The organism is Mesorhizobium sp. M0437, from assembly GCF_040321335.1.
GTDB lineage: Bacteria > Pseudomonadota > Alphaproteobacteria > Rhizobiales > Rhizobiaceae > Mesorhizobium.
The window spans coordinates 1-47,947 of the sequence record NZ_JAMYRK010000045.1 but is presented as its reverse complement, the minus strand read 5'-3'; the positions used below and the strand labels follow the sequence as shown (position 1 = coordinate 47,947).

The following is a 47,947-nucleotide window of genomic DNA, read 5'->3' as shown; positions in this document are numbered from 1 at the left end:
CCCCGGCCCCCCGCCGCGGCGGGGGGGGGGCACACCGGCGGGGCGGCCGGCGGCGGCCTGCACGACTTCATGTATGGCCAGCTCGATCCGCGCAGCGACGGCGTCGTCAGGCCCGGCCTGTTCGACCAGATCTTCGACGACACCGTAGCGAAAGTGCCGGAGGGCGAACGCGCCAATTTCCTCGCCCAAAAGCAGGCATTGCGGCTGGCCGGCTCGGCGCGCATGGCCGCGCAGCAGCACGCGCGGCGCCAGAACTATGAGCAGGCCGAGTGGAGCAAGGTCGAGGACGGCTACACAAGCGCCATCGCGCAGGGCGACCCGGACGATAGCGGCACGTTCGAGGCGATCAGGCAGAGCGGGCGCGACCTGATCGGCAAGATGGGCAACCCGGTGGCCCGCCAGGCCGCCGAGGCTGCCTGGCGCAGCAACACGGCAAAGGCGCTCGCCGACGCGATGATCGCCAAGGACCCGAAGCGTGCTGCGGAGGTGCTGGGGACTGGGCCGGTCTCAACGGACGGCAGGACTAAGGACGATACCATCGAAGCTGTGGGCGGACCTCGGGCGAGTGGGTCCAGCGTGCTGGCGACGCGCGAAGCGCCCGTAGGTGGCCTTCCGTCCGACGAAACACCTATCCGCACGGGTTCCGTGGGGCCCGTCGGAAATACGGCTTGGGCTGCCGCAGGACCCTGGATTGCCGACTTGTCGCCGGACACGGTTCAGGATCTCGGCCAGAAGGCGCAGGTAGCGACTGTGGCAAGCCTGGTCGATGCGCGCACGAACATCGACATCGCCTTGCAGAACGCGCCGGCTGCCATTGCCAATACCGGCAGCTATTCTGGCAAGACACCGGGTGCCGAAGACTTCACTGCCGTGTACGGCGCCGAAGATGGCGGCAAGCGTCTCCAAGCCTTCGACATAACGGCTGATATCGGCCGCGCGGTTTTCGACATGCGACCCGTCCCGAACCAGGCGATACACGCCCAGATTCGGGATTTTGAACCCGGCCCCTACGGCTCGCCGGAAGAGCGGGAGCAATATGAGATAAGGGCCGGCGCCGCGCAATTGGTGCTGGGTGCCAGGCGCGCCGATCCCGCCGGTTACGTCGGCCAACTGTTCCCGAACCATGCTCCGGACTGGGATAAGATCACAGCTCTTGAGGATTATAAGGCTGCCGTCACCTGGGCCGTCGCTGCTCAGCAGGAGTTGGGCTTCGACCGAATACTGCCAATGCCCTGGGCTGTAGCTGGCCAGCAGGCGGCGAAATACATCGACCAAGGCGTGCCGTTCGAAAAGCGCCTTGCCAAGTTGAGTTCGATCGTCCTGGCGGTTCGCGATCCTGATGCCCGCAAGGCGACAACCCAACAGATTTCTGTGGCGGCGGAAGCCCTCGGCACCGGCTTAAGCGGATATGGCCTGGCGGAGAGTTTGTTCGGTTTGCTGGGCTGGGCAAGCGTTGGCGCGGCGGCAGAGAACGGCTTGATCGGTCTTGCTGCCCGAACTGGCGTCGGGGGTGTGGCGGGTGGCACTTATGGCGGGGCATACGCCTTCAAGACAGGACAGAGCGTCCCCCGGGGAATTGCCAACGGCGCGCTTTGGGGGGCGGGCGGCAATGTCCTTGCCGAAGGGCTCAGTGCAGTTGGCAGCCAGGTGTTGGCAAGGCTTGCCGGGCGTTCTGCGAATGCTAAACCTGATATCGTACTGGATAGTGGGGCTCCCCCGGTTTCTGTCAATGCAGAAGAGATTCCGATCTCGACCGGCAAGGCCCGAGAAATAAGGAGGCCCTATACGCATTTGGAAGATCCTCCCAACGTTGCGTCCGGCAAGGATCCAACAAAGAAGCAGAGGATAGCTATTTTCGAGGAAAATAAAAGGGTGAATGATGGAATTTTGAGATCGGATGAGAGTGGTATAGAAATAATTCCAGCAAAGAAAAGCAAAAGATGCGTAACTCCTCCAAAAAATGAAGCTCATATCGATCACATAGATCCGGTTAATCCCGCTGGCAAGACAAAATCGTCAGGATCAAATAGCTACAAAAATCTTCGTCTTACGGCTGGGTTTGAGAATATAGAAAAATCGAACAAATAGGTGACATATGACCGAATGGAAGTTCGAAAATCCAAAAAACACAGCCGTTATTTCGACTCGGAAGATATTTAGGGGGGGCGGCTGGATTGCGTATGTGTCACATGATGATGACGGCGACGATAATGAGTCGTGGCAATTCTACGGAAATGAAGCTGAAGTTGATCAAGATGACCTAATTTTAGTGGCCTTGGTCGAGGTGGTCGAGCTTGATGGAACTGTTGCACAGTTGGCGGATTTGCCGTTAGGCTGGCGTGCGTGGCGCGATACAAAGTCTTCGCCATGGAAGCGCGACAAAATCACCTAAACACATTCTGAATGGTAGCGGAGTTTACTCTGCTTTGACCCGGTGAAAGTAAAAAAAGGCGTTACTCCTCCGCCAACGAATCACAGTTTGATCACATCGATCCGCTTATTCCAGTTGATCCGACAAAGACTCCCGGATCGAATAGTTACACCCAATGCAAGGATGGTTGCAAGAATTCGAAACAGAGAAAGTGGAACAAATAGGCGCTGTGATGACTAAATGGAAGTTTGAAGACCCCAGAACGTAGCTGTTTTTGTAAACAGGAAAGCTATACGCAATGGTAGGTGGGTTGCTCGCGTCGTGCATGATGATGATGACGGATCATGGCAGTTTCACGCGGATGAATCCGAAGATTTCGATGAAAGCGATATTATGATCATAAGCCTGAAAAATATGGTTGAAAAAGACAAGACTATTATGCAGTTGGCTGATTTACCTTACGGCTGGTATGCTTGGCGCGAGACAAAAACCTCGCCATGGAGGCGAGGCAAAACCCTCGACGAACACCCAGAATCGGAGCGGAGTTAGTTTCGACTTCCAATTGTAACGGTTGACATGGGTGATTGCGACGCTGAGCGGCGGAGCCGACAGCGGTGCAAGAAACCGGGGCGTCACTTCGCACGGAGCGTTCTGGCAAGGACCAATCAGCCCACGGGCCGGAATATGGATGTGTCTCACGAGAAAGCGCTGGCCGACGGGGGGCAGATCACCTCTCAAACATCACGCATCGTGCGAGAGCAGATCATATTAAACACCATGGCGATGCAGGAGACTATGCTCGCTGGGCAAGAAGAAGATGGCTCAAGCAAGAAATGAAAGGGAACACAAGTGGTCGAGAGAAATTATAGCGACGTCAAACCCGACTTGACCAGCGTCACCCGCTTGCCGTCGACTGACAAAAGCACAGGCGATGAAGAGCTTGATGCTGCACGTCTGGAAGCCCTGAAAATATCTTGATTTCTATGATTGGGTTTCAGACATCAAGGGGGAATACCTTGGATACGGGGCCGACGGCATAACCTATATTTTTCTCTTCGAGATTGTTCCGGGCAGGCCGGAAGTTGACCCATGGATATGGGTAATCGTCGGCGATGTGCCCCCGACATATCTGCCGGCGGTAGACGCCAAGACTCCATACGAGGCGCTGGATGGATATATCGGCGCCATGGAAGAGTGGGTCGAAGCTGCGCGACGGGGGACTCGGTGGCAGATCTAATCCCGGTCAACGTGCCGCCTAGCCCAGCCAACGCCGAAATGTTGGATAGCCGTCTCAAATTTCTCGACGAAAGGGTGTTGCCGGAACTTCGAGAGTGATCGGCTGCCGCTTGTCGGCAAGCGCCGTCAGTTCCTTGACGAGAACGTGCTTTCGTTGCTCCCGAAGTGATGTACTGGCGTGCTCCGTGGCTCGTCGCGGATGCAAGCCCGGCACTCGGTTCGACCGGATCAGCACTGGCGCAATCACACTGGTGAGTGCGCACGCCGGAAATGGCGACCAGGCACGCAACGTGCCGTCGGTCTGATTGTGGTCACGATCCTGGCTTATGGCCTGCTAACCGCCGAGCGGTCAGTTTGGCGGTGCCTCCTGGATCGCCTCCTGTTTAAGATGAAGGATTGACCTGTTGCGCACAGACACTTTTCCGACCATGGCAAGGATCGCTTTTCTGCTTACCTTGGCCGGCGTCCTCCTGCTCGCGCTTTCGCCGGTGCGCTTCCTGCAGGAGTTGGACATGGGCTTCACCTTCCACCATGACAAGCTCAACCACGCCGCGGCGTTCGCCGTGCTGGCGGCGCTTGGAAGCCTCGGCTGGCCGGAGCACAAGACGAGGCTGGTCGTACTCCTCGCTCTTACCGGCGCGGCGATCGAGCTGCTTCAGGGCGCCCAGCTGATCGCGCGCGATATGGATATCCTCGACTGGGTCGCCGACTGCGCCGGCATGGCCTGTGGGCTGGCGGCCATGGGCGGCACAAGAAGGCTGATTGGCGGATTGCTGTAGCCCTTGACCGCGTTGCCGCTCTCCGTCCGGAAAATGTAAATCGCCGGCTGCGCCGGATAGCGCGGTGTCCGGCCGCGTAGCTTAAGTCTCCCACCGACAGCACCGAACCCCCTTCCAGCCTCGCTTATGCGGGGCTTTTTTTTATGGAGCAAGCCCTCATGTCCCGACCTGCAACTGCCGCCGTTCGTCTCCTGACCGGCGAACGCGAACCCGTGCGCCTCGCAACCACGGCCGACATCCTCCTGCACGGCCTGCAGGCCATCGACGGCGTGCCGACCGAAATCGGCGACCGCGTGCTGGTCAAGGACCAGGCCGACCCGACGCAGAACGGCATCTACACGGCGAGCGAAGGCGACTGGTTCCGCGCCGCCGACGCCCGTTCTACGCGCACCCTGCAGAAGGGCACGACCGTTCACACCCAGGTCGGGTCGGTCAACGCCGACCGCGTGTTCGAGTTCACGGCCGACGAGCCGGCCATCGGCGCCGATGCCATCACCATCGCCGCATCCGTTCCGCCCGACATCGCCGATGTGGTCGAAGAGGTCGAAGCGCTGCGCGATGAAACCCAGGCCTTGAAGGATGCTGCCGCTGCCAGCGCCGGCCAGGCAACCGCCAGTGCTGCCGCTTCCGCCGCGAATGCCGGACAAACCACAGCCGACCGGGCTGCCACCAATTCCGATGCCGTCGCGGCCGCGGCCGCCGTCATCAGCGCTCAGGCTGCACGCGACGCTTCGCTCTACGGCAAGGGCATTTTCCCGACGACTGCGGCGGCAATCGGCTTCGGCGTCGCCGGCAACGGTGCGATCACGCCAGGCTCCGGCGGCGCCAACGGCACGTTCGACCTGGCGTTTACCGGCGGGACCGGTTCGGGCGCTGCCGGCCGCTTCGTCGTGGCGGGCGGCGCGCTGACGCAGATACTGATCACGGCGCCGGGCTCCTACACAGTGGCGCCGACGTTGAGCTTTGCGGCGTCGGCAGGGCTGGCCGGCGCCGCCGCCGCGGCGGTGCTGGGCAGGAATGTCGATGTCGGCGAGTATTTCTGGACGGAGGTCAGCGCCGGCATTGTGGGGCTTCACAGCGTCGGGACAGGCCCGATTGCCGTCGATACGGGTATTCGTGCGTCACCGGCGGAAATTGCCCTGATCAGCTCGCGGGCGATTGGGCCGGTTCCGATCACTGGTTCTGTCGGCGGCACGCTGATTACCAACGACAGCGTCTATTTCTGGCCTGGATCGGTGTCTGCGGCCGATGAATATCTCTCGACCTTGGAGCTTGGATTCGGCGCCGTGCCAGGGACAGCCCATATTGTCTTCGCCCACCTCGAGGGCGACGGGACGCTTAGCCTTGTTTCCGAGCAAACGATATCCGTTCCAGCCGGCCCGTCGTCAGTTGTTTCGGGACTCGCGATTCTGAAGCCGGCCGGGAGCGTCATGGGCGTCCAGCGCACTGGAGTTGGCAGCTGGTACTATACTGCCGGGGCAATTCCGAACGGTGGAGTCGAGTGGTTCACAGCGGTGGTACCGACCTCGCATACTGCCAAGACCATAGGCGCGGCAAATGGCCCGCAGTGGAAGGCGACCTTCACCGGCGAAGTCGCCGTCAAGGCGCGCGCTGCCTATTCCACGGCAAACGGTCTCGTTTCCGCTGTCGGCATTAGCCAGGAAATCGGCTGGCCGGCGCTGGTCAACACCGGGTCGGACGTTCCGGGCAGCTACAGCGTCATCATGCAGACGCCAGCGCCGGCCGACGGCTATATTACAGCGGTCGAAGTTGGCGCTGGCGCTGGCGCCGGCGCTGCGCTCATTCATGTAGTGGACTATCTCGGCGGGTTGGTGGTCAACGTCCTAAGCACATATGCGGTGACGCTGATCAACGGGGTCGCCCATATTCCGCTGGGTATCCCAATCCCAGCCGGCAAATATCCGGCGATCAGCGGCGGCGCCTATAAGTTTCAAAACAGCGTCAACCCGCAAGGCATCCCGGCATGGATCAAGGCAGGCGCACTGTCGCTTGGCGCGACCGTAGCATCGTCCGCCCAGCATCGATATGAGCTTCGCTTTACGATCAAAACCGGTCTGCTCGCCGATGCCGACCGCGCCTTGACCCGGGGCGGCGGTAATGACGGCATGAATCTGCTGGCTGGCGCAGATCCGAATGGCGTCGTTGATGCGACCGCGCTGTTTGCGTCGGCGACCGCCGCTCATCCTAATCCCTATGTGCCGCCTGGGAATTTCGCTTTGACGGCCATTCCTGCATCTGGCGACGGTTTTTGGGGACCTGGCAAGCCGGCCGTCAACGGTAAGCGCTTCTTCATTCCGCGCCAGCCGTCGCTGCAAAATCTTTATGACGGCTTTCGCGCGAAGATGGCCGAACATATTGCCAACAACGATGTGTTCTGCCTGATCGCCGATAGCATCGGCCTTTGGGCACTTGCCAGCGACGGGCCGAAACACTGGTTCAACCTGGTTACCCGCTTTACCAATATCGGCATTGCCGACGATGAACCGGGCATGACTGCTTTGCGGCCAAGCTCTACCTACGTTCCGACCTTCTATGGCGTCACTGTCGCCGGCAGCGTGTCGACAGGGTCGCGCGGGCCGATCGGCGAGAGCATCATCCTAGCGGCCGGCGCGACCCTGTCGTTCACCGGCGCCTATGAACAGGTCGACGTCCACTACACCCAGGACGCAGCCCAGGGCTCACTTGCCTTTGCCTTCGACGGCGGCGCGGCCTATAAAACCGTCAATTGCGCCGGCGCCCTGGCGCTTGACCGATATTCGGGGCCGTCGCTCACCGCGCAGGCGGCAAGCGGCAATTACACTCTTACGGCTGTCGGCGGTCCTGTCGAGATTATCGGGCTCATCAGGCTTGGCGTCAAGGCGGCCGGCTCGCGTCCGCGCCTGCGCACCTTGCGCGCGGCACACGGCAGCTATGCCTTCTCGTCATTCAACACTGCGCGTCTTACATCGGCCGCCGCTCAATGCGGCTACGCCGGCGGCAAGATCGTGCCCATCCTGGCGCTCGGCATCAATGACAGCTTTGGCACGCCGCCAGCCACGATATCGGCAAACATCGCAACAATCATCAACGCGCTGGAAGCGGCCGCTGCACCGCGTATCCTTGTCATGCCGCCGACGCGGCCTTCGGCGGCATGGGATGCAAGCTACACCGGCGGCCGAACTTATGACGCCGCTCTCGGCGCAATCCGACAGACCTACAGGTCCCGGAACGTGCTGACCATCCCGATCGACGGCTTCGATTACATCAACTCTGGGAACTACCAAGAGGGGTTGCATTTCAACGATGCCGGCCATGACGGCAATGCGCTGCGCTTCATCGAACAAGTTGCGGAGCGGGGATAGCCCAATGCCATCTGCTATTCAGCACAAGGGCGAAATCGGCACGCAGCCGCGAAATCCCGGTTCCTGACGGCGACATTGAGGGTCTCATTGAGGTCTGGGCAGGCGGCGCCGTAGTCGACGCTGGACGCCGTTCGCAGGCAATGGCAGGATGAGGTCGGCGGGGGCTATCCTTGGAGGATTGTCCCATGGCGCATGCCGGCAGCATCATCGACATCTATGATGACTATTACGCCGATGGAAAAGTAGCCGCAAAACGGGACATAGCTTCGAACCAGTCGGTCGGGCACATCGAAGCGATCATTCAAGGCCAGTTCTTCGACAGGATTCTTGACATCGGGGCGGGCGAAGGTGCGGTGCTGGATAAGCTGAACAGGAAGGGGCTCGGTAAGAAGCTTGGCGCCGTCGAGATTTCGAAGAGCGGCGTCGAAGCTATCAAGGCAAGAAAAATCGCCAAACTGGCCAGCATCGACGTATTCGACGGCTATCACATCCCTCATCCCGACAAGTCGTTCGATCTCGGGCTTGCCATTCACGTCGTCGAACACGTCGAACACGAACGGATGTTTCTCAGGGAGGCGGCTCGGGTCTGCAAGAAGCTGTATATCGAAGTGCCTTTGGAGCATACGCGAGATCTCAGCAAGGCCATTCGGATGTCAGGGCCGTATGGGCATATCAACTTCTACACAACCCAAACGTTTGAAAACCTTCTCAAAACGTCCGGGCTGAAGGTCGAACGGCTAAAGGTTTTTGCGCACGACCTCGCCTATGAACAGCACCTGGCTGGCGAAAAAAAAGGATGGGTAAAACACAGACTGCGGACCGAATTTCTCAGGTTTGCACCCAAGATGGCGATGCGCAGCATGGCCTACATGGCCGGAGCTCTGTGCTTAAGTCGCTGATCTAGCGGCAGCGCCGCCGATTTGCTTTGCAGGATTACCGCCAACCATACTAAAGGGCGGCACGTCTTTTGTGACGACAGACCCCGCACCAACGACCGATCCCTTGCCGATCGTTACGCCCTTGAGAATGATGACGTTGAAACCGATAAAGACGCTGTCTTCAATCTTCACTGGCGCAATGGTGATCTTTGACCAGTCCTTTTTTCTCTGATGCCAGTCGGCGATATCTTCCTTGCGGTCTTGCCAACCCGTCGCGTGTGAGTTGTGATCGACGACTGTGGTACCCCAACTAATGATCACGTCATCCCCGATTTCGATCCTCGCAGCTGCGACGAGGTGGCTCTTGCCGATATAGGATCTTTTTCCCACGGTGATCTTTGCATCAGCGCGATCGAAGGAAAAGACGCCGTTGATGATGCATTCTTCGCCGATCGCATGCTTGCCTCGCCGCAAACTGCGGACGCTCCGCAAACTTAGCTTCGTCGCGCGACCGGAGTTGATGCCGGCTAGGCGGTAGAGGAATGATGGAACGAATGGCATATCAGTTACGGTCGAAGTGCGGCTTGGACAACCTCTCAGCGAAAGGCTGCGATTGCTCAAAGAATCTGAAATGCTTCCAATGTTGGTGTACCCCTTCGAAGAATGCCGGCGCCGCGTCTTCGAGGTCAGTATCAAGGATTATGGGTGGGATTAGTTGCCCTTCGGCTAACTGAACCGACAGCCGAAGTTGGCTGTTCGCAATAAGCAGGTCAGTCTCCATCATCCATGCGACTCCTCACGGCCTAGCTATTGCGACAAGCGGCGGCGGTTTGCAAGCTTGCAAACGCGCGTGTCCGCCAGTCTGGAGGCCATTTGAAAATCGCCGAAAAGTTCGTCAGAAGAATTGCTCTGCGAGGCCGCTCGGGATGCTGTGCGCACCAACAATGGCACAGCAGGCCGACCAGAAATCCTATAGCTGGGAAGTATTTCGGAATTGTCAGGGTCATCGCCGACGCGGACCTGCCGCGGGCGGAGCCGCTACCGTCTGCTGTCCTGCGGTTTCTGATGCAGGTCCTGGCTTTTCGACCACCAGACAAAATACAGCGAGCCCATCTTCATCACAGGCACGCGGCGGTCGCGTTCCCTGGCCCGCAACTCACGATAGGTCTTCATCTTCAGAGTGCCGCCAGGCAACCTGATACGCACTGCCATCGGTCCAACTCCCGTTGTGCAACGCAGCAATTTTCGTGCAATGCGGTAAGTAGAGACCTTCCGTTACGGGAGAGTCAACAGCAGGATCATCAACTTATTTTGCAAGCTGGCCGGCGGAGGTCGGGGCGGGCTTCCCAGGCGCATGGCAGCCGAAAAAATTCATGCGTCACCCTGGCGACTGATCGTCAACCAGGCGCTGGCGGTTCGACCACCAGGTGAAATAGATCCGGCCGATCTTGACGACGGGTATGCGGCGGGCGCGTTCGCGTTCGCGCAATTCGCGGTACACCTTCACCTTCAGCGTGCCGCCCGGCATTCTGATACGCACTGCCATCGCTTCCGCCGCCCCAAATTGTGCAATGCAGCATCAGAGACCTTCCGCTGCGGAAGAGTCAATGCCTGCCCGCTGACTATTTCTGGGACTAGTCGAGCGGCTTTGAGGTTTTGGCGCGCACGGCGGTTCCTGATCACCGAGGCGGCATGCCCAGTCGGGATCGTCGGGTGCGCGGGCTATTTCCTGGGCGAGGATTTTCTGGGCGAGGATGGGCGATCGGACACGCCGCTCGGCCACCAGATGACGAAGTAATTGCCGACCTGCCAAACCGGCACCTCGCGGTTCTGCTCGCGGCGCCGCAGCTCGCTCCTTTTCTTGATCTTCAAGGTGCCGCCCGGAAGCCTGATTCTTATCGTCACGTGTCCTCCCGCTAAAGCTACGAACGATAGACGGGAACAGTTTCATCCCGGCTAGGCAATTTCATCCAGGCCAAGCAATTTCGGGGCCGAAAACGCAGCGCGCCTGACCGCAGCGATATCGCCGGAACCGGCTTCATTTGAAGAAATCCGCAATGCCGTTGATGGCCAGCACCGCATAGACGATCGGTCCGGCGATAAACGCACAATAGAGACAGAGGATCGCCGCCAGCACCGCGAGCAACGGCTTGTCGCGAGCGACGGCGCGGAGCTCGGACTTCACCGACCAGCGTGCCGCAGCGGTTTGTTCATCATCAGACATGTGCACCATCCCGCGGCCATTTCACACGGCGGGTCGAAAACATCAACCTTCCTTGCCACATCGGCGCGGGCTGCCGCCAAATTCTGCTTTGCCGCCGCGCATCTGCTTTTTCAACCTCAAAACCTTGCCCGCGAGGGCGGAAAGGACTGCCCATGGACATGACGTTCAGGGGCGCCGCCAGGCGCCTCGATGATATAGACTTGCCGAAACTCGGTGCCCGGATCGGCGTCGGCGAGGACGAGATGCACGCGTTCCTCGATGTCGAGACCAGCGGGCACGGCTTCGACGCCGTTGGCCGGCCGGTCATCCTGTTCGAACCGCACGTCTTCTACCGCAACCTGTCGGGTGCCAAGCGGGCACAAGCGGTAGCCGCCGGCCTCGCTTATCCGAAGTGGGGCGCAAAGCCCTATCCCAGGGATAGCTACCCACGGCTCAGGGCAGCTTGTGCGATCGACGAAACCGCGGCGCTCAAATCCGCTTCGTGGGGCTTGGGCCAGGTCCTCGGCGAGAATTTCAAGGCGGCAGGCTTCCTTACCGTGCAGGCGATGGCCGAGGCGATGATGGCGGACGAGGCGCTGCAGCTCGGCGCGGCGATCGATTTCATCGTCGAGAAGCGGCTCGACGACAATCTGCGCAATCATGACTGGTCGGGATTCGCCAAGGGCTACAACGGCGCCGGCTATCGCAAGAACGCCTACGATACCAGGCTTGCCGAGGCCTATCGCAAATGGTCGCGCATCAAGGACACGCCCTGGCCGTCTGCCGGTCCGGTGTCATCGGCGGTCACCCCTGCAGTCCCGCCAGAGCCCGCCAAGCCAATTGCCGTTCCACAAGCGACCGCTACGCCCTCTGGGCCTCCCGTGGCTGTCGCCAGGCCCGGCTTCTGGGCAGCGCTGATCGCCGCCATCCTCAAATTATCAGCCATCCTCAAGCTATTCGGAAGGAAATGACATGTGGACCCGGATCAAGAGCTTTTTCCGCGACAGCGAGACAATATTCTGGGCGCGGCTTCAGGCGGCCATCGGCGTCATCGCGACTATCGTCACCTATGTCGACCCGCAGGTTCTTTCGCCGGTCGTTCCGGGGGAATGGTTCCCCTGGTTTCTTGTGATCAACGGCGTTTTGACCGAGTTCCTGCGCCGCCGCCGCGCGGAGGACTTGTGATGGCAGCGCTTCTCAGCATTCTCAGCGCCATCATCGGCAACAGGGTCGTCATGACGGCATTCGCTGCTGTGGCGGGCGGCATCGGCCTTTACGTTGCCGGCGGCATCAACCGGGCGAGGAAGGAGGCGGTCAAACAGGCAGAGGCAAAAGTCGCGGCCGCCGAGGATCGTCTGGAAATGAGGCGCGAGGCCGCCGCCGAAGAGCGCAAGGCCGCCGGCATGGCCGATGCGGCAGCAAGGGCGGAGGCTGAGAAATGGGCAAGGCGCTGATCCTCTGCGTGGTGCTCGCCGGCTGCACGACAACCGCGCCGGCCGGCAATCCGCGCCAGGTCTGGCGCGACCACAACCAGCCGCGCCGGCCATCCTCCCCGGTCGTTGCCGCCATGAGCCGGCCCGAGCTCGACGAGATGAACGCCTTCAACGGGCAGGGCGCCAGATGGTGCGGGTGGACGCCATGATGCACGAATTGCTCGACGTCCTGGGCATCAAGGCGCCGGTGTTGGTCGCCGGCCTGTCCGGCGGCATTTTGCGGGCCTTGTCGCGCCATCGCTACAAGGTCCGCGAAATGGTGGCCTCGCCGATCTGCGGCGCGCTGGCGGCGGCCTATCTGACGCTGCCGGTCGTGCATTATTTCCGCGCCGCCGGCCTGCCCATTCCTTCTCCGGACGACGACACCACGACGCTGGCCGCGGCGTTCCTCATCGGCGTCTCGGCGATGTGGATCTCGGACATCGTCTTCGAGGTTATCGTGCGCCGGTTCGGGCCGGTGAAGGAGGAATAAGCCGCCCAAGCCCGCCGAAATAGTGACGTTCAGTTGGAGCCCGCCGCGCCGAAAGGTGCGGCGGGCTTTTTGCATTTTTGCTCGCATTCTGTACGATCTTTCTTTCGCGACAGGGCGGCTCGATCCGGCGCTGCCCGACCAAGATGCGCGTTAGGCATGGGAGATGGTGTCATGCTTGCCAAGGTCCAGACACAAGCGGCAGTCCTGACAGCCGGGGCGCTTCTGTTTGCCGCAACGGCCGACGCGCGGCCGGACAGCCGCGCGATGAGATGCGAACAGACGCAGCTTCTGATCCAGAGGCATCGCTCTGTCGTGCTCACCACCGGCCAGAACACCTACGACCGTTACGTCCGCCAATTCGGCAATGAATGCGACTGGCCGCAGGTGCCGCGCGCCGCGTATATCAAGACGCGTGACGGTCAATGTCTGGTCTATCGCTGCCAGGAGCCGCTCTTCGACCTCCCGAATTGAAAGCAGGCGGCGGCTCATTCCTCGTCGAAAGGGCCACCTTCGCGTGCGAGATCGCGCGAAATGACACGTTCATCCGTATCGTCCGGCAAGGCCTCGTCGCTGTCCTGGTAAGCGTTATCGTCGTCCTCCTCCGGCAGTTCGCCGCTCTTCTCGACGTCATAGCGAATATCGCCGTTTTGCGGCACGCCGTCAGGGAGGATTCTCCCGCTCCGGATGGCATCCCAGTCCTGCTGCTGGATCGTCGGGCTCTCCGTCTCGTCGTCGGTTCGTTCTTTGCTGCGCGGTTCCATCGCCGGTTCTCCATAATGTCAGCGGCCCTGAATTGGCTCAGTGGTTGAACTCATAAGTCTGGCAGCCGGTTCCGGGCCGCTGCGGTCCGCGCGCATTGCCGCACGACGGAACCAATCGCGCCGGCCCGCCTTCACATTCAGAAGATACTGGCGCGAAAGGAGCTCGACATGAGACCGCTCATTTTCTTGCCGTACATGTTGGGTGCGCTGCTGCTGGCGGTGCCGGCGGCCGCGCAGCCGGGCGAACAGGCGCAATCCGACCGCTGCAAAGTCGAGCCGCCGGACCAGAACAGCCAACAGCAGAAGCCGGCCGGCAACAATTTGTCCGATACGCTCGAGCCATGCGGTGGGGTCCTGAAGCCGCCGCCAACGGGCGATCAGGGCATGGCGGCGCCACCGCCGGATGAGGGCAAGACCCCGGTGATCAAGCCCGGCGAGGTGCCGCCACAGCCGCCAAAGCAGTAGCAGCGACGAGCGGCAACTTCGCGCCGCTCGCGCCGGCAGGTTTGTTGCACTCGCTGAGGAACATTAGCTTGTCCTAAATGTTATTTCAGACGCAGTAGATATCACCCCCCTCCGGTATCGCTGCTGATCGGGAAACCGATCGGCCCGCGTCTTGCGACGCGGGCCACCGCAAGCTCATTCGCAATCCATTCGCCGCATCGCGCGGGCACTTCACCGCTGTTCGATTAGCCGCCACTTACGGAACAACAAGGTGGCGTGGGCGTTTGCCTAGAGGGTTCGCCGCTTCGACCGGAATGCCGCGTCGCAATTGTAAGGGCGAGGCCCGTAACAACAGGAGTAGACGATGAAAATCCACCTTGTTCCTGCTGCGGCGGGATTGGCGTTGCTTGCCGGCGTCGGCGTGGCCACCGCGGACCAGGTGATTGTCACGCCCAAACAGCAGACGGTCATCCGCGAATACGTCCACAAGCACCCGCTGGCGTCGATCAGTCTTCTGGGGGTGGAGCTCAATATCGGTTCCATGTTGCCCGATACGGTCGAGCTGCAACCGATCGATGTTCCAGACGTGCGGTACAGATACGTCGTCGTCGGCAATCGCACCGTGCTCGTCGACCCAGACACCCGCAAGATCGTGCAGGTCATCGAGTGATCGGCGTTGCCAAACCGCGAACCGGATTTGGAAGGTCATGGCCTAAATTATCAAATGAGAGCTCCATCCCGAGCGATCGGGATGGAGCCGCTGTCGTCTCGAAACAAGGAAAGGAGCCATTCCCATGCTGCCGCATGTCGAGCCGGTCAACGTGGCCGCAGCCGTCGACAAACTGCTTGCTGAACGAGGCGATGGCCTGCTGTCGATGAAGGCGGCGATAGCACTGTTGCGCGAACGCACCGGAACCGAGCGCTCGGACGCGGACCTTGAAGGGCTGATCATCAAGAAGGCGGCGCTCCTCGGGGTCGCCGTCCTGTGTGACAGAGAGGTTCAATGACGGTGTCGCCTGCCGCTCAAGACGCCGGTCGAAATTTCAGCTAGAACAAGGTTGCTTACGCATCAACCGAGCCGACGGAGGTATCAGTGACGGACAGGCAGGAACGGATTCGCCAGCGAGCACACGCGATCTGGGAACAGGCAGGCAGGCCCGACGGGGCGCATCAGCAGCATTGGGATCAGGCTACCGCCGAAATCGACGCAGAAACCGCCGCGCCGGAGACCGCCAGCCGACCGAAGCCGAAAGCACGCCAGCCTAAGCCGGCCGCCAGCAAGGACGGAAGCAAATCCAAGGCGCGACCACGTAACGCGTGAACGCAAGCGGATTTGATTCCAACGCTGGATCTCGCGGGTGGTCGGCCCATACATCGTTCCATGATCGGCAGCAAAACCCGTCCTGACCGGTCCTGCTGCCGCAAGCCCGCGATGGCAAGCCCGATTGGCGCGGCTAACTACTTACCGCAATTGACAGTCGGTGAAACCGTCCCGGCAGGCTTGTTGGATGCATCGGGTTGAGCTCCTTGCGGGGTTGCAGGGCAGTTTTCATCCGCATTGGAGTTCATGGTACCCGTCGTGCCCATCGTGCTGCGGGTCGTGCCAGGGTCAATACCGTTCGGCTTGGGCTGGACGACGATGCTCTTCTCGCTGCCAGGCGCATTGTTGTCCGACCCGGCGTTCTGGGCCATCGCCGCGGTCGCCAGACCGGCTGCAAGTATGGAAGCTGTCACGATTTTCGTAAGCATGTTGATCTCCATCATTGGGTTATCATCATGTGGCGACTACAGAAAAAACAACCCGGGTGATGGAAAGGTTCCGGCAAAAATGACGCAGCACAGTGAAGCCAACCCGCGCAGCGCGGATCTTCTCGGCCCCCCTTGTTCTATTACCGTAGGTAGGTTTGATGTTGTGGTTTGCTGATTAGGAATTCGCCTTCTTTGGCCGCCGACCGTCGCAACGTTCGTCTATTGCGGCGCCATCGCTTCAATTGGTAGAGACCATCCCAAGTAAAACTTTCGGAAAATTTCACTACAAATTTCACGCGGCTGTTATTTGAAAATATACCATGAGGCCAGCGAGCTGATCGGCAACGAAACCGATCATCTTCTTGCAAATTAGTAGGTATGCAACCGGCGACGTCGCGGGCTGTTCAGCGCAACTACAGCAAGGAGAGTGTTATGACCACCTTAATCAAAACAATCACCGATGCGGTGGCAGGCAGCGCAGTTATTTTCATGCTCTCGATGCCCGTGAATGCCGCGGACGGAATTGCCGTTGGTGTTGGAACATCCATCGGCGGCAACGGCGGCATCAAAGCCGGCCTCGGCGCGACGGTTGGCGGTCGCGGCGGCATCAACGCCGGTGCCGGCGCGACGGTTGGCGGCAGCGGCGGCATCAAGGCAGGCCTCGGTGCGTCGTTGGGCGGCAGTAGCGGCATCAACGCCGGTGCCGGCGCGACGGTTGGCGGTTCCAGCGGAATCGCGGCGGGCGCCGGCGCATCGGTCGGGGGCAGAAGCGGCATCAACGCCGGTGCCGGCGCGACGATCGGCGGTTCCGGTGGCATTGCTGCCGGCGCGGGGGTAGGTATCGGCAGCGGCATCAATGTCGGCGCCGGTGTCGGGATCGGCGGTGGTACCAATCCGAGCAATCCGTCCAACCCGGGCAGCCCTTCCAATCCCAGCAACCCCAGCAATCCCAGCTTGCCTCAGGTCGTTGCCGACATGTCGGGCGACAAGTTGGCCAGGATGAAGAAGCGCTGCGTTGACGTGCTCGGCAGCGAAGGCACTTACGACAGCGATCTGCGCCAATTGTGCCTGCTGATCGCCCGCCGCTAAGGCGAATACATCGGATGAATGTCGGACCGGGCCGGAGAGGCCTTCGTCCACCAAACCTCCAGCAGTCCAAAGCCCGCAATTGCGGCGGGCTTTGTTGCCGAGCACGTGGCGAGAGCATAGCGGGGCTCACACGAGCACGCGCTCAGTGTGTTTGACGGCCAGGATCCGGCGAAGCGGACGCTTCGTCTTCCAGGGAGTCCCAGCCCGCGGCCGGGCTGCTTTGCATCAGCTGAGGGCACGCAAACTCCGCCAGATCGGTTTCCGCGAAGCCATCGAACTCGATAGCCGCCCCGTAGAGCTGGGCTGCTTGCATGACGAGCCATTCGATGTCCTCGCGCGCAACATTCTCGGCGAGGTTCTGCAGTCGCGCGGCTTCGGCGACAGCAGTCAGATTGATGGCAATCCCGGACCGTAATACAGCCCGAACTCGGGAACTGACGTCTTCGTGCAGGCGAACCGAAAATCCGTAGCGCATGGAAAACCTTCCCTTCAGGAGCGGTTTGTCCCTCATGTTCCACGATGCGCCCAGGATTCGCGATTGGCAAGCGAAATTCCTTAAAAACTCGTTTTATGTCAAATAGTTAGCGTATTTTGTTGATTGCCTACCTGACGCTTGATCCGCTTCATCTGACTTCTGCATGACTCGCTGATCCGAAGGCCTTGACGCATTCTGCTCACGTACCTAACTCTACAGAAAATTAGGAACACACTAACTCAGCTGCATTTAGGCTGGTGTGACAGGAGGCCGAGATGTCCGAACTGGAACGCCCGGAACGATTGCAGATCATGCTGACCGTCGATGAACTGGCGGCGTTGGAGAACTGGCGCTTCGACAAGCACATGCCGAGCCGGTCGGCCGCGGTACGTGAGCTTTTGAGGCGAGGTCTCACAGCCGATGGTTTCCTGACGGCGGCGCATGGGACCAAGTCGCGCGATTTCGGCATTCTGCCGCATTCTGCAGATGGTGACCGCAGCGCGGCCGACGGACCGTCCCAGAAGGAATAGCGCCGAAGGAATAGCGCCGTTTCCGCCGCGGATCGCCCGCTCTGCGACCGTGCTTCGCGTCTCTCTTGCTTCGCGATGAGCTGTGAACGTCTGGTCTGCTGACGGCTGCGAAGTAGAAGAGATCCAAAGCTCTGTCTTGCCAGACGCTCCGTAATCAGGGAGTGCTTGATCGGCATAGTGCGGGCTCGGGAATATTGCCGATGACGCTGGAATTGACGGCCGGCGACCAGTCGATGCTGCATGGCGAGCAAGGCTCGGCAGCGGCTGCCGCCATGACGATCCTGGTTGCCTTTTCGAAGGCGGTCGGCGCGCGCAAGTTGCTGGACATTGCCGGTGCCCATATCGACGGCTGCCTCTATCACGGCCAGGCCAGCCTCGATTTCGTCGAAAGGCTGATCGAGGGCGGCGGCCGCGTTCGGGTGCCGACGACGCTGAATGTCGGTTCGTTCGACCTCATCCATCCCGGATTGGTGAAGATGCCGGTGTCGCAAGAAACGCCGGCGCGACGCCTGATGAAGGCGCATCTGGAACTCGGCTGCCAGCCGACCTTCACCTGCGCACCCTATCTGACCCGGTTCCGGCCAAGGTTCGGCGAGCAGATCGCCTGGGGTGAATCCAACGCCATCGTCTTTGCCAATTCGGTGATCGGGGCGCGGACCAACCGCTATGGCGATTTTATCGATTTGTGCTGCGCAATGACCGGGCGCGCGCCGGCATGGGGGCTGCATCTGAGTGAAAATCGACGAGGCCAGGTCCTGTTCGAGCTGACTGACGTTGCTTTCGAGCCAAGTGACGCTCTGTTTGTCGGCGTCGGGCTGATCATCGGGCAAAGGGCTGGCGACCGCATCCCTGTCATATCGGGCCTGCCGCAGCCGCGCGACGAGGACCAATTGAAGGCGCTGGGGGCGGCGGCGGCAACGACGGGTGCCGTGGCGCTGTTTCATGCCGTCGGCATCACGCCGGAGGCGAAGACGCCGGATGAGGCGTTGCACGGCCTGGCGCCGGAGGAAAAAATCCGGATCTCTCGCGCTGACATCCACCATGCGCTGGCCAGGCTGTCGAGCGTTCCCGACGGCGTGCAGCTCGCAGCCGTGTCGTTAGGCACGCCGCATTTCTCCCATGAAGAGTGGATGCGCCTGTTGCCGCTGCTGCGCGAAGTCGGTCCAGGCAAAGGTGTCCCGATCTATGTCAACACAGGGCGCGCGACGCTGACGCGGCTGCAGGACGAAGGCGCACTGGCCGGCATGGAAGCCTTCGGCCTCGTTCCGGTCACCGACACCTGCACCTATGTTACGTCGATCCTCGAGCGTCTCGATGGCGTGGTGATGACCAATTCGGGCAAATGGGCGCATTACGCACCTGGCAATATCGGTGTCTCGGTGGCCTTCGGTGACATGGAAGACTGCGTCCGCTCGGCTGCGGCCGGCCGCGTCGTGCGAGGCGCGCCATGAAGACGCCGGCCAGAACCGGTACATTCCACCTTTCCGGCTCGGCCCAAGGCCCAGCGCTGGTGCTTTCGCAGGCGCTCAGCTTCTGGGGCGGGATCGACGTCGAAACGGGCGACATCATCGACCATTCGCATCCGGACCTGGGCGGCAATATCGCCGGCAAGATCCTGGTGATGCCGAGCGGGCGAGGGTCGTCGTCCTCGTCTTCGGTTCTGGCCGAAGCGATCCGCAGAGGCACGGCGCCGGCCGGCATTATCCTGGAGCGGCCGGACCCGATCCTTGCCGTCGGCGCCATCGTTGCCGAATTCCTCTACAAAATCAGCATGCCGCTGGTTGTCTGCGACATGTCAGGCATTGTCTCCGGCGACCGGATCGCAATCGGTCTGGGCGAAGATGCGCAAGCGATGGTGAGCAAGCTCTAGCCGGCCATCAGTCCCGCCGCGCCCCGCCGCCAGTAGGCTGCCGCCAGTGTTTCGTTGCGGCCGAGCGCCAGCGTGCCGCGCCAGTGTTCGCGCACCGTCGTGGCGGCTGCCGCTTCGGCCGCAAACCAGCCGAATGCCGAACCGGTCGGCCATGCGACTGACCGGATGGCGCGCGCCAGCCTGTCGTCGAGCCCGGCTGGCACCCCATTTCTCGGCAGCCAGTGCACCTCTATTCCGGTTGCGTTGTCGACGACCTGCCGTTCGCCATCGTCGGCGATCTCTATGAAGGCCACGCCTTTGGTCTCGGCGGGCAGAGTCTCCAGCATGCGAGCCAGCGCCGGCAGGCCGGTTTCGTCGGCGCCCATGAGATACCAGGACGCCGGTCGCACCCGACGGCCGACCGGCCCCATCATGCCGATCTTCATGCCGGGCGCCGCCTGCATGGCCCAGCGGGCGCCGACGCTGTCGCCGGGGTGGATGAGGAAGTCGACCTCGATGATGCCCATTTCGACGTCGAGGGCCCGGATGGTGTAGACGCGCGCTGCTGGGCGCCTGTCGTCCGAGGGCCATGCCGGGAGGCCATTGCTGCCGAGCACGGGCCAGAGCGGATCGGGGACGTCCCTGGTCGGAAACAGCATGCGGATATGCATGCCGCCGAATTTCGCAAAACGAGAGAGATCCTCGCCGGCGAAGCGGATGCGGCGCATATGCCGCGTCAGGTCGCCGACTTGGGTGACGACCATCTCACGGAACTGCGCGAGGCGGGTTTCTTCGGCGAGATCGCCGGTCCAGACGATCTCGGGACTTTCTTCCTTGGCATATACCTCTACGGCGGTGGCCAGCAGGTCCTTGATGCGGGCCAGCCCATCGCGGTCGGCGGCGTTGGCCCGCATCACCAGCCGCTCCATGTCAAGGGACGCGTCGCCGAAGGCGAAGCGGAAGTCGAGCCGCTGCCCCTCCCGCGAGGCATCGGCATCGAAGCTCTGCAGCCTGTCGCTGATGCGGTCGATGTAATGCGGCAGGTTGCGCAGGTTCAAGCGCGCTTCGCAGGCCAGTCCGCTCACTGAAGCTTCCCTCATTCTCAACCTCCGAATCCTGCCTGTGAGCGCCACCTTGAAGGTGCGGCCCTTGCCCTGTTCCGTCGCCGCCGTCGTCGACCAGGCGCTTTGCGGGTCGGTGTAGGCGGTGTTGAAGACGTTATCGACGCTGAAATCGAGCTTGGCGTAGTCGTTGATGCGCCAGTTGGCAAAGACGTTGACCAGGTCGAAGCCGTCATCGACAACGACCGGCGCGTCGGGATTGGTGCGGCTTGTCCGGGTGATCTTGCCGACGCTGAGATATTGCGCACCGATGGTGAGCTGGTCTTCCAGCATGCGGAAGCCGACGGTCGCCGAGAAGCGGTCGAGCGGCGTGTTGTTCAGCGTCTGGCCGGAATAGACGCCGCTGACGACCTTGGCGTCGATCAGGGCGCCGGCGAGGTTCGCGAACCCCCAGCCATAGTCGTAGACGGCTTCGGCCTCGACGCCCTTCAGCCGCGCGTCGCCGATGTTGATCGCCATACGCGGCAAAACGGTGAGGTCGACGTCGATATAGTCTTCGACGGCGGTGTGGAAGACGTTGACCTTGGCACGAAACAGGTCGCCTGCGGCCAGCACATCGTCATATCTCAGATTGATCCCGGCTTCCCAGTTCTTCGCCGTTTCGGGCTGCAGAAGCAGGTTAGGCTGGTAGCTGTCGCCGCCGCCATGCACGCCGCCGCCGCGATAGACGTCCTGCAGGCCTGGTGCCCGGTAGCCTTCCGAATAGGTGCCGTAGAGCTGGAAGCCATCCAACGGCGTCACGCCGACGGTGAGGCGAGGCGACCAGCGATCGCCCGAAATCGAGGCTTCCGCCGGCGGCACGGTCTTCGTTTTGCCGTCGAGCTGGTAGCCGTCATAGCGCATGGCGGCGATGAGCTGCAGCCAGTCGCTGTAGTCGCCCTGCCATTGCAGGAAGCCGCCATAACCCTGCTGCTCGCCCGAACCGAAATGCGCGGCCTCCGACGTGGCCTCCAGATAGTAGTAGTCGAGACCGTAGGTGAGGGTATGTGCCAACTCCCAGGCGTCGAAACGCGAGGAGTTCTTCAGGTTGAAGCCGGTCGTGGCGACGTCGTAATAGCGGAAGTTGCCGATCGCCGTTGCCGGCCAGACCTGCGTCTGCTCGGCGCGCGTGCGGTTGTGGTATGCGTTGACACTGAGGTCGATCAGTTCGTTGTCGTCCGGCCTCCACATATAAGCAGCCGTGTAGGTCTGGTTGGTCGTGTCGGTGTCGTAGCGGCTCAGCGTTGGCGAGGTCGAGCCGCTCGATCCGGTGATCTGGTCATTGTAGCGCTGCAGGATCGCGCCGAGCTTGAGCTCGTGGCCGTCGGCCGGCCGCAGGGTCGCCTTCATATAGCCGCTGGTGATGCTCTCGCCGGTCCATGGCACGGCGTCGCCATTGCCATCGGTGTAGCTGTCGCGGTCGCGATAAATGAGGTTGCCGATGATGTCGGCGTCGTCGCTGAAACGGTAGGCGCCGGTGGTGCTGGTGGTGAAGCCGTCGCCATTATCCTCATAGCCCAGCTTCTCGCTCAGCGCCCAGCGCTCGTCCTGCTTGAGGAAATCGCCGGCATCCCTGGTTTCGAAGGAGACAACGCCGCCGATGCCGCCCGAGCCATAGGCGTTCGAGACCGGGCCGCGAATGACGGTCGCTTCCTTGATTAGTTCCGGCTCGACATAGAACGAGCCCGAGCCGTGGCCGACGCGCCAGTAATCCTGGCGGGCGCCGTCGAGCGTCACCACCACACGGCCATATTGTTCGAGGCCGCGAATGTTGATGGCGGTTGCCGGATCGTCGCCGTTCATCGAAGCGGCAACGCCGGGCGTGGTGCGGAACATGTCGGCGGCGGTGTCAGGCTGGATGCGTTCGAGCTCTTCCTGATCGACGGCGCTGATGGCGGCCATCGATTCGATAATCGCCGTCTTGATCATCGTCGCCGAGATGGTGATCAGGTCGAGCACGGTCGGCTCGTTCTGCCCAGTTCTAGCCTGCTGGGCGACCTTGACCGGCCGGTCGGCCTTGGCGGCGGCGCCGTTCTTCTCCGGCTTCTGCGCGGCGGCCAGCGGCGCGGCACACAGGCCGAGCGCGAAGGCGAGCGCGGTGCTCGCCATCAAGGTCTTGTTGCTTGTCTGTTTCATGCGTGCAGCCCCGGGAAAAGCAAAGATTGCTGGCGGCGGCCGTTGGCCCTGGCTGGCATGATGGAGAAGCCTCGACACACGGCCGGGCAGGGGTACTTATTAAAACATGATGATAGTAGTCAACTTAATTTTACGCCGAATGCGATCGGAGATTCTCAGTTGGACTGTCGAGTTTTGCCGCCAAACATTTCGCCCGAGCGTCCTGATTTCCAAAGAACACCAGGTCTCACTTGCACGACTGGTTCAGATCTCCGGAATGCTTTCCCTGAAGATCACCTGCAGCCTTGGCTGGTGCAATTCGTAAGGCAAGCCCCTGACCGCATGGCTCAAGGTGTTGAGCGCCTCGCGGGCTTCGACGCGCGGGTTCTGGTCGATGACCGCGTCCAGCGTGCCGTCGAGCAGAAGCTCCTTGGTGCCTTCCGTCACCTCATGGCCGAGAAAGACCGTCGACAGCGCGCGCCCGCGCTCCTTGAGGGCGCGGGCGATGCCGGTGTTGCCGGCGCCGACATTGTAGATGGCGGCCAGGTCCGGGTGCCGGTCCAGCAGGGCGGAGGCCTCCGAATAGGCCTTCTCCCGGTCGTCGAGCATCTCGCGCATCTCGACGATCTGCAGATTGGGCGATTCTTCCGCCAGTATGTGGCGGAAGCCCATCTCGCGCTCTTCGTGGCCGCGGTAGGAGAGCGAACCTGCGAACAGCGCGACCTTGCCCGGACGCCCGGCACCCATGAAGCGGTTGAGCAGATAGCCGGCGAGCCGGCCGGCGGCGCGGTTGTCGATGCCGATATAGGCAACCCTCGGCACATGCAGGATGTCGGAAGCGATGGTGACGACCTTGACGCCGCTGGCCGAAAGCGAGCGGATCGCCTCGCGGACCGTCGGATGGTCGAGCGCGATCACACCGACGCCCTGCGTCTGCCCGTGCAGTTCCTGCAGCAGACGCGCAAGCCGGTCCGGATTGAAGCCTTCGATAGTAGCGACACGGACGTCGAGGTCGGGCCGCGCCTGCGCCTGCGCCTCGATCTGGCGGTGCAGCATCTTGATGAAGGAATTGGTGCCGGCGGGCAGGGCGAAATCCAGCCGTATGACCTCGCCAGTAACCGCGTTGAGCGAGCTCGGATTATTCGAATTTTCAGCGATATAGCCAAGCCGCTGTGCCGTTTCGAGCACGACCTCACGGGTGCGCGCCCTGACCCCGGCGCGGTTGTTGAGCACACGGTCGACCGTGGCGGCCGAAACGCCGGCCTCCCGGGCTATGTCTGTCAGGGTGGACCGCACTGTCGATCACCTCATTCCAAAACGCGCCAGGGGCGCATCGAGATCACGCATTTCATGGGTCCACCGTCGGAGAGCGGCTTCATCGCCGTCCGCGATTCTGATGGGAAATGATGTAACCGGCCTTGGCCGATGCGCAAGCCGTTGCGCTACACCAGAGTGCCCAAGCAGACCAAAGCGGGGAGGTGGGCAGCCGGGCTCCCTCAAATTCAAGCACCGGCTTCAGTATGAGAGCCCTTACAAACGCCATTCTTCCCCTCCCGTGAGATGTTATGATGTATTTTGATTATTTATGATGTTGACAGGCTTCGTATAGTGCCGTCAATATCCATCATAAGGGCCGTGGAGGAAACAAGGCCCTGAGGGAGGAGTTCCAATGTCGAATTTGGTCCGCGTGTCGCGGCGCCGTTTGCTGGCGTCCGGTGGAAAGGCGGCAGTCCTTGTTGCCGCCGCAGGTATTGCACCGAAATTCATTCGCCCGAGCCGTGCCTATGCGGCCGATGCCCTGGCGCCCGGCATGATCGGTGGCCCGACGGGTTTCGACGGTTCGGAGCGCTATCAATATGGTGCCGATACGCCGGAGGGCCGCGCCATCGAGGCGGCCAAGGCGATGAAGGGCGCCGGCAAGGCGCCGGCCAAGATCGTACTTGGCCTGTCCGACGGCTCGATCGGCCAGTTGACCCAGCCGTTTCCGGCCGGCGCGCCGTCGATCAAGGATCTCTGGGAGAAGGAAACCGGCATTCCGTTGGAAATCGTCGGTGTGCCCAACGGCCAGGAATTCACCAAGACGATGCAGGACATCTCCACCAAGGGTGGGGCGTATGACATCTACGCGGTCGAATGGAACCGTCTTGGCGACCTCGCCGAAACCGGCGGCATCCTCAAGCTCGACGACTTCGTCGCGCAATACAAGCCGGAATGGGACGATCCCGAGCGCGGCTATGTCGACGGCGCCAAGGGCGTCTCGCTGCTCAACCAGTATCGCGGCTCGACCTACGGCGTGTCGCTGGATGGCGATTTCCAGACCTGGGTCTACCGCACCGATCTGTTCGGCGACGCAGCCGAGAAGAAGGCTTTCTCCGACAAATACGGCTATGAACTGGCGGCGCCGAAGACCTGGAAGCAGCATGACGAGATCGCGGCTTTCTTCCAGCGCCCGGACAAGGGCCTGTTCGGCTCGACCGATCTGCGCAACCAGGGCTGGGGCTACACCAACTGGTATCAGCGTTATGTCTCAATGGCTTCGCCCAATCAGTTCTTGTTCGACGATACCGGCAAGCCGCTGATCAATTCGGAGCAAGGTATCGCGGCGACCAGCGAGTACATCGCGTCGCTTTCGCACCATTCGCCGGATGCGATCTCCTGGGGCTGGCCGGAGCAGTACGGCAATTTCGCCAAGGGCGGCGCGGCCATGACCTGCGCCTTCTCCAATCTGCCGAAATTCCTCGACAATGCCGGCAACAAGGATTCAGCTGTCACCGGCAAGATCGGCTCGATGCTGCCGCCCGGCCGCGAAATCGACGGCAAGCTGGTCAGCCGGTCGGTGCTGTGGCTCAATCTGTCGGCGTCGGTGTCCTCGCAAGCCAAGAATCCGGAGGCCTGCTACCTGTTCCTGCAGTGGCTGGGCTCAAGCCGCATCTACGCCTGGATGACTGCCAATCCGGGCGGCTACTTCGATCCGTTCCGGCTATCGGATTTCTCGGATCCGCTGGTTCGCCAGACCTATCACGCCTACCACATGGACGTGGTGCGAGAGACGGTCGCCCGCACCGTGCCCACAATCAACTATCCCGGCGCTACCGCCTTCCACAACGCGCTGGACGAGAACCTCGTCGCCGCGCTGACCAAGGCCAAGACAGCCGAGCAGGCGATGGCCGACACCGAGGCCGAGTGGAAGAAGATTGCCCGCCGCACCGGCGAGGAGAAGCTTCTCGAAGCCATCAAGACCAACAAGGAGGCCTGGCCGACCGTCCTCGATCCGATCGCCTGATCCTTCCAGGATCCTACCAAGAAGGGGAGGAGCGGTCGCTCTTCCCCTCGGCAACGAAGGGCCCAGCAAAGCCGCAAGATGAAGCGTTCAGTTCCTTTCGAGATATTCCGCTATGCCGCGATCCTTGCGGCGATGGCGGTGACGCTGGTGCCGATCCTGTGGATGGTGTCGATGGCGTTCAAGCCGATCGCCGAATGGTCGGCGACCGGCGCCGACCTGACATGGTGGCCGAAGAACCCGACACTCAGCAATTTCCGCTTCGTCTTCGGTGAATCGACCAACAATCTGATCGTCGCCCTCGACCGCACAGCTTTGAAGCCGATCCTGTCGTCGCTGCTGTCGGCCACATTCGGTACGGCAATCGCCATGTCGGCGGGCACCGCGGCGGCCTACGGGCTGTCGCGCTTCGGCTCGGGCCAGAACCTGCCGCTGGCGCTGATCCAGCTTCGCCTGTTTCCGCCGATGGCGGTCATGACCCCGGTGATGATCATGTGGGCCTTCCTCAACTTCACCGACAGCTGGTGGGGGCTGTCGTTGATCTACGGCATCGTCACGCTGCCTTTCGCCTTCTGGCTGATGAAGACCTTCTTCGACGACATGCCGCGCGAGATCGAGGAGGCGGCGCTGGTCGAGGGCTGCTCGCGGTGGCGCGTCTTCACGCGCATCACGCTGCCGATGATGCGCGCGCCGCTGGCCAGTGCCGCGCTGTTCGTCTTCATTCTCAACTGGTCGGACTATCTGATTGCGCTGCTTCTGACGACGCGCGAATGGGTGACGGTCCCTGTCTACATGGCCTCGCTGTCCTCCTCGATGACCGGCCAACTCTACGGCGCCAAGGCGGCGCTCGGCCTGATAGCCGCAGTGCCGCCTGTCATCATGGGCATCGCCATCCAGCGCCATCTGGTGCGCGGACTGACCTTCGGGGCGCTCAAGCAATGAGCGCGGTGACTGCGACGATTTCGGAGGGCGACATGCAAGCCTCCAAAGCGGCGTCGGTGCTGCCGGACGAGGGCGCAAAGCTCGGATTCCGGCTGACGCTGCCGGCGCAGATCCTGGTGCTGTTCATCGCCGTCTTCCCGCTCCTGATGCAGCTCTACATCAGCCTGACCGACTGGTCGCCGCTGTCGGGCACCGGCTGGTGGAACGCCTGGTCGATGTGGAACAGTTTCGCCAACTACACCGACCTTGCCGCCGATGCGCGCTTCTGGAGTGCGCTGAAGCGCACGGCCATCGTCATGATCGTCTGCGTGCCGGCGGAGTTCCTGCTCGGCTTGGCGCTCGCGACACTGTTTGCCGACGAGTTCCCCGGCAAGCGGATCTTCTACTCGATCCTCTTGATGCCGATGATGGTGGTGCCGGCGGTGGCCGGCTACATGTTCTTCATGCTGTTTCAGTCGGGCGGCCCGGTCAACGACATCCTGTCGGCGATCTCAGGCTTTCCCGTCACCATCGCCTGGCTGTCGGACCCGACGCTGGCGCTCATCGCCGTCATGGTCGCCGATATCTGGCAGTGGACGCCGCTGATGTTCCTGATCCTGCTTGCCGGCCTGGTCGGCGTGCCTGAGGACCAGATCAAGGCGGCGACGCTGCTCGGTGCCAACCCTTGGCAGCGATTCATCACCATCGTGCTGCCGAAGATGAAGACGATCATCATCATCGCGCTGGCGATCAGGGTGATCGAGAACTTCAAGATCTTCGACACGCTCTACATCATGACCGGCGGCGGTCCTGGCGTCGCTACCGAAACCATCTCCGTTTACATCTACAAGCTCACCACCCAGGACCTGATCTGGGGCTATGTGGCGGCAATCGCGCTGGCCATATTGATCGTGCTGTCCATCGCCGCGGTGTTTGCCATGAAACGCATGGCTCGGGTACGCGAGGTGGCGGCCTGATGAGCACCATCCATCTGCAGAACCTGGTCAAGAAATTTGGCGATTTCACCGCGCTGAAGACGATGGATCTGGCCATTGCCGATGGCGAGTTCATGGCGCTGCTGGGGCCGTCCGGCTGCGGCAAGTCGACGACGATGAACATGATCGCCGGCATGGAAGAGCCGACCAGCGGCAAGATCCTGTTCGGCGAGCGCGACATGGCCGGCGTGCCGATGGGGCGGCGCGGCGTCGGCTTCGTCTTCCAGAACTATGCGATCTTCACTCATATGAGCGTGCGGCAGAACCTCGCCTACGGGCCGAAAATGCGCGGCGCACCAAAGGCCGAGATCGGCCGCCGTGTCGGCGCCATTGCCGAGATGCTGCAACTGACGCCGCTGCTCGACCGCAAGGCGGACAGGCTGTCGGTCAACATATTGCAGCGAGTGGCGATCGGCCGTTCGGCGATCATGGAGCCGGCGATCTTCCTGCTCGACGAGCCGCTTTCCAATGTCGATGCCGCATTCCGGGCGGTGATGCGGACCGAACTGAAGCAGTTGCAGCGGCAGTTCCGGCAGACCATGGTCTACGTCACCCACGACCAGCTCGAAGCGATGACCATGGCCGACCGCATCGCGGTGATGGACCATGGCGTGCTGCAGCAAGTCGGCACGCCGCTGGAAGTCTACAACGATCCGGCCAATGTCTTCGTCGCCCGCTTCATCGGCGCGCCGGGCATGAACCTGCTCAAGGGCTGGCCGGCGGAAAGCGACCGTGGCCTGGTCGTCGATCTCGGCCCACTCGGCGTGACACCGCCGCTGCCGGTCGAGATCGCCAATGCCGTACGCAGGATGCGCGGCGAGGTGTTTTATGGCTTTCGACCGGAGCAGGTGACGCTGGCTGAAGACGGCCGTGGCCTGTCCATGCCGGTGAGTTTCGTCGAGCGGATCGGCGCGCGCACCATCATCCACCTTGGCGACGGCGAGACTGCGGTGAAGGCGGTGTTCGACAATGATGTCGGGCTGGCGATCGGGCAGACAGCCGTCGTCGCACCTGCGGTGGAGGCGGTGCGCGTCTTCGACGCCGTCACCGGCCTTGCCTTGAGAGCGGGCTGAGACCATGGCCAATATCGCCTTCCGCAATGTGACCAAACGCTACGGCAACACGCTCGCCGTCGACGACGCCTCGTTCACTGTCAACGACAATGAGTTCTTCTGCTTCTTCGGGCCGCCGCTGTCGGGCAAGTCGACGATACTGCGTCTGGTGCTCGGGCTGGAAACCCCGGACGCGGGCGAGATCCTGATCGGCGGAAAGCCGGTCAACACGGTGTCGCCGGCCGAGCGCAACGTCGCCATGGTGTTCCAGAATTTGGCGCTGTTTCCGCATATGAGCGCGCGCGCCAACATCCGCTTTCCGCTGGTCGAACGCCGGGTCGCCGAAGCCGAGATCGAAAAGCGCGTCGCCGACGTCGCGGCCAAGCTGCATATCGGCCATATCCTGCACAAGCCGCCGGCACAGCTTTCAGGCGGCGAGCGGCAGCGCGTGGCGATCGCCCGTGCGCTGGTGCGCGACCCGGCCGCCTATCTGATGGACGACCCGATTTCGGCGCTCGACGCCCGGCTGCGCGAGGAAACGCGGGTCGAGCTGAAGCGCATCCAGCGCGAGCTCGGCAAGACGCTGATCTATGTCACGCACGACCAGGAAGAAGCGATGTCGGTCGCCGACCGAATGGCCATTCTGGAGAACGGCAAGATCAGGCAGATCGGCGCGCCGGCCGAGATCTATGACCGGCCAGCCAGCACCTATGTGGCGCGGCTGCTCGGGTCGCCGATGATGAACATATTGAAGTCGGTGCACGGCGCCGAAGGCGTGGAGGCGGCGGAAGGCACGATCCGCATCGCGGATACCGGCGCCCCGGCCGATGCCGTGGAAATTGGACTCAGGCCGGAAGACATCAAGGTCAAGGCCTGGTCGGAGGGGGGCGCGGGCCGCCCGGCGCGAGTGTTCGAGGTCGAGCCGCTCGGCGGCTACACCGTTGTGACGCTCGCCGCCGGGCAGGCGCGTCTGCGGGCGCTGTTGCGCGGCCAGCCAGACATCAGGCCGGACGCGATGGTGGCGATATCCTGCGAGCCCGGCAGGGTGCATTATTTCGGACAGAGCGGGGGAGCGCTGGCAAGATGACGGCGGCGGCAAGGAACGAGCTTCGGGAGGAACATATGGCAAGCCAAGAAATGGCGGGCAACGGCTTCGAGCCGGACGTTAAAGTCCGCACCAGGGAATACAGGATCGGCTGCGTCGGCGCCGGCATGATCATGGCCGAATGTCACCTTGCCGCCTATAAGGAAGCCGGTTTCCCCGTGGCGGCGATTGCCTCGCGGACCAAGGCCAGCGCCGAGAAGGTCGCCAAACGCTGGGATATCCCAACCGTCCACGACACGCCGGAACAGCTCATCGAGGACAAGAACGTCGAGATCATCGACCTTGCCTTTCCGCCCGACCAGCAGCCGGCGCTGATCCGCCATGCGCTGAAGCAAGCACATATCAAGGCGATCCTGGCGCAGAAGCCATTGGCGCTGTCCCTTGAAGAGGCCGTCAAACTCCGCGACGAGGCGGCCAAGGCCGACAAGATCCTCTCGGTCAACCAGAACATGCGTTACGACCAGTCGATGCGCGTCTTGAAGCAGATCATCGATAGCGGCGCGCTCGGCGACATCGTTTTCGCCCAGATCGACATGCATGCGATCCCGCACTGGCAGAGCTTCCTCGAGGACTATGACCGGCTGACGCTCGCCAATATGAGCGTCCATCATCTCGACGTACTGCGGTTCCTGTTCGGCGATCCCCTGGAGATCACCACCCTGACCCGCAAGGACCCGCGCACCCGCTTCGACCATTCGGACGGCATCACCGTGTCGACGATCAAGTTCCCGTCGGGCGTGCTTGCCGTATCGCTTGAGGATGTCTGGTCCGGTCCGCGCCAGGAGGACTACAAGGACGACCAGCACATCAATTGGCGCGTCGACGGCACCAAGGGCGTCGCCAAGGGCACCATCGGCTGGCCGACTGGCGCTGCCTCGACGCTGACCTATGCCTCGACCGAGACTACCGGTGGTGAATGGGTGACACCCAGCTGGGACACGATGTGGTTCCCGCATGCTTTTATCGGCGTCATGGAGCAGCTCCAGCACGCGGTCAAGACGGGCGAGCCGCCGGCGCTGTCGGTCGCCGACAACGTCAAGACTATGGCGCTGGTCGAAGCCGGCTATCGTTCGATCGACAAGGGCCGGACAGTCAAACTTTCCGAAATATCAACTGACTGAATCACTTACAGGGAGGACTTCACACCATGATGCAGGCAGGTATTTTCACGGGTTATTTCCCGTATGGCCTCAAGGAGACCGCGCAGAAGATCCGTGCGCTCGATTTCAACACCGTGCAGCTCGACCTGCATTTCAGGGATATCGACCTTTCCGCCGGACAGATCACCAAGGACAAGGCCAAGACTGTCCGCGATACGTTCCGCGACCACAATCTGCCGATCTGCTGCGTATCGGGCTACACCAACATCATCCATCCGGATATGGGCGAGCGCGAGAGGCGCGTCGGCTATTTGAAGGAGATCATCCGCAACGCACGCCATTTCGGCACCCCTTACGTGATCTCGGAAACCGGTACCTACAACACCGAGTCCGACTGGGTGCATCACCCGAAGAACAAGACCGAGGAAGGTTTTGAGGAATGCCGCAAGGTCATCGCCGACCTTGCCCAGACCGCCTATGACCACGGCGCGGTCTTCCTGCTCGAGACCTATGTCAACAATGTCGTCGGCTCGGTCGAGGAGACGGTGAGGATGTTCGCGCAGGTCGACCACCCAGGCCTCGGCCTGCTGATGGACCCGACCAACTATTTCGAAACGCACAACATCGACAGGATGGACCAGATCCTGAACCAGGTGTTCGACACGCTGACCGACAAGATCAAGATAGCCCACGCCAAGGACGTCAAACGCTCAGGCGGCGACAAGTCGGAGAAGCACGCCGACATCGGCGACGAGGACGCGCTGGAGAGCCACACTTTCCGCGGCGTCGGCGAGATCGAGCTGCCGGCGCCCGGTCTCGGTTCGCTGAACTACGACCTCTATCTCAAGCGGCTGGCCGAAAAGCACCCGAACATCCCGGTCATCATCGAGCATCTTTCGGAAGACGACGTGCCGCGCGCCAAGAAATTCCTCGACGGGAAATTCCGCGCCAACGGACTGTGATGGCGCGGTTCGGCTACGAAACAAGGGAGGAAGAGAAATGTTGAAATTCGCGTTGAAAATCGCTGCCGCGGCGACCGTTCTCGCCGGTGTGGCGCTGGGTACGCCGGCGCTGGCGCAGGACGCTCAGAAGACGTTCTACCTGCTGTCGCATGGCGGCCCGTCGGATGCCTTCTGGATCGACTGGAATGCCGGCGCCACCAAGGCCTGCGACCAGCTCAAGGTGACCTGCAAGATCTCGTTCAGCGGTGGCGACATGGCGGCGCAGAAGGAGGCCTTCAACTCGGCACTCGCCGCCAAGCCGGACGGCATCGCCACGACCTCGGCGCAGCCCGGCCTGTGGACCGAGGAGGTCAAGGCAGCCAAGGCGGCCGGTATCCCGATCGTGTTCTTCAACACCGACGATCCGGCAACCGGCCGGCAGGCCTATGTCGGCGCCGATCTCAAGGAGGCCGGTGTCATCTGGGCGAAATATCTGGTCGACCACAAGATGGTGAAGCAGGGCGACAAAGTGTTCCTGCCGGTCGAAGTGCCGGGCGCCAGCTACCAGCAGCTCGAGACCGAAGGCATAGCCAGCGTCTTCGATCCGCTCGGCATCAAATATGATGTGGTCGATTGCGGCACCGATCCGGCCGGCATCATCGCCAAGATGACCGACTACATGGTCGCCAACAACCCGCCGGCAATCATCGCGCTCGGCGATTCCGTCGCGGCCAGCGTCAAGCGGGTGTTCGACGGCGCCGGCGTGCCGGCCGGCAAGATCCCGGTCGTCGGCTGGGGCAATTCGAAGGAAACGGCCGAGTCAGTGAAGTCTGGGTTCATCAACGCGGCTGCCTGGCAGTTCCCATCGGCGCAGGGCTTCATGCCGGTGGCGCTGCTCGGGTTGGCCGCCGCTGGCGAACCGATCGGCTACGACATCCACACGTTCAGCCTCTACGACGCGTCGAGCGTCGAACCGATCCTGAAACTCTACAACAAGTGATTGGAACTGACGCTCGCCGCGCAGGCGGCGGGCGTCACCCTGAGATATGGTCGAAACAGTCATGACAATTGCCGCAGAAGAGGAAATGCCGCGTGCCAAACGCAGGTCGAGCCTGATGCGCTCGCCACAGTTCTCTTCGCTCGTCATCCTGATTGTCCTGCTGGCGGTGTTCGCGATCGCCGACGCCAATTTCCTGTCGCCGCTCAACATCTCCAACATGATGGCGTTCCTGCCCGAGCTCGGCATCATCGCCCTCGGCATGACGCTGCTTCTGACGGCGGGCGAGTTCGACCTTTCGGTCGGTGCCGTGTTCGGGCTAGCGCCGGTCGTGGTCATGCTGCTGGTGCAGAACGGCGGCTTTGATATTGGCGTCGCGCTGTTGGCCGGCCTGCTGCTCTGCATAGCGATCGGGGCGATCAACGGCCTGATCGTCACCAAGATCGGCATCTCGTCCTTCCTGGTGACACTGTCGATGTTGCTCGTCGTGCGTGGGGCAGCGCTTTACATCACCCAAGGCTTTCCGCTGAAATCCTGGAACCAGCCAGGCTTCTTCGTGACGCTGCTGGCCGGCAGCTTCAATATCGGAACGTTCCGTTTCTATACCTCGCTGTGGTGGTTCATCGGCCTGTCGCTACTGGCGATCTATGTGCTGCACTACGCCAAGCTCGGCAACTGGATCAGCGCTATCGGCTCGAACCGTAACGCCGCCGTAGCGCGCGGCGTGCCGGCCGATGCGGTCAAGATCTGGCTGTTCATCCTCACCTCGGTGCTGGCCGGTCTCGCCGGCATGATCAGCGCCTTCCGCATCTCTGCCGCCTCGCCGGTGGCCGGCACCGGCTACGAGCTCGAAGTGATCGCCATGGTGGTGGTTGGCGGCACCGCGCTGACCGGTGGACGCGGCACCATTTTAGGCACCATCGTCGGCGCGCTGATGCTGCGCAGCATCCGCAACGGCATCGTGCTGATCGGCGTGCCTGGGCTCGCCTACAACATCTTCGTCGGGGTCATCATCCTTGCCATGCTCATCCTGCACGCTTTGCTGCAGAAGAACGCCGCCAGGAGCTGATCATGGAAGTGCTTCGGCTGCAGAATTTGCAAAAATCCTTCGGCAGCGTCCGCGCCCTGAAGAACGCGTCCTTCGCGCTCAAGGAGGGCGAAGTGGTGGCCTTGCTCGGCGACAACGGCGCCGGGAAATCGACGCTGATCAAGGCGATCTCGGGCGTGTTTCCGGTCGATCGCGGCGAGATCTATGTGCGCGGCCAGAAGGTCTCCATCCGCTCGACGCGCGACGCGATGGATCTCGGCATCGAGACCATCCACCAGGACACCTCGCTGGCGCCCGACCTCAGCATCGCGCGCAATCTTTTCCTCGGCCGCGAGCCGGTCAATCTCAAATGGCTGGGCGTGTTCGCGCCGCTCGATCTTGCCAAATTGCGCGATGCCGCCTCGGCGCTTTTGAAGCGCGTCGGCATCTCGAAGAAACTCGACGCCGATGCACTGGTCAGCACGCTGTCGGGCGGCGAGCGCCAATCGATCGCCATTTCGCGTGCCATGCAATTTGCCGCCAAGGTCATCATCCTCGACGAGCCGACCAACAATCTCGGCGTCGAGGAAACGCACGGTGTGCTGCGCTTCGTCAAGGAAGTGCGCGACGCCGGTCACTCGGTGCTTTTGATCACCCACAACATCCATCACGTCTTCCAGGTCGCCGATCGCATCATCGTCATGCGCCGCGGCGAGATCGTCGCCGAGCAGACGGTCGCCGACACCGATCTGCTGACCGTGGAAAGCATCATCACCGGTGCCGACATGTCGGCCCTGCTCAAGGAGACGAGAGCGAAGTGAAGGACGGGAGCAAAGTGAAAGAACTGGCCGTCACATGGTAGAGCTTTACGGCAAGACGCTGTCGCGCCGGCAGGTCTCGGAACGCTCGGGCATGCTGTCGCAGTTCGCCGGCGTGCGGCTGATGACGCTTGGCGACGGCATCGAGCGCGGCATCCGCATGCTCGAATTCCGCACCGGCTCCGGCCTGCGCTTCACCGCGCTGGTCGACCGGGCGCTCGATATCGCCGATTGCGACTTCAGGGGCCAGGCGATCGGCTGGCACTCGCCGAGCGGTTTTCGCCATCCCGGCCTGCACGAATATGAAGGCGAGGAGGGATTGGCGTGGGCGCGGTCGTTTTCCGGCCTTCTGCTGACCTGCGGCCTCGACCATATATTGTTCATGAACGAAGTACCGGCCGATACCTACAACTACCCGCCGAAGAAGACGGTGCGCCATTCGCTGCACGGCCGTGTCAGCACCATTCCGGCGCGGCTGACCGGCTATGGCGAGACCTGGGACGGCGACCGCTGCCTGTTGTGGGCCGAAGGCATCGTCCAGCAATCGACTGTATTCGGCGAGGATCTGCACCTGCTGCGGCGGATCGAGGCCGATGTCGGCGGCAACGAGATCCGGCTTTCGGACCGTGTCGTCAATCACGGTTTCAACCGTACGCCGCATATGTATTTCTACCACATCAATGTCAGTCATCCGGTGCTCGACGAGGGATCGCGCTACCTGGCGCCGATCCGCGACGTCGTCTGGGCCGGGCATGCCGGCGAGCGCTATGAAGCGCAGAAGGTCGGCTACCGCACGGTGCCGGCGCCGCAACCGGGATTCAAGGAACAGGTCTGGCAGCATGAACTCGGCGCCGACAGCACCGGCGAAGTCCCGGTGGCGGTGGTCAACGACAGGCTCGGCCTCGGCTTCGAGGTGGTCACGCGCAAGGGCCAGTTGCCTTGCGCCTATCAATGGCAGAATTTCCAGGCCGGGCAGTACGCGCTGGGCATCGAGCCGTCGACGCATCATGTGCTGGGCAATCTGGCGGCGCGCGAACGCGGCGAGATGATCTGGCTGGAGCATGGCGAGAGCCGCTCCTACGATGCGGCGTTCCGGGTCCTCGACGGCGCCGGCGAGATCGCCGCCGCCGAAAGCCGGATCGCTGCAATCGCCAGGCAGCCGCAGCAGGATTATCCCCAGCCGTCGGGCCGTTTTCCTGTTCTTGGAGGCAGGTCGTGATAATGGCGAAGACGATACGGGACACCAGTTGGGAGGCTGGTTCCGGCCGGAGCGGGGAGGGTTCGCGGCCGATCGGGAATTGGAGGTCACAATGGCTGGCACGGTAAAGCGCGATTACAGCCTGGTCGGCGAAAGCACGCGCAGGGCGATCGAGACGGGACTGGCCTCGGCGGAGTGGTACCACACGGATGTCCCCCGCAAGGCGATCAAGGAGTTGATGCAGCGCTCAGACGGTCCGGCGATCCGCGACACGATCATCTGGATCGTCGCCATCCTCGGCTCCGCCGCCGGCGCCATCTATTTCTGGGGTACCTGGTGGTGCGTGCCGTTCTTCTTCGTCTACGGCGTGCTCTACGGCTCGTCCAGCGACTCGCGCTGGCACGAATGCGGCCATGGCACTGCCTTCCGCACGCGCTGGATGAACGATGTCGTCTACCAGGTCGCCAGCTTCATGCTGATGCGCAACCCGGTGACCTGGCGCTGGAGCCATGCCCGCCACCACACCGACACCATCATCGTCGGCCGCGACGCCGAGATCGCCGTGATGCGCCCGCCGGACCTTTTGCGTGCGGCGCTGGCTTTCACCGGCATCCTCGATTTTCGCTATTCGCTTCCGGCACTGGTACGCCAGGCGTTCGGCAAGCTGACGCCCGACGAGAAAAGCTACGTTCCCGAGATGGAACAGCACAAGGCCGTCATCGCGGCGCGCTGGCATATTGCCATCTACATCGCCACGATAGCACTCGCCCTCTACCTGCAGTCGTGGGTGCCGGTGGTGCTTATCGGCGTGCCGCGCCTTTACGGCACCTGGCACATGGTGATGACCGGCCTGCTGCAGCACATCGGTCTGGCCGACAATGTCGTCGATCACCGGCTCAACACCCGTACCGTGTACATGAACCCGATCAGCCGGTTCATCTACTGGAACATGAACTACCACGTCGAGCACCACATGTTTCCGATGGTGCCTTATCACGCGCTGCCCAGGCTGCATGAACTGATCAAGCACGATCTGCCGGAGCCGAACCCGTCGATATGGCATGCCTATCGCGAGGTCTGGCCTGTCCTGCTCAGGCAGCTCAAATACGAGGATTATTTCCTCAAGCGCGAACTGCCGCCAACCGCACGGCCCTATCGTGGCGAATTCCACGAAGTGAACATGTCGGCAGCGGCTGAGTAGGTACTGCGCACCAGCGCAACGCAGAAATTTCAGGAGAGATAGAGATGGCCGATTGGGTCGAAGCGTGCGCCGTGGACGATGTCGAAGAGGAAGATGTCATCCGCTTCGACCATGGCGGCCGCACCTTCGCGATCTACCGTTCGCCGGACGATGAATTCTTCGCCACCGATGGGTTTTGTACGCATGAGAAGGCGCATCTGGCCGATGGGCTTGTGATGGACGACATCATCGAATGCCCCAAGCACAATGGCCGCTTCAATTATAAGACCGGGCAGGCGAAGGGCGCTCCCGTTTGCGTCAATCTCGCGACCTATCCAGTCAAGGTGGAAGCTGGCAAGGTGATGATCCAGATCGCCTGACCGGCCTTCTGTCACGTAGCAAAGGGAACCAAAATCCATGAGCCGGAAAAGACCGACCGTCGCAGACCTGCGTGCCATGAAGGGCAAGCGGCAGCTGACCATGCTGCGCGTGCTGACGATGGACGAGGCCGAGGCCGCCGAACGCGCCGGCGTCGATATCGTCTCGGTGCCGCCGGAGTTGGTGCTCAATCCGCAATACCGCGATGCGGCACCCAGCCTGTTCACCATGCCGGGCGAGAATTTCTTCGAAATCGGCACCGCCGATGATTTCGTCCGCTGGGCGTTCCGGCTCTACAAGGCCAGCGCCGATGCGGTCTATTGCAGCGCCGGGTACGCCACCATCAAGCGGATGGCCGACGATGCCATTCCGGTGATCGGCCATGTCGGCCTCATCCCGTCACGCGCCACCTGGACGGGCGGCTTCAAGGCTGTCGGCAAGACCGCCGATACCGCCATGCAGGTGTTCGAGGCGGTGAAGCAACTGGAGGCCGCCGGCGCGATCGGCGCCGAGATCGAGGTGGTGCCGGTCGAGGTGGCCAAGGCGATTTCGGAACGCACGTCGCTGATCATGCTGTCGATGGGAGCGGGCACCGGCTGTGACGCGCAGTATCTGTTCGCCGACGACATCCTCGGCCAGAACCGTGGCCACATGCCGCGCCATTCCAAGGTCTATCGCAATTTCGCCGCCGAATACGATCGCCTGCAGGCCGAACGAATCGCTGCCTTCTCCGAATATGTCGCCGATGTGAACAGCCTGGCCTATCCCGAAGACAGGCACGTCGTGCACATGGACCCGGACCAGCTCAGCCTGTTCCTGGAGAAGATCGAAGCCGCATAAGACGCCCCGGCAGCGGCACAAAGCATCATCGCGGATCGTGAAAGGCCGGTTCGGCGCCAGGGCCGGGTCATCGCATGGCCGGCTGCGATGCCACACGAAAGTTTGTTGAACCAGGTCTGGACGGCACCGGCCAGATACTGTTGAAACCGGTGGGTCATCGGTTTGCCGGATAATTGTGCGGTTGCCGATGGAGCGGGTGAAAATTCCCCTTCGGGCAGTTCTGTGCATGACCGCCATTCCCGAAAACAAAGCCTTGCCCGAAACCGCGCCGGCGGCGCGGCAAGCCCGGCGGGTGGCGCTGATCGTCGCCGTCGCCTTCTTCATGCAGCTTCTGGATTCGACCATCATCTCGACATCGCTGCCGCAGATGGGAGAATCCTTCGGCGTGCCGGCGGTGGCGATGAGCATCGGCATCACCGTTTATATGCTGACCATGGCGGTATTCGTGCCGCTGTCCGGCTGGCTCGCCGACCGTTTTGGCGCGCGCAACATCTTCCTCGTGGCGATCGCCCTGTTCACATTGGCCTCGCTCGTTTGCGGCATCTCACAGAATCTGGCCGAGTTCGTCGCCGCACGCGCGGTTCAGGGCCTGGGCAGCGCGCTGATGACGCCGGTCGGCCGCATCCTGGTGCTGCGCAACGCGCCGAAATCCGAGCTTCTCAACGCCACGGCGCTGATCACCTGGCCGGCGCTGTTTGCGCCGGTGGTCGGGCCGGTGCTTGGCGGCTTCATCACCACCTATCTCTCCTGGCACTGGAATTTCTTCATCAACATCCCGCTTGGCGTTGCCGGTTTGGCACTGGTCGCCCGCTTCATTCCCGGCGACCGCGAAGCTGGGGCCAAGCCCCTCGACTGGCCGGGCTTCCTGCTGACCTCGGTGGGGCTCGCCGCGATGCTCTATGGCCTCGAGCGCATCGCGCATCCGGAAGAGGGTGTGTTGCCGACCGTGGCACTGCTCGGCACGGGCATTTTGGTCGGCTGGCTGGCGGTGCGGCATCTGCGACGCGCCAACCATCCGCTGCTCGATCTCACAGCTTTCAAGGTGCAGACCTTCGCCATCTCGACGCTGTCGGCCGGCACGATTTTCCGGATCGCCATCAACGCCACGCCGTTCCTGCTGCCGCTTTTGTTCCAGGTCGGCTTCGGCCTGAGCCCGGTCGATGCGGGCATGATGATCCTGGCCTATTTCCTCGGCAATCTCGGCATGAAGGCGGTGACGACGCCGACGCTGAGGCGCTTCGGCTTCCGTTCGGTGCTGATCGTCAACGGGGTGATCGCCTCCTTGTCGATCATGGCCTGCGCGGCGCTTTCGCCGCAGACGCCGCAAGCGTTGGTGGTGGCGCTGATGCTGATCGCCGGACTGTCGCGCTCGATGCAGTTCACCGCGCTGAACACGCTGGCCTTCGCCGATGTGGCCTCACCGCAGCGCAGCTCGGCGGCGACGTTGTCCAGCATGCTGCAGCAGGTGGCGATGCTGTTCGGCGTAGCGGTCGCCGCGGCACTGCTCAACCTGTCGCAGATCGCCAGGGGCGCTGCGGCGCTCGATCTCGTCGACTTCCGACTCGCCTTCGTGGCGATCGGCGCAATCGGGCTCGTCGCCTCGTGTCGCTTCCTGGCGTTGCCGAAGGCTGCCGGCGCCGAGGTCTCGGGCCATGTTTTGCGGATTTGACGCAGGAATCCAGCGGCAATCGCGGACATAAATTATGCCTGCTTCGCTCGTTCCGGAGCAAACCTTTGCCGGCGGTCCGATCGGCGCGATCAATTGCAAAACAGCTTGAGTTCCCGGCATTGCGCCAGCCTCGCCAATCGGTGCATCCAAGCGCGGAATTTCGTCGCAAGCCGGCCTGCAATGCACGGATTCATTTGACGAATTGGTCTTGAGCCGATTAGCTTTCGTTCCGATGGCCGCAGAGGGAGCAGGGCGTAGCCATCGCGGGTGAAAGCGGGCAATGAACGCGACCGGCTGGCTAAACTGGAGAAGCCTGAACCAAGAGGGCATTGTCTTTGCCATCGCGGTTGTGCTGTTCATTGCCGCCGCCATCGGACTGCCCGGGTTTATCAATTCGAACAATCTCGTTGCCATCGTGCGCTCGGTCTCGGTGCTGGGCATATTGGCGCTCGGCATGGCGGTCGTTATCATCGGCAGGGGCATCGATCTCTCGGCGGTGGCGATCATGGCGATGTCGGTCGCGTGGTATCTGCAACTGCTGAATTCGGGGATGCCCGACGGGCTGGCCTTCGCCTATGTGCTCGCCGGTGTTCTCGCCATCGGGCTGTTGAACGGAATCCTGGTCGCCTATGCCGAGGTCCCGGCGATCTTCGTGACGCTGGCGACCGCGTCCTTCGTCTTCGGCTATGTGCGTTCACAATTGATCACGCAGGACGCCGTGCCGGTGCCGCCCGGCCATTGGGTCGAGCTTCTGGGCGGGCTGCGTTTCCTCGACATCCCGGTCGAGGTGTTTGTCTTCGCCGGGCTGGCTTTCGCCTTCTTCCTGTTCCTGCGCTACACCAAATGGGGCCGCTACGTCTATTTCGCCGGCGACAACCCGGTCGCGGCGCGCAATATCGGCATTCCAGTGCGCCCGATGCTGGTGCTGCGCTACGTGCTGTCGGCCCTGGTCTCGCTGGTGGCTGGCCTGCTCACCGCCGCCAGCCTGCATTCAATCAACACCCGCATCGTCAATTCCACGCTGCTCTACGACATCGTGCTGGTGGCGGTGATCGGCGGCATCGGTCTGTCGGGCGGGCGGGGCGGGGTGCGCAACGTGCTGGTGGGTGCCGCGCTGATCGGCATCCTGCTCAACGCCATGACCATCATCGACATTCCGCTGCTCTATCAGAACCTGATCAAGGCCGCGATCCTGCTGGCGGCGATCATCGTCGATGGGTTCATCAATCCGCGCGACGAGCAGACCGCGCAGCAAGGCGACATTTAGACTGACGCGAACGGTTGGGGCCGGCCGCGAACGACATACCAAACCAGAGGATGTGACATGAAAATCATCAGGACATTTATGGCTGCCGCGGCAGCGCTTGCCATCTCCGCCTTCGTGGCGCCGGGCTTCGCTGCAGAAGATCCGGGTCCGGCCGCCTATTCGCAAGCGCTCAAGGGCAAGCGTGTGATGCTGGTGCCGATGGCGATGGGCTTCGACCTGGCACAGGGCTGGGCGCATTACCTGAAGACGGAGGTCGAGGCCTGGGGCGGCGTGTTCGAGACGCGTGATCCGAACTGGGTGGTCGATGCCGGCGCGCAGGCGATAACCGACGCAATCTCGTCGGACGCCAGGCCGGACGTGCTGATCATCCATTCGCCGGACCTCAATTCCTATGCCAAGCTGATGAAGAAGGCGCAGGCGGCCGGCACCTATGTGCTTTTGGTCGACAATCCGGCGAACTTCCCGGCCGATGCCTTTGTCGGCAGCGACTGGGATCGCCTCGGCCAGTTGGAAGCCGAAGCGGCGATCAAGGGTTGTGGGCCGAACTCCTCCAAGAAGATCGGGCTGGTGCAGGGCGACCAGGCCAACTCATCGAGCCTCTACCAGTATGCCGGCATCATGAAGGTGCTGGACAAGAACGCGGACTTCAAGGTCGTGGCCAAGCCGGACTCCAACTGGGATGCGACGACCTCGCGCAACGTGACGACGACAATGCTGCAGCAGAACCCCGACATCTGCGCCATCATCGATTTCTGGGATGGTGACGCGACCGGCGCATCGGCTGCGATCCGCGATGCCAAGCTCGAGGGCAAGGTGTTCCTGGTCACCACCGGTGGCGGCGAGAAAACCGCCGACTGCGACAAGCTGCAGGACGGCACCTATGGCGCGGTGGTGATGACCGACCTTGCCCGCCAGTCGGGTGACATGAACGCCGTCATAAAATTCCTGTTGCAGAGCGGCCAGCCGGCCGGCACCTCGCACACCTACATCTACACGCTGGAGAAGGCGACGACCAAGGCCGACCTCAAGCCGGACAGCTGCTGGGATTTGAAAGCACTGCAAGCCGAAGCTGCGGCCAAGTAGGCCGGCTTTCCTGAGCTTCGCGCTGCCCCTCATCCGCCTGCCGGCACCTTCTCCCCGTATAGTGACGGAGAGAAGGGATACGCTCCAACGCTGGCGACCCCCTCTCCCCGTCTCTATACGGGGAGAGGGTAAGGGTGAGGGGCAGCGCAAACCTGAGGCGATTGTTCTGCGGATAGCCCGGCCCCTTTTTCCCTTTTCTCTCGAATAGCAGCAACCGATGTCCTTTCGCGAACGCCTCCAGTCCTGGCGCTACAATCTCGTGCCCGACCATCTCGTCGGCGAGATATTGAGCAAACGCTGGACCGACAACGCCATTCCGTTCCTGGCGCTGGTGGCGACGCTCGGCGTGTTCGGTTCGATCATTCCCGGCTTCTTCAAGCCGATGTCGCTACAGGAATCGACCCGCCAGCTCGGCGAGTTCTCGCTGGTCGTCACCGGCATGACGGTGGTCATGCTTGGCGGCGGCATCGACCTTTCGGTCGGCTCGATCTTCGCGCTGTCCTGCTTTTCCGCCGTCTTCGTCTTCTTCATCCTCGAACAATCGGTGTGGCTGGCGCTGGTCGCCTCGATCGCCACCGGCCTGCTGTTCGGCGCGATCAACGGTTACCTGATCGGCTATTTCAGGCTGCGCGCTTTCCTGACGACACTGGTCACCTTCATCTTCGGGCGGGCGCTGTTCGACATACTGGTCACCACCTATGCCGCCGACGTCCAGCTTTCCGATGCCACATCGGATGTGCTGGACTTCATCGGCGACGATACCTTCTGGGGCCTGTCGGTCGCAGTGTGGGCGGCGATTATCCTGGCGATTATTACGCATGTCGCGCTGACGCGCTCGCGGCCCGGCTGGCATGTGCAGGCGGTGGGCGGGTCGCGGCGATCGGCTCACAATGCCGGCATCCGCGTACGCCGCACCGTGTTCATGACTTATGTGTTCTCCGGCTTCTGCGCCTCGCTCGGCGGCTTCCTCATCGCCTGCCGGCTGAGCGGGGCAGGGCCGGGCACAGGCCTCAACCTCGAGGTCATGGCACTGACAGCGGCGGTCGTCGGCGGCGTCAGCCTGGGCGGCGGCCGCGGTTCGGTGATCAAGGGGCTGATGGGCGCGATCATCGTGCTGACGATGACCAACGGCCTGATCCGGCTGGGCTATGGCACCGGCACTAACCAGATGGTGCTGGGCATCATGCTGGCCGTCGCCGTCACCATCGACATTCGCTGGCTGAAGAACCGCCACAAGGTGCTGGACGAGGTCTATGTCGCACCGGTCTATCTGAAAATGGGCGCAACGCAGTCGGCCGCACCGGGTTCCGGCACGCCTTACGAGCTCGACAACCGGCTGTCTGGGGCTGACCATATCGGGCTCGGCGAGCTGGAAGGGCCGGAAGACGTCATCCTCGACCGCGACGACCATCTCTATTGCGGCACCAGGCATGGCGAGATCGTCCGCTTCTTCGCGCCGGACTACAAACGTTCGGAGGTCTTTGCGCATATTGGCGGCTTTCCGCTCGGCCTGGCCTTCGACAAGACAGGCAATCTGATCAGCTGTGTCGGCGCGATGGGCCTCTATTCGGTCTCGCCGCAGCGCGAGGTGAAGCGGCTTTCGGCGGAAACGTCGCGCTCCTGGACCTCGATCGTCGACGATGCGCGGTTGCGCGACCCCAATGATTGCGACATCGCGCCGGACGGCCGCATCTACTTCACCGATTCCACCAAGCGCTATGACGCGCACGACTGGGCGCTGGATTCGATCGAGAACCGCGCCACCGGGCGGCTGCTCGTCTGTGATCCGACGGACGGTTCGACCAAGACATTGCTCGACGGCTACCGTTACACCAACGGCGTCTGCATGGCGCATGACGGCAAGTCGCTGTTCTTCGCCGAAAGCTGGGCCTGCCGCGTGCACCGCTACTGGCTGGAAGGGCCGAAGGCGGGCGTTGCCGAATGCGTCATCCGCGACATGCCTGGCTACCCCGACAACATCAACCGAGCGTCAGACGGCAATTACTGGATGGCCTGGCTCGGCATGCGCACGCCGAGCTTCGACCTGTCGCTGCGCCATCCCGACATGCGCAAGCGCATGACGCGCCGGCTGCCGCAGGACGAATGGCTTTTTCCCAACATCAACACCGGCGGTGTGGTAAAATTCAACGAGAACGGCGGCATCGTCGAGGCGATGGGCGACCTGTCGGGCGCCGCGCATCCGATGGTGACTTCGATGCGCGAGCATAAGGGTTTTCTGTTCGTCGGCGGCATCCTCAACAACCGCATCGGCCGCTACCGGATTGCCGGCGCCGACCCGAACTGGACCAGCCCCGCTTCTTACTGGGGTGCCAAGCCATGATGCTGGACCCGATCCTCGACATCTTTCGCGGCAAGGCAGTGACCATCCCGCCGCTTGATGGCGCCTTCAGGCCGAACACGCTGCTGGACGATGTTGCGGCCTTCGCCGAACTGCCCGAGCCCGACAATCTGCTGGTCGCCGACGGCCGGCTGCTGGCGTCCAGCGGCAATGCCCTCTACGCGCTCGCCGCCGGTGGCGCGCCTGTTCTGGTCGAGACATTTCCCGCCGCCGTCACCGCGCTCGCGCGCTCGCCCGCCGGCGAACTGACGGTCGGGCTCGAAAGCGGCAGGCTGCTGATTGCAGGCAAGGAGGCCGCCCTGCCGGCCGAGATCCGCTGCATAACAGCACTCGCCTACGCAGAAGATGGCACGCTTTGGCTGGCCAATGGCTCGGCCGAACACGCGCCGTCGGAATGGGCCGCCGATCTGATGAAGAAGGGTGCGTCGGGTTCGCTGTGGAAGCGCGATCCGGCAGGCAGCGAATTCCGCAAGCTCGCCGGTGACATCGCCTTTCCCTATGGGCTGCATCCAACCGGCAAGGACGTGTTGGTCGGCGAGAGCTGGCGGCACCAACTCGTCCGCTTCGACGGCGCGACAGGCAGCCGCTCGACGGTGCTGGCGCATCTGCCCGGCTATCCCGCGCGGCTATCGCCCGCCGCCGATGGCGGTGCCTGGCTGGCGCTGTTTGCGCCCCGGAACCGTCTGATCGAATTCGTGCTGCAGGAAACGCACTATCGGAACGACATGCTGGCGCAAGTGTCGCCGCAACACTGGATCGCGCCGGCGCTCGCCTCCAACCGCAGCTTCCTCGAGCCGCTGCAATGCGGCGGCATCCGCACCATGGGCATCCACAAGCCGTGGTCGCCGAGCCGCTCTTACGGGCTGGTGGTCAGGCTCGATCGGGAGATGCGGCCGCAATTCAGCCTGCACAGCCGCGCCAACGGCACGCGCCACGGCATCTGCAGCGTGGCGGAGACAGACGGTCGCCTTTTCATTGCCTCGAAAGGCGGCGATTGCCTGCTGGCCATTGATCTGGCTTCAGGAGGGCATCGCTGATGGAACCGATCGTCCGACTGGAGAACGTGACCAAGACCTATCGCGGCGTGCCCGCGGTGAAGAATGTCAGCTTCGAACTGCGCAAAGGCGAGATCCACGCGCTGCTCGGCGAGAATGGTGCTGGAAAATCGACGCTGACCAAGATCATCGCCGGCGTCGTCGACGCGACATCGGGAACGATGTTCCACAAGGGCCAGGAGATCGCCTACGCCTCGCCGCATGCGGCACTTGAAGCCGGCATCGCCATGGTGTTCCAGGAAACCAGCCTGGTGCCGTCGATGACGGTGGCGCAGAACCTCTACCTCGGCACGGAGCGCTTTCTCAACCGGCTGCGCGGCACCTATATCTCGGCGCAGCAGTTCCTGCAGTCGCTGAATTTTCCCGTCGACCCCAATGCCATGGTGGCGACGCTGGGCGCCGCCAAGCGGCAGATGGTCGAGATCGCGCGCGCCGTCCACCACAATGCCGAGATCATCATCTTCGACGAGCCGACGGCGACGCTGACGCCAGAGGAAAAGCGGCACTTCTTCGCGCTGATCCGCCGGCTTAAGGCAAGGGGCGTGTCGATCGTCTTCATCAGCCATGCGCTCGAGGAGGCGCTTGATATCGCCGACCGCATCACCATCCTGCGCGACGGCGAGCTGGTGATCACCGACGATACCGCCGCCTTCGATCGCGACAGGATCGTCGCGGCGATGGTCGGGCGCACGCTGTCGGGGCAGCTCTACAGCCAGCGCGACGAGACCAGGCTGCGCAAGGCCGGCAAGAAGGTGCTGTCGGTGCAGGACATCTCGATGAGCAATGTCGTGCGCAACAATTCCTTCTCGATCTTCGAGGGCCAGATCACCGGCGTGTTCGGGCTGATCGGCTCGGGCCGCACCGAGACATTCAAGATCGTCTCCGGCATCTACAAGCGCGACTTCCTGCGCGGCGGCACCATCGAGCTGGACGACCGGCCGGTGCGCTATCTCGTGCCGAGCGAGGCGGTGGCGGACGGCATCGTCTATGTCACCGAAGATCGCAAGAGCGAGGGGATTTTCGAGACGATGGACGTCGCCGAGAACCTGTTCGGCGGCTTTTTGGCGGCGGGGCGGGAAAAGAGCTGGGTAATCAACGCGCAGGAGATGCGGGCGCTGTCTGCCGAATGGACCAGGACGCTGAACGTCAAGGCGATCAACGATAATGCGCGCGTGATCGAGCTTTCCGGAGGCAACCAGCAGAAGGTGGTGATCGGCAAGGGGCTGGTGCAAAAGCCGCGCATCGTCATCTTCGACGAGCCGACGCGCGGCGTCGATGTCGGCGCCATCGCCGAGATCCACCAGATCATCAACCGGCTGGCCGACGAGGGCCTGGCCGTCGTCGTCATCTCGTCCTACCTGCCGGAGATCATGAACCTGTCCGACCGCATCCTGGTCTGCCGGCAAGGCCGCATCGTCGAGGAGTTCTCGCCTGCCGAGGCGACGGAGGAGAAGATCATGTACGCTGCGGTGCATTAGGTTCCCGGGCGCGGAAGGTTGACATTTGGACGGTTTTTGCGCCGGCGGATCGTACACTTTGGAGATTGGCCGAGGCGCCCGTCGTTTCGTCATCCTGGGGCGAAGCAAGGAGCGAAGCGACGCGGCGCAGATCCCAGGATCCATGCCGCTACATCAGAGCGCTGCAGCGGTGCAGCATCCTGCTCCGCTGCACCCTTCGGCTAAGGTCACGGCATGATGGGGTGGACGGCGCCCGACGGCATCGGATGTGCCAGAATGAGTTCGTTGAGATCTCAAACAAGGGAGCCGTCCGTGGAAC

49 protein-coding genes and 1 pseudogene are annotated in these 47,947 nt (G+C 62.3%); 40 read left to right on the top strand and 10 right to left on the bottom strand.

Annotation, left to right across the window (positions count from 1 at the left end; translation table 11 throughout):
• From NKI72_RS24020 to NKI72_RS23995, 6 genes and pseudogenes are all read left to right on the top strand, one after another.
• Positions 1-2,088 (top strand): annotated as a pseudogene (locus NKI72_RS24020) (hypothetical protein); the annotation flags it as partial.
• 7 nt (positions 2,089-2,095) lie between these two features.
• Positions 2,096-2,392, top strand: a complete 297-nt coding sequence (locus tag NKI72_RS24015) for a hypothetical protein (protein ID WP_352472061.1) — start codon at positions 2,096-2,098, stop codon at positions 2,390-2,392.
• 300 nt (positions 2,393-2,692) lie between these two features.
• A complete protein-coding gene (locus tag NKI72_RS24010; protein WP_352708486.1) occupies positions 2,693-2,920 on the top strand; it encodes a hypothetical protein in 228 nt (75 codons plus the stop codon).
• 1,091 nt (positions 2,921-4,011) lie between these two features.
• Positions 4,012-4,386 carry a hypothetical protein gene (locus NKI72_RS24005; RefSeq protein ID WP_348625922.1) on the top strand — a complete coding sequence of 125 codons (375 nt, stop codon included), beginning with the start codon at positions 4,012-4,014 and terminating at the stop codon, positions 4,384-4,386.
• A gap of 158 nt (positions 4,387-4,544) precedes the next feature.
• Complete coding sequence (locus NKI72_RS24000) at positions 4,545-7,748, top strand: SGNH/GDSL hydrolase family protein (RefSeq protein ID WP_352851029.1); 3,204 nt, start codon at positions 4,545-4,547, stop codon at positions 7,746-7,748.
• 185 nt (positions 7,749-7,933) lie between these two features.
• Positions 7,934-8,647: a class I SAM-dependent methyltransferase gene (locus NKI72_RS23995; RefSeq protein WP_352819314.1), complete on the top strand. Its 714-nt coding sequence runs from the start codon at positions 7,934-7,936 to the stop codon at positions 8,645-8,647.
• Here the strand turns inward: NKI72_RS23995 and NKI72_RS23990 are convergent.
• The 5 genes from NKI72_RS23990 to NKI72_RS23970 form a co-directional block, all read right to left on the bottom strand.
• On the bottom strand, positions 8,636-9,100 hold the full coding sequence (locus NKI72_RS23990) for an acyltransferase (protein ID WP_352851028.1): 465 nt from the start codon (positions 9,098-9,100) through the stop codon (positions 8,636-8,638). The two genes, NKI72_RS23995 and NKI72_RS23990, sit on opposite strands and share 12 nt — an antisense overlap.
• 564 nt (positions 9,101-9,664) lie before the next feature.
• Positions 9,665-9,838 (bottom strand): hypothetical protein, encoded by a 174-nt coding sequence (locus NKI72_RS23985; protein ID WP_352465314.1) that lies wholly within the window; start codon positions 9,836-9,838, stop codon positions 9,665-9,667.
• Positions 9,839-10,004: 166 nt separating this feature from the next.
• Positions 10,005-10,172: a hypothetical protein gene (locus NKI72_RS23980; RefSeq protein ID WP_352835187.1), complete on the bottom strand. Its 168-nt coding sequence runs from the start codon at positions 10,170-10,172 to the stop codon at positions 10,005-10,007.
• A 176-nt stretch (positions 10,173-10,348) separates the two neighbouring features.
• On the bottom strand, positions 10,349-10,531 hold the full coding sequence (locus NKI72_RS23975; protein WP_352491000.1) for a hypothetical protein: 183 nt from the start codon (positions 10,529-10,531) through the stop codon (positions 10,349-10,351).
• Between the two features lie 133 nt (positions 10,532-10,664).
• Complete coding sequence (locus tag NKI72_RS23970; protein WP_352474196.1) at positions 10,665-10,850, bottom strand: hypothetical protein; 186 nt, start codon at positions 10,848-10,850, stop codon at positions 10,665-10,667.
• A 152-nt stretch (positions 10,851-11,002) separates the two neighbouring features.
• Between NKI72_RS23970 and NKI72_RS23965 the strand changes: the two genes are divergently transcribed.
• From NKI72_RS23965 to NKI72_RS23940, 6 genes are all read left to right on the top strand, one after another.
• Positions 11,003-11,800 carry an N-acetylmuramidase family protein gene (locus NKI72_RS23965; RefSeq protein WP_352851027.1) on the top strand — a complete coding sequence of 266 codons (798 nt, stop codon included), beginning with the start codon at positions 11,003-11,005 and terminating at the stop codon, positions 11,798-11,800.
• A gap of 1 nt (position 11,801) precedes the next feature.
• The gene (locus tag NKI72_RS23960) at positions 11,802-12,014 is read left to right on the top strand and encodes a hypothetical protein (protein WP_352474200.1); all 213 of its coding nucleotides are present in this window, start codon (positions 11,802-11,804) and stop codon (positions 12,012-12,014) included.
• Positions 12,014-12,283 carry a hypothetical protein gene (locus NKI72_RS23955; protein ID WP_352773023.1) on the top strand — a complete coding sequence of 90 codons (270 nt, stop codon included), beginning with the start codon at positions 12,014-12,016 and terminating at the stop codon, positions 12,281-12,283. The genes NKI72_RS23960 and NKI72_RS23955 overlap by 1 nt, the downstream gene beginning before the upstream one ends.
• Positions 12,268-12,471, top strand: a complete 204-nt coding sequence (locus NKI72_RS23950; RefSeq protein WP_352851026.1) for a hypothetical protein — start codon at positions 12,268-12,270, stop codon at positions 12,469-12,471. Before NKI72_RS23955 ends, NKI72_RS23950 begins: the two co-directional genes overlap by 16 nt.
• Positions 12,471-12,794, top strand: coding sequence for a hypothetical protein (locus tag NKI72_RS23945; protein WP_036245970.1), 324 nt, complete (start codon positions 12,471-12,473; stop codon positions 12,792-12,794). The genes NKI72_RS23950 and NKI72_RS23945 overlap by 1 nt, the downstream gene beginning before the upstream one ends.
• Before the next feature lie 171 nt (positions 12,795-12,965).
• A complete protein-coding gene (locus tag NKI72_RS23940) occupies positions 12,966-13,265 on the top strand; it encodes a hypothetical protein (protein ID WP_352851025.1) in 300 nt (99 codons plus the stop codon).
• Positions 13,266-13,279: 14 nt separating this feature from the next.
• Here NKI72_RS23940 and NKI72_RS23935 read toward each other — a convergent pair whose 3' ends face one another.
• Positions 13,280-13,555, bottom strand: coding sequence for a hypothetical protein (locus NKI72_RS23935; protein WP_352474207.1), 276 nt, complete (start codon positions 13,553-13,555; stop codon positions 13,280-13,282).
• A gap of 168 nt (positions 13,556-13,723) precedes the next feature.
• Between NKI72_RS23935 and NKI72_RS23930 the strand changes: the two genes are divergently transcribed.
• From NKI72_RS23930 to NKI72_RS23915, 4 genes are all read left to right on the top strand, one after another.
• Positions 13,724-14,020, top strand: coding sequence for a hypothetical protein (locus tag NKI72_RS23930; RefSeq protein WP_352474209.1), 297 nt, complete (start codon positions 13,724-13,726; stop codon positions 14,018-14,020).
• Between the two features lie 343 nt (positions 14,021-14,363).
• The gene (locus NKI72_RS23925) at positions 14,364-14,669 is read left to right on the top strand and encodes a DUF1236 domain-containing protein (RefSeq protein WP_352851024.1); all 306 of its coding nucleotides are present in this window, start codon (positions 14,364-14,366) and stop codon (positions 14,667-14,669) included.
• 124 nt (positions 14,670-14,793) lie between these two features.
• The gene (locus tag NKI72_RS23920) at positions 14,794-15,006 is read left to right on the top strand and encodes a hypothetical protein (RefSeq protein WP_352452715.1); all 213 of its coding nucleotides are present in this window, start codon (positions 14,794-14,796) and stop codon (positions 15,004-15,006) included.
• An 86-nt stretch (positions 15,007-15,092) separates the two neighbouring features.
• Positions 15,093-15,320, top strand: coding sequence for a DUF2934 domain-containing protein (locus NKI72_RS23915; RefSeq protein WP_352851023.1), 228 nt, complete (start codon positions 15,093-15,095; stop codon positions 15,318-15,320).
• A gap of 137 nt (positions 15,321-15,457) precedes the next feature.
• On the opposite strand, the gene NKI72_RS23910 is transcribed toward NKI72_RS23915, so the two are convergent.
• Complete coding sequence (locus NKI72_RS23910) at positions 15,458-15,763, bottom strand: hypothetical protein (RefSeq protein ID WP_352851021.1); 306 nt, start codon at positions 15,761-15,763, stop codon at positions 15,458-15,460.
• A 417-nt stretch (positions 15,764-16,180) separates the two neighbouring features.
• Here NKI72_RS23910 and NKI72_RS23905 point away from each other — a divergent pair, with 417 nt between their 5' ends.
• The gene (locus NKI72_RS23905; RefSeq protein ID WP_352851033.1) at positions 16,181-16,837 is read left to right on the top strand and encodes a hypothetical protein; all 657 of its coding nucleotides are present in this window, start codon (positions 16,181-16,183) and stop codon (positions 16,835-16,837) included.
• Positions 16,838-16,979: 142 nt separating this feature from the next.
• Here the strand turns inward: NKI72_RS23905 and NKI72_RS23900 are convergent, their stop codons facing one another.
• A complete protein-coding gene (locus NKI72_RS23900) occupies positions 16,980-17,312 on the bottom strand; it encodes a hypothetical protein (RefSeq protein WP_352474220.1) in 333 nt (110 codons plus the stop codon).
• 275 nt (positions 17,313-17,587) lie between these two features.
• Here NKI72_RS23900 and NKI72_RS23895 point away from each other — a divergent pair, with 275 nt between their 5' ends.
• The 3 genes from NKI72_RS23895 to NKI72_RS23885 all read left to right on the top strand — a co-directional run bounded on the left by NKI72_RS23895 (position 17,588) and on the right by NKI72_RS23885 (position 19,712).
• Positions 17,588-17,842 (top strand): hypothetical protein, encoded by a 255-nt coding sequence (locus tag NKI72_RS23895; RefSeq protein ID WP_352474222.1) that lies wholly within the window; start codon positions 17,588-17,590, stop codon positions 17,840-17,842.
• Between the two features lie 200 nt (positions 17,843-18,042).
• On the top strand, positions 18,043-19,293 hold the full coding sequence (locus NKI72_RS23890) for an aconitase X (RefSeq protein ID WP_352851020.1): 1,251 nt from the start codon (positions 18,043-18,045) through the stop codon (positions 19,291-19,293).
• Positions 19,290-19,712 (top strand): aconitase X swivel domain-containing protein, encoded by a 423-nt coding sequence (locus tag NKI72_RS23885; RefSeq protein ID WP_352773004.1) that lies wholly within the window; start codon positions 19,290-19,292, stop codon positions 19,710-19,712. The genes NKI72_RS23890 and NKI72_RS23885 overlap by 4 nt, the downstream gene beginning before the upstream one ends.
• Here NKI72_RS23885 and NKI72_RS23880 read toward each other — a convergent pair.
• Complete coding sequence (locus tag NKI72_RS23880) at positions 19,709-22,927, bottom strand: TonB-dependent hemoglobin/transferrin/lactoferrin family receptor (RefSeq protein WP_352851019.1); 3,219 nt, start codon at positions 22,925-22,927, stop codon at positions 19,709-19,711. The two genes, NKI72_RS23885 and NKI72_RS23880, sit on opposite strands and share 4 nt — an antisense overlap.
• 243 nt (positions 22,928-23,170) lie before the next feature.
• Positions 23,171-24,202 (bottom strand): LacI family DNA-binding transcriptional regulator, encoded by a 1,032-nt coding sequence (locus NKI72_RS23875; protein ID WP_352819973.1) that lies wholly within the window; start codon positions 24,200-24,202, stop codon positions 23,171-23,173.
• 373 nt (positions 24,203-24,575) lie between these two features.
• Between NKI72_RS23875 and NKI72_RS23870 the strand changes: the two genes are divergently transcribed.
• The 20 genes from NKI72_RS23870 to NKI72_RS23775 all read left to right on the top strand — a co-directional run bounded on the left by NKI72_RS23870 (position 24,576) and on the right by NKI72_RS23775 (position 47,649).
• Positions 24,576-26,189, top strand: coding sequence for an extracellular solute-binding protein (locus NKI72_RS23870; RefSeq protein WP_352474231.1), 1,614 nt, complete (start codon positions 24,576-24,578; stop codon positions 26,187-26,189).
• Between the two features lie 78 nt (positions 26,190-26,267).
• Positions 26,268-27,128, top strand: a complete 861-nt coding sequence (locus NKI72_RS23865) for a carbohydrate ABC transporter permease (RefSeq protein WP_254820511.1) — start codon at positions 26,268-26,270, stop codon at positions 27,126-27,128.
• Positions 27,125-28,084, top strand: coding sequence for a carbohydrate ABC transporter permease (locus NKI72_RS23860; RefSeq protein WP_352505504.1), 960 nt, complete (start codon positions 27,125-27,127; stop codon positions 28,082-28,084). The genes NKI72_RS23865 and NKI72_RS23860 overlap by 4 nt, the downstream gene beginning before the upstream one ends.
• Positions 28,084-29,175 carry an ABC transporter ATP-binding protein gene (locus tag NKI72_RS23855; protein WP_352851018.1) on the top strand — a complete coding sequence of 364 codons (1,092 nt, stop codon included), beginning with the start codon at positions 28,084-28,086 and terminating at the stop codon, positions 29,173-29,175. The genes NKI72_RS23860 and NKI72_RS23855 overlap by 1 nt, the downstream gene beginning before the upstream one ends.
• A gap of 4 nt (positions 29,176-29,179) precedes the next feature.
• The gene (locus NKI72_RS23850) at positions 29,180-30,241 is read left to right on the top strand and encodes an ABC transporter ATP-binding protein (protein ID WP_352851016.1); all 1,062 of its coding nucleotides are present in this window, start codon (positions 29,180-29,182) and stop codon (positions 30,239-30,241) included.
• A 50-nt stretch (positions 30,242-30,291) separates the two neighbouring features.
• Positions 30,292-31,380, top strand: coding sequence for a Gfo/Idh/MocA family protein (locus NKI72_RS23845; protein WP_352851032.1), 1,089 nt, complete (start codon positions 30,292-30,294; stop codon positions 31,378-31,380).
• 26 nt (positions 31,381-31,406) lie between these two features.
• On the top strand, positions 31,407-32,321 hold the full coding sequence (locus tag NKI72_RS23840) for a sugar phosphate isomerase/epimerase family protein (protein WP_352772987.1): 915 nt from the start codon (positions 31,407-31,409) through the stop codon (positions 32,319-32,321).
• A gap of 37 nt (positions 32,322-32,358) precedes the next feature.
• Positions 32,359-33,300, top strand: coding sequence for a sugar ABC transporter substrate-binding protein (locus NKI72_RS23835; RefSeq protein WP_023675781.1), 942 nt, complete (start codon positions 32,359-32,361; stop codon positions 33,298-33,300).
• A 61-nt stretch (positions 33,301-33,361) separates the two neighbouring features.
• The gene (locus tag NKI72_RS23830; RefSeq protein WP_245274659.1) at positions 33,362-34,366 is read left to right on the top strand and encodes an ABC transporter permease; all 1,005 of its coding nucleotides are present in this window, start codon (positions 33,362-33,364) and stop codon (positions 34,364-34,366) included.
• The gene (locus NKI72_RS23825) at positions 34,363-35,145 is read left to right on the top strand and encodes an ATP-binding cassette domain-containing protein (protein ID WP_352851031.1); all 783 of its coding nucleotides are present in this window, start codon (positions 34,363-34,365) and stop codon (positions 35,143-35,145) included. Before NKI72_RS23830 ends, NKI72_RS23825 begins: the two co-directional genes overlap by 4 nt.
• Before the next feature lie 34 nt (positions 35,146-35,179).
• On the top strand, positions 35,180-36,361 hold the full coding sequence (locus NKI72_RS23820) for an aldose 1-epimerase family protein (protein WP_352851015.1): 1,182 nt from the start codon (positions 35,180-35,182) through the stop codon (positions 36,359-36,361).
• 91 nt (positions 36,362-36,452) lie between these two features.
• Complete coding sequence (locus NKI72_RS23815) at positions 36,453-37,541, top strand: fatty acid desaturase family protein (protein ID WP_352835153.1); 1,089 nt, start codon at positions 36,453-36,455, stop codon at positions 37,539-37,541.
• 44 nt (positions 37,542-37,585) lie between these two features.
• Positions 37,586-37,900: a MocE family 2Fe-2S type ferredoxin gene (locus NKI72_RS23810; protein WP_023675786.1), complete on the top strand. Its 315-nt coding sequence runs from the start codon at positions 37,586-37,588 to the stop codon at positions 37,898-37,900.
• 37 nt (positions 37,901-37,937) lie between these two features.
• Positions 37,938-38,738: a 3-methyl-2-oxobutanoate hydroxymethyltransferase gene (locus NKI72_RS23805; RefSeq protein WP_023675787.1), complete on the top strand. Its 801-nt coding sequence runs from the start codon at positions 37,938-37,940 to the stop codon at positions 38,736-38,738.
• A gap of 226 nt (positions 38,739-38,964) precedes the next feature.
• Positions 38,965-40,407: a DHA2 family efflux MFS transporter permease subunit gene (locus NKI72_RS23800; RefSeq protein ID WP_352835150.1), complete on the top strand. Its 1,443-nt coding sequence runs from the start codon at positions 38,965-38,967 to the stop codon at positions 40,405-40,407.
• Positions 40,408-40,687: 280 nt separating this feature from the next.
• Positions 40,688-41,674 (top strand): ABC transporter permease, encoded by a 987-nt coding sequence (locus tag NKI72_RS23795; protein WP_352452739.1) that lies wholly within the window; start codon positions 40,688-40,690, stop codon positions 41,672-41,674.
• A gap of 57 nt (positions 41,675-41,731) precedes the next feature.
• Positions 41,732-42,757 carry a sugar ABC transporter substrate-binding protein gene (locus NKI72_RS23790; RefSeq protein ID WP_352835147.1) on the top strand — a complete coding sequence of 342 codons (1,026 nt, stop codon included), beginning with the start codon at positions 41,732-41,734 and terminating at the stop codon, positions 42,755-42,757.
• A 217-nt stretch (positions 42,758-42,974) separates the two neighbouring features.
• Positions 42,975-45,098, top strand: coding sequence for an ABC transporter permease (locus NKI72_RS23785; RefSeq protein ID WP_352835145.1), 2,124 nt, complete (start codon positions 42,975-42,977; stop codon positions 45,096-45,098).
• Positions 45,095-46,153: a hypothetical protein gene (locus NKI72_RS23780; protein WP_352474242.1), complete on the top strand. Its 1,059-nt coding sequence runs from the start codon at positions 45,095-45,097 to the stop codon at positions 46,151-46,153. The genes NKI72_RS23785 and NKI72_RS23780 overlap by 4 nt, the downstream gene beginning before the upstream one ends.
• Positions 46,153-47,649, top strand: coding sequence for a sugar ABC transporter ATP-binding protein (locus tag NKI72_RS23775; RefSeq protein ID WP_352771376.1), 1,497 nt, complete (start codon positions 46,153-46,155; stop codon positions 47,647-47,649). The genes NKI72_RS23780 and NKI72_RS23775 overlap by 1 nt, the downstream gene beginning before the upstream one ends.
• The last annotated feature ends 298 nt before the right edge of the window (positions 47,650-47,947 follow it).

Excerpts from the sequence above, each read along its gene's own strand:
- NKI72_RS24015 (WP_352472061.1), top strand. The coding sequence starts at position 2,096 with ATGACCGAATGGAAGTTCGAAAATCCAAAAAACACAGCCGTTATTTCG.
- NKI72_RS24000 (WP_352851029.1), top strand. The coding sequence starts at position 4,545 with ATGTCCCGACCTGCAACTGCCGCCGTTCGTCTCCTGACCGGCGAACGC.
- NKI72_RS23995 (WP_352819314.1), top strand. The coding sequence starts at position 7,934 with ATGGCGCATGCCGGCAGCATCATCGACATCTATGATGACTATTACGCC.
- NKI72_RS23985 (WP_352465314.1), bottom strand. The coding sequence starts at position 9,838 with ATGGCAGTGCGTATCAGGTTGCCTGGCGGCACTCTGAAGATGAAGACC.
- NKI72_RS23980 (WP_352835187.1), bottom strand. The coding sequence starts at position 10,172 with ATGGCAGTGCGTATCAGAATGCCGGGCGGCACGCTGAAGGTGAAGGTG.
- NKI72_RS23970 (WP_352474196.1), bottom strand. The coding sequence starts at position 10,850 with ATGTCTGATGATGAACAAACCGCTGCGGCACGCTGGTCGGTGAAGTCC.
- NKI72_RS23965 (WP_352851027.1), top strand. The coding sequence starts at position 11,003 with ATGGACATGACGTTCAGGGGCGCCGCCAGGCGCCTCGATGATATAGAC.
- NKI72_RS23960 (WP_352474200.1), top strand. The coding sequence starts at position 11,802 with ATGTGGACCCGGATCAAGAGCTTTTTCCGCGACAGCGAGACAATATTC.
- NKI72_RS23955 (WP_352773023.1), top strand. The coding sequence starts at position 12,014 with ATGGCAGCGCTTCTCAGCATTCTCAGCGCCATCATCGGCAACAGGGTC.
- NKI72_RS23950 (WP_352851026.1), top strand. The coding sequence starts at position 12,268 with ATGGGCAAGGCGCTGATCCTCTGCGTGGTGCTCGCCGGCTGCACGACA.
- NKI72_RS23945 (WP_036245970.1), top strand. The coding sequence starts at position 12,471 with ATGCACGAATTGCTCGACGTCCTGGGCATCAAGGCGCCGGTGTTGGTC.
- NKI72_RS23940 (WP_352851025.1), top strand. The coding sequence starts at position 12,966 with ATGCTTGCCAAGGTCCAGACACAAGCGGCAGTCCTGACAGCCGGGGCG.
- NKI72_RS23935 (WP_352474207.1), bottom strand. The coding sequence starts at position 13,555 with ATGGAACCGCGCAGCAAAGAACGAACCGACGACGAGACGGAGAGCCCG.
- NKI72_RS23930 (WP_352474209.1), top strand. The coding sequence starts at position 13,724 with ATGAGACCGCTCATTTTCTTGCCGTACATGTTGGGTGCGCTGCTGCTG.
- NKI72_RS23925 (WP_352851024.1), top strand. The coding sequence starts at position 14,364 with ATGAAAATCCACCTTGTTCCTGCTGCGGCGGGATTGGCGTTGCTTGCC.
- NKI72_RS23920 (WP_352452715.1), top strand. The coding sequence starts at position 14,794 with ATGCTGCCGCATGTCGAGCCGGTCAACGTGGCCGCAGCCGTCGACAAA.
- NKI72_RS23910 (WP_352851021.1), bottom strand. The coding sequence starts at position 15,763 with ATGATGGAGATCAACATGCTTACGAAAATCGTGACAGCTTCCATACTT.
- NKI72_RS23905 (WP_352851033.1), top strand. The coding sequence starts at position 16,181 with ATGACCACCTTAATCAAAACAATCACCGATGCGGTGGCAGGCAGCGCA.
- NKI72_RS23900 (WP_352474220.1), bottom strand. The coding sequence starts at position 17,312 with ATGCGCTACGGATTTTCGGTTCGCCTGCACGAAGACGTCAGTTCCCGA.
- NKI72_RS23895 (WP_352474222.1), top strand. The coding sequence starts at position 17,588 with ATGTCCGAACTGGAACGCCCGGAACGATTGCAGATCATGCTGACCGTC.
- NKI72_RS23890 (WP_352851020.1), top strand. The coding sequence starts at position 18,043 with ATGACGCTGGAATTGACGGCCGGCGACCAGTCGATGCTGCATGGCGAG.
- NKI72_RS23885 (WP_352773004.1), top strand. The coding sequence starts at position 19,290 with ATGAAGACGCCGGCCAGAACCGGTACATTCCACCTTTCCGGCTCGGCC.
- NKI72_RS23880 (WP_352851019.1), bottom strand. The coding sequence starts at position 22,927 with ATGAAACAGACAAGCAACAAGACCTTGATGGCGAGCACCGCGCTCGCC.
- NKI72_RS23870 (WP_352474231.1), top strand. The coding sequence starts at position 24,576 with ATGTCGAATTTGGTCCGCGTGTCGCGGCGCCGTTTGCTGGCGTCCGGT.
- NKI72_RS23865 (WP_254820511.1), top strand. The coding sequence starts at position 26,268 with ATGAAGCGTTCAGTTCCTTTCGAGATATTCCGCTATGCCGCGATCCTT.
- NKI72_RS23860 (WP_352505504.1), top strand. The coding sequence starts at position 27,125 with ATGAGCGCGGTGACTGCGACGATTTCGGAGGGCGACATGCAAGCCTCC.
- NKI72_RS23855 (WP_352851018.1), top strand. The coding sequence starts at position 28,084 with ATGAGCACCATCCATCTGCAGAACCTGGTCAAGAAATTTGGCGATTTC.
- NKI72_RS23850 (WP_352851016.1), top strand. The coding sequence starts at position 29,180 with ATGGCCAATATCGCCTTCCGCAATGTGACCAAACGCTACGGCAACACG.
- NKI72_RS23845 (WP_352851032.1), top strand. The coding sequence starts at position 30,292 with ATGGCGGGCAACGGCTTCGAGCCGGACGTTAAAGTCCGCACCAGGGAA.
- NKI72_RS23840 (WP_352772987.1), top strand. The coding sequence starts at position 31,407 with ATGATGCAGGCAGGTATTTTCACGGGTTATTTCCCGTATGGCCTCAAG.
- NKI72_RS23835 (WP_023675781.1), top strand. The coding sequence starts at position 32,359 with ATGTTGAAATTCGCGTTGAAAATCGCTGCCGCGGCGACCGTTCTCGCC.
- NKI72_RS23830 (WP_245274659.1), top strand. The coding sequence starts at position 33,362 with ATGACAATTGCCGCAGAAGAGGAAATGCCGCGTGCCAAACGCAGGTCG.
- NKI72_RS23820 (WP_352851015.1), top strand. The coding sequence starts at position 35,180 with ATGGTAGAGCTTTACGGCAAGACGCTGTCGCGCCGGCAGGTCTCGGAA.
- NKI72_RS23815 (WP_352835153.1), top strand. The coding sequence starts at position 36,453 with ATGGCTGGCACGGTAAAGCGCGATTACAGCCTGGTCGGCGAAAGCACG.
- NKI72_RS23810 (WP_023675786.1), top strand. The coding sequence starts at position 37,586 with ATGGCCGATTGGGTCGAAGCGTGCGCCGTGGACGATGTCGAAGAGGAA.
- NKI72_RS23805 (WP_023675787.1), top strand. The coding sequence starts at position 37,938 with ATGAGCCGGAAAAGACCGACCGTCGCAGACCTGCGTGCCATGAAGGGC.
- NKI72_RS23800 (WP_352835150.1), top strand. The coding sequence starts at position 38,965 with ATGACCGCCATTCCCGAAAACAAAGCCTTGCCCGAAACCGCGCCGGCG.
- NKI72_RS23795 (WP_352452739.1), top strand. The coding sequence starts at position 40,688 with ATGAACGCGACCGGCTGGCTAAACTGGAGAAGCCTGAACCAAGAGGGC.
- NKI72_RS23790 (WP_352835147.1), top strand. The coding sequence starts at position 41,732 with ATGAAAATCATCAGGACATTTATGGCTGCCGCGGCAGCGCTTGCCATC.
- NKI72_RS23785 (WP_352835145.1), top strand. The coding sequence starts at position 42,975 with ATGTCCTTTCGCGAACGCCTCCAGTCCTGGCGCTACAATCTCGTGCCC.
- NKI72_RS23780 (WP_352474242.1), top strand. The coding sequence starts at position 45,095 with ATGATGCTGGACCCGATCCTCGACATCTTTCGCGGCAAGGCAGTGACC.
- NKI72_RS23775 (WP_352771376.1), top strand. The coding sequence starts at position 46,153 with ATGGAACCGATCGTCCGACTGGAGAACGTGACCAAGACCTATCGCGGC.